The organism is Parapedobacter defluvii (assembly GCF_014642075.1).
In the GTDB taxonomy this organism is placed as follows: domain Bacteria; phylum Bacteroidota; class Bacteroidia; order Sphingobacteriales; family Sphingobacteriaceae; genus Parapedobacter; species Parapedobacter defluvii.
In genome coordinates, this window is the sequence record NZ_BMIK01000015.1 from 57,672 (window position 1) to 114,459 (window position 56,788).

A 56,788-nucleotide genomic window follows, 5' to 3' on the forward strand; every position below is an offset into this window, starting at 1 on the left:
CCGGAAGGTCATCAAATGCTGCATACCATGCTTCCACCCATACCTTTTCATCCGGCGAAGCCGTACCCCGTAGGTATCTCCTGAAAATTTCCCGTTGTTTCTTACTATCCACTTTCGATGCCTGTTTACTGGTATATCAGGCAAAGCGGGATTTTGTACGTATAATTTATGTTAAGCTTCGGTTAAAAAAAGCGTTCGAAACCAGCCAGACCGAGAAGAAGCAGGGGCACAGCAGCAGGATAGTCATGCAGGAACCGCCGGACGATCGCCTTTGCATCAGCGAGGTAGTTTTTGACCGTCTGCAGCGACAAGGACAGCCGCTGAGCGATTTCCTGAGGTGAGCATCCCTCGGCATAGCTGAGCCTGAAAACCTCCCGGATCCGCTGAGGCATGCGATCCATCGCCCGATCAATGAGGTGCTCAAGTTCACCGAGGGCAACGATGCTATCGGCTTGCGGATGCAGCGCATCGCTTTCGGCAAGTTTCGCATTCGCATACCGGATGCGCACTTCATCTGCCTGGATATAATTGATCACCTTATACCGGAGCGCCGCATACAGGTAATCTTCCCAATCGATGGCTTGGGGCAATTGATCTTTCCTTGTCCAGATCGTGACGAAAAGATCCTGGATCAGATCCTTGGCATCATCCGCATTGGCGATGCGTTTCAGCGAAGACCGATACAATGCTTCCCAATACCGGTTGTATAACTCGGTGAATGCTCCAATTTCTCCGGCCCGCAACCTATGCAATAACATACCGTCCATTGTTCATCCGTTTTCCTTTCAAAGGTAAAGCGGCTATTATTAATCCTGGATTAAATTTTAATACGTTCTGCTTTTCTTTTTCCCTAAGTACTCCTGCCTTATAAAAATACATTTCATATAAAATACTAAAAAAATTAGCCTATATTTGTTGTCCCAATTTGGAATAACATGGCGGTATTAACGGAAGATAAACGTAAGCTAATCGGCCAGCTGCAAAAACACTTATTGCGTTGGCAGGGATTCAAATCGCCGGAAAACTCCTCTGAAAGCATCGGCTTGGGATCCGTGGAGAGGGCTTTCCCCAACGCCGTTTTTCCGATAGGAAGCATTCATGAATTCATAGGGACTACCCCCGAACAGGCCGCTGCCACGAGCGGTTTCATTGGGGGAATATTGGCCGCGCTGATGCGAAAGGGCGGCGTATGTCTATGGATCAGTACCTCCAACCGGCTATTTCCCCCTGCGATTAAGCATTTCGGCGTGGAGCCCGACCGGATTATTTTTATTGAGGCTCGTCGGGAAAAAGACATCTTATGGGCGCTGGAAGAAGCCCTTAAATGCGACAGGCTCATCGCGGCCGTGGCGGAACTTCATGAAATAGATTTCAACCAATCGCTCCGGCTCCAACTCGCCGTGGAAAAAAGCAGGGTAACGGGGTTTGTGTTCCGCAGCAACCCGCTACGGGTGGGTAATACCGCCTGTGCTGCCCGGTGGCAGATCACCCCTTTGCCCAGCGAATCCGACGCAGGAATGCCGGGAGTGGGGCTGCCCAAGTGGGGGGTAGAACTGCTGAAAGTGCGCAACGGAAATCCGGGATATTGGGAACTGAAATGGTCGGCAGGGCAGTTTATCCCTGTCTCCAAACCTGCGAAACTTTTGGAACTACCCATGCGGAACCGGAAAATAGGATAATAAATGGAGAAACGGTTTGCTTCCATCTGGTTCAGGCACCTGACGGCAGATTGGCTGGCTCTTCGCCGACCCGCCTTACGGAATATGTCCTTTGTGCTGGCAGAACCGGTGCATGGCCGTATGGTTATCACTGCGGCTAATGCCTTAGCAGAAACCCAGGGAATCCATGCAGGTATGGTGGTAGCCGATGCCAAGGCCGCTGTACCCGACCTACAGGTAATTGATCATCCACCGGGCCTCACAGAAAAACTGCTGGAAGCACTGGGATTATGGTGCATCCGCTATACACCGGCCGTGGCCGTAGCTCCCGACGGACTGATTCTTGACACCACTGGGTGCACGCACCTATGGGGAGGTGAGCGGCCCTACCTGAAAGAAATCGTAACCCGGCTGCGCGACAAGGGTTACGACGTGCGGATGGCCATTGCCGGCACCATTGGAACTGCCCGGGCCGTAGCACATTATGGAAAGGCAGAGCTTATCATTGATAGCGGTGCGGAACGTAATGCCCTGTCTCCCCTGCCCCCTGCTGCACTCCGGCTGGAATCCGACGCGGTACAACGGTTACGCAAACTGGGGTTGCATACCATTGGCAGCTTTATGAGCATGCCACGTACGGCCCTGCGCAGGCGCTTCGGCCCTGAATTGGTAGAAAAGCTGGAACAGGCGCTTGGCCAGGCGGATGAATACATTCAGCCGCTGCGCCCTATCCCACCCTACACGGAAAGGCTGCCCTGCCTGGATCCCATCCGGACCGCTACGGGCATTGAAATCGCTATACAGCGCTTGCTGGAAGTGCTCTGCAAACGGTTAGCCGGCGAGGGAAAGGGATTGCGACAGGCTGTCCTCCGTTGCTATCGTGTGGACGGAAAAATGGTGCAGGTGGCCATCCGTACCAGCAGCCCCACGGCTCACGCCGCTCATATATTCAAGCTATTTGCACTGAAAATTCCCCAGATTGAACCGGCCCTGGGTATTGAACTCTTCCTTATGGAAGCTTCCAAGATTGAAGATGCCGACCCTGTGCAGCACGCCCTGTGGGGCGGTATGCCCGGACCGGAAGATGCAGCGTTGGCTGAATTACTCGACAAACTGGCCGGAAAAACCGGTATCCACAAGGTAAGCCGCTATCTGCCCGATGAACACCATTGGCCGGAACGTTCTTATAGGCTCGCTGTATCCATCGGTGAAAAGCCCGTTACTACCTGGCGTACGGACCAACCGCGACCTACACGACTGCTGGCCAAACCCGAGCCCATCGAGGTGTCGGCACCCGTGCCGGATTATCCGCCTATGTTATTCCGTTATAAAGGAGAGCTACATCCCATCCGGAAAGCAGACGGACCGGAACGCATCGAGCGTGAATGGTGGATGGATAAGGAAGAGCGCCGGGACTACTATCAGGTGGAAGACGAGGATGGACGCCGCTATTGGTTGTTCCGCTCGGGGCACTATGCGGATGGCCAGCCGCAACAATGGTTTTTGCATGGCTTTTTTGCGTAAGGAATCATGAATCCTGTAGAACTGCAAGCCACCTCCAATTTCAGCTTCCTCCGTGGGGCATCCCATCCGGGGGAACTGGTCGCTCAGGCGGCGGCATTGGGATATCAGGCCATTGCCATTACCGACCGTAACAGTTTCGCAGGGATCGTGCGCGGGCATACCGCTGCAAAGAAGTGCGGCATACGCCTCATCCCCGCATGCCGACTCGACCTGAGGGATGGCCCGAGTTTGCTGGCCTACCCGACAGACCGGGAGGCTTATGGACGCCTTTCCCGTTTACTGACCGTAGGCAACCGCCGTGCAGAGAAAGGCGAGTGCCATTTGGACAAAGCGGACGTATATACGTATGGCAAAGGCATGAAGTTTATCGTCGTACCACCCGATCGGCTTACAGCCACCTTTGAACTGGATGAGCGCTATAGCAAACACGTGGCCGAATACCGGGACGTTTTGGGTGAAAATGTGTGCCTGGGTGCAACCCGCACGTACCTGGGAAACGATGCCAAAATATTCTTCCGGCTGCACCAATTGTGCAAACAGTTGGACATGCCCATGGTAGCCCTCGGCGATGTGTATTACCACGAACCCCACCGCCGTGAACTGCAGGATGTGCTCACCTGTATCCGGGAAAAATGCACCATCCATACCGCCGGTTTCCGGCTCCATTCCAATGCCGAGCGGTACCTCAAACCGCTGGATGAGGTAAAACGCCTGTTCCGGCAGTATCCCGATGCACTCCGCAATGCAGAAGCCCTTGCCGATGCATGCCAGTTTTCACTGGATGAATTGAAATACGTCTATCCCGAAGAGCTGACTTCGGAAGGACGGACGCCGCAGGAAGAACTGGTTTACCTGACGTGGAAAGGTGCTCGGGAAAAATTCAAGGAAGGTATTCCCGACAATATCCAGCAAACCATCGAACAGGAACTGGCGTTCATTGAGAAGAAAAACTATGCCTCTTATTTCCTGACCGTATATGATTACGTGCGTTATGCACGTGAACAGGACATCCTCTGCCAGGGACGTGGTTCGGCCGCTAATTCGGTAGTATGCTACTGCCTCGGCATCACCTCTGTAGACCCCATAGAGGTCAAGCTGTTGTTTGCACGTTTCATGTCTGACGCCCGCGATGAACCGCCGGATATTGACGTGGACTTCGAGCACGAGCGGCGCGAAGAAGTGATCCAGTATATCTATAAAAAATATACCCGCGACCGAGCGGCCATTGTGGCTACTGTAACACAGGTACATGCCAAGGGAGCCATCCGGGATGTAGGTAAGGCCATGGGATTATCACTGGATGCGGTGGGACGGCTGTCCGGCGTGATCGGCAGCCATTGGGACGACCACATCGAGGAGGAACGATTGGCTGAACAGGGGTTCAATCTGAACGATCCGCACCTGAGGAAAGTATTGGAACTGATTGATCAGTACATCGGTTTTCCCCGCCAACTGGGGCAACATACGGGTGGTTTTGTCATTACGCAGGGCAGGCTGGATGAACTGTGTCCTATCCTTAATGCCCGCATGGAAGACCGTACCTGCCTCGAATGGAACAAAGACGACCTTGAAGCCCTGGGATTCCTCAAAGTGGATGTGCTGGGGCTGGGAATGCTGACCTGCATCCATAAAGCGTTCGACCTGATGAGGCAACATTATGGCCGCGAACTGACCCTGTCAAATGTACCGCAGGAAGACCGTGAGGTGTACGAAATGATCAGCCATGCCGACACGCTGGGGGTGTTCCAGATCGAGAGCCGCGCACAGATGTCTATGCTGCCCCGGTTGCGGCCTAAAAAGTTCTACGATCTGGTCATCGAGGTGGCGATTGTGCGGCCCGGGCCCATACAGGGCGACATGGTGCACCCTTACCTACGCCGCCGCAATAAAGAGGAGGTGATAGATTATCCCTCTGAGGAGATTAAAGGAATACTGGATCGGACGCTGGGCGTTCCTTTATTCCAGGAGCAGGCGATGGAAATCGCCATGGTGGCGGCCGATTTCACGGCTGCCGATGCCGACGAACTACGCCGTAGCATGGCTACCTTCAAGGCCAAAGGAGAAGTGGCCCGTTTCCAGCAGAAGATGGTGAATGGCATGGTCAAAAAGGGGTATACCGAGGAATTTGCTAACCGGGTATTCAACCAGCTCAAAGGATTCGGTAGTTACGGCTTCCCGGAAAGCCATGCGGCTTCTTTTGCCCTGCTGGTGTATATTTCTTCCTGGCTGAAATGCAAATACCCCGACGTCTTCGCTGCCGCATTGCTCAACAGCCAGCCCATGGGGTTTTACCAGCCTGCGCAGATCGTAATCGATGCCCGCCGGCATGGGATCACGGTGTTGCCGGTAGATGTGAACCATTCGTATTGGGACCATACATTGGAAGGTGAATTTGGCAAAGAGCATCACGCTCTGCGGCTTGGATTCCGACAGGTGAAAGGACTGACGGAAGAAGATATGCAACGATTGGCGGAGGCCCGCAAGGACGGATACCGATCCATAACGGCTTTGATGGATGCCGGTGTGCCACTCGCCGCCATGGAGCGGCTGGCGGATGCAGATGCGTTCCGGTCCATGGAATTTGACCGCAGGCATGCCCTGTGGAATGTTGCTGCACTGCAGGACCGGCCCGTGGCGCTGTTTGAAGGTCAACCGGCATGTATATCCGAAGGCCAGATTGAACTGCCTTTGATGACCCCGGGAGAACATGTGGTACAGGACTATGCCACGACCACTTTATCCTTAAAAGCCCATCCGGTTAGTTTCGTACGGGAGAAACTGAACATGCTGCATGTCACGCCCACGGGTACGCTATCCGAAATGAAGGATGGCATGTACGTGAAAGTATGCGGCATGATAACCGTAAGGCAACGGCCCGGCACCGCCAAAGGGGTATTGTTTGTAACCATCGAGGATGAAACCGGGTTTGCCAACGTAGTGTTATGGGGCAAGGTATTTACGCAATACCGGAGGGAAATTCTGCAGGCCAGACTGCTGATGGTGGAAGGTAAATTGCAGATCGAAGGTGAAGTCATCCACGTGATCGGAAGCCGCTGCTTTAACCTGAATGGGTGGTTGCATAAACTTTCAGCCGCCGGAGAGGACCGTACCCCCAAAGAGGTGTTCTATAAAGGGCGGAATTTCAAATAATTGAACGCAAGGCACAATTCCAGCCAGTAGCTGAAATCGTCCGGATCCGAGAATCCCTCCGGGCCGACATAACAGTAACCGGAAAGGTTTTTCCCTTTCATGATCATGGGCTGATATCCCCTTCGCTGGGAAACTGTTTTTGCCTGCTCCGGATCGAATCGGCACATGAGGCTATCGCCGCTTACGTTGATACACATTTTATCATTTACCAGGAACGCCAGTCCGCCAAACATTTTCTTTTCTTCTACAGCAATACCGGGAATGTTTCCAAGGTAAGCCCTTACCCATTGCGCCAATTCAATATTGTATGCCATATTTCATCAGTTAATCCATCGTCATACCTCAAATCTCCGGATCTATACAGTATTTTGGTGAGGTATGAAAGATGATGAACATCATATTTTGCGTTGTATTACATCAGCCAAAAATAACGTTATAACCGCTTTTTTTGTAAAATAAATCTAAGTTTCACCTCTGATGAAAAAAAAATTGGACCAAATATCGCTTTCTGAAAGAAAGCGGACTCCTATTGCTAAAATTATACTCGAAAACAAGGTAGTTGTACATGCCAAAGATCCTATTAGCTTAGCTTATGGCTTAATGATGTGGCATAACTTAAAATACATTTGCGTTACCGACCAAGAAAAAAGGGTCGTCGGCATCATCAGTAACAAGCAAATTAAGCGGTTAGGTTTCGGATATGAATACGACGGTCATGATGACGTAGAATTAGGCATGTTTGATATGTTACAAGTAGATCAGGTAATGGACAAAAATCCGCCTATCGTATCATCGCAAACTATTGTATTGGAGGTAGCGGAACTCATGATTGCCAAAGATCTGACAGCTTTGCCTGTAGTTCACGATGGGAAGGTAGATGGCAGTATCGACATCAATGATATCCTGCTATTTCTGCTTACCGGCCTCTAGACCGGTACAAAACAATAGACGACGATTGAAAATAATTCCTACTTTAGCATAAATTATGTCTAATCCATTGAGTTATCAGACATTACAACGTGCCGGGAATTAACAACTATTGAAAAGATTGATATATAGGGCATACAAATACATTGGACAAAATCCAATCCCTGGGAGAACCATCGTTGCCGAAAAAACTGAGGCAGGCATCTACAGATCGTGGTAACAGCCGCCATCGTATAGTGAAAGCGATAAAATTAAAAAAGGAACTTACAGCGAATGAGTAATCAGGAAATTGAGTTCAACAATTTTTTTGGGAACGAAGGGGGAATTTATAGGGGTAAACTTGTCGAAAAGCCTCAGCTCCATTCAATGTTAATTTTTGCAGACAAATTAATTGAGAAATTAAATAAATCTGATAATGAAGTAGGTCTTGATATTTATGTAGATGTCATTAATAACTTTTCAATTAATGCATGTGTTGGAAAGAAAGGCGAAAGATATTTTATAGGGATTAACATAGGTGTATTAGTCTTGTTATCCAACATGCTTTTTCGCATGTTCTCGAGCAACAATATTTTAACGGAAATCGGCGACATTTCCAAGGAAAGCACAGCACGAAAGATTCATGATGCACAAATTAAGAACATTCAAAAATTACTTGATGATTTTAATGAGGACCCTCACCAAAGGACGAAACCAGATTGGCTGCTGCTTCCTTTTTTTTTAAATCGATTGTAGAATTCATGGTATTCCATGAGTATGCACACATTATAGATGGGCACATTGACTACTACACGAATAAAGGAATCTGCAAGTTATTTGAGGTCCAACCCGAGTATCATGTTCCTTCTTATGACCCGATTTTTCGGCAGACAATAGAATTGCTGGCAGATGATTTTGCCATTTTCGGATGTATCCGTTTTTTACATCACATCCAACTTGGAACGTTTCCCGTAAACCCACTTTTAAAATCTTACTTCAACGATTGGAAATCTGCTTTGCAATTTTGGTATTTACCTATTTATACTTTTTTCAGACTTTTTGGACATTGCAATCAGCCCTATTTAGTAAAGACCGCATATCATCCTATTCCAGCAATGAGATCATACTTGGTTTTGGAGTCAATTGATTACTTTCTTGATAGTGATTTCAATATCCCAGAACACGAAGAGATAAGCATGTCTTGCATCGCGAGTATGTTTAAAATAGAAGATGCTTTTGATAAGGTATCAGAACAAGGCAGAGATTTAAAACCACTCAAGTATAGTCTGACAGATGAAGCGATTAGTTATGCAAAAACGCTCATAGATAAAAGGAATGATGTAGGCAGTCTGTTGAAAAAATACTCCCCAGTTAACTGAAAGATGGATATCTATGCGAAAGATGGCGGCAAATACGACAGATCGATAAGTAGGTATCAAGCAACAGCGTTGTTTAATTATCGCCTGTATCAGAATTTGAAGTTTAATATCTAATAAGTAGATTATCAGCAAACAACATTAAAATTCAGATTTGAAAAACAATACAACGAATGTATGAATGCAACGAAACGAGGAAACAATTTTGAGCGTATGGTATATGCTTATCTTCAAGAGGAGTTAGGCAAGGACAATCTGTTTGTACCACAAAAAACCAGTAAGATTTTTCAAAAGAAGGCATATTTTTCACGAGATAGACAAAAACAATATAGTAACGGATATTTCGATAGAAACTTTCATTCCCGGTGCAGATGATTACAGCCTGCTAACTATTATTGAATGCAAAGACTATAGCCATAAAGTTCCAGTAAATGATATCGAAGAATTTCACTCGAAGATTCAACAAATAGCTGGCGATAATGTCAAAGCCATTTTTGCAACTACCTCCGCTTTACAAAAAGGAACATTATCGTATGCCCAATCGAAGAAAATAGCAGTCATCAGGTTCTTACCAACACATCAAGTGGAATGGATCAGCTATCATATGACACCCGATATGATGGCAGCTTTAATTTCAGATGAATTTAGTTCTGCGTTTACAAATCAAGGGTATGTGGGTCGTAATAGAAACTTCTATGGTTGTGATGAATTATATATTTATGATAGCCTCTTTTCATTACTTAACGGATTTTTGAACAGAGAATAAGATTTAATTGTACTTACAGGGAACATCAAATTTACGTCGGGGTTTCTTCTAAAGAGCGTATCAAGGAGAAAGGAAGGGCATCAAACAAAAAGCTCACCGTCGCTAAAGCTAAGGTGAGCAATGTCGGGATGGCGGGATTCGAACCCACGACCTCCAGCACCCCATGCTGGCGCGATACCTGGCTACGCTACATCCCGATTGGGGGTGCAAACTTAGCTAAAATTGTGGTTATATGCAAATGACAAAACTGAATAAAAACGCATTTCTTTTCATCCGTTCGAATCACCCATTCTTATCACCTATATATTTATAGAATGCGTCGCGATATGTATCCCCTACAGGGATCACTTTGTCTTCTATGAAGATGCGACCCCGCTCGATACTGGCTATTTTATCAAGCGCCACAATGTACGAACGGTGGACGCGTACAAAACGGTTACCGGGTAGGATATCTTCCATCTTCTTCATGTTTTGAAGCGTAACGATCCGTTCAGTAGCTGTATAAATGGATATGTAATCTTTCAATCCTTCGATGTATAAAATATCATCAATATCTACGCGCTGGATTTTATGCTCGGTTTTGACAAAAATGAAATCGACCGCATCACTTTGCTGCGTAACAGTAAGTAACGGTGCCTTAGGCGCCTTATTGTTCAATACTTTTTGGACAGACCGGTAAAAACGGTCAAAAGCGATGGGTTTCAGCAGGTAGTCCACCACATTGAGTTCATACCCATCCAGCGCATACTGAGGGTAAGCTGTGGTGAGAATAACATCACATTTGCCATTGATGATTTTCAGAAATTGAATACCCGTTAATTCTGGCATCTGCACATCCAAAAACACCAAATCTGCTTCACCATTCTGAACCATGGTAAGGGCTTCGATGGCATTTGTGGTACTCGCTACAAGCGATAACTCGGGCACTTTGGCTACGTAATCTGCCAAAATATCCAGTGCCAACGGTTCGTCATCTACGGTTATACATCGTACCATGTGCATATTCTTTGGGGACTATAAATATAAAAAAAGTTCACTACTGTAATAATTTTCGGATTCCACGATATTGATGGTATGCCTACCCGGATATCCCAGTTGAAGCCTGCGCTTTAAGTTAGTAAGCCCTACGCCGCGTGTCTGATCTTTATTAAGCTGATTCTTGGCATTTTCAGCCCTGAAATGCAGCCGGCCGTTGTGCACTTTAATATCGATGCGGATGGGCTTGCTTGCATCGGTAGATACGCCGTGTTTAAATGCATTTTCGAGAAAGGAGATCAGCAACAACGGCATAATATGATGATCCGTTTCATTGATGTCTACATGAAAATCCACATACATTTTTTCCTTGAATCGCAATTTTTGCAGGTCAATATAATTGTGCAGATAATTGATTTCATCGGCTAGTAATACAGTATCTTCGTTGCTTTCGTAAAGCATGTATCGCATGATTTCTGACAGCTTGAGAATAGCTTCAGGGGTTTTTTCTGATTTTTGATAAGCCAGTGAATAAATATTATTCAATGAATTAAATAAAAAATGCGGATTGATCTGCGATTTGAGGAAAGCCAGTTCTGCATTGAGTTTTTCATTTTCCAGGCTTTTCCTATGCTCACGGCTTTTAAAATTAGAAGAAATGACATATACCGCGGTACTTAATAGCATGAAAAACAATCCGGTAATCAGCGCAGCGACGGTATATTGCAGAGGAGTAAGTATTTTTTCTCTATTCTCTGTATCCCGGTATTGCAAAATGACATCTTGATAATACAATGCAATAACGTACTTTACACAAATGGATACAGCCAAAACAACCACCATGTAAGTAACCGCCCGCCAATACCTGTTTTCGCCGATCAGTAGTGGATTAATAAAAAAATAATGTACGTAAAAAATGGCGATATTCAATGCACCGTATACCAAAATGAGAATGGATGCGTCCATCGGGCGTTCGCGCACATTAACGAGGTACAATACGGCGAGCAATACCACCCACACAAGGGCATGAACAAGAACAGCCTTATTTTTTAACATAGTTACAAATATAAGCGTAGCGAATGAATATAAGCGATGCAGATAGACGAACTCCTTGCTCCTATCGGCCAATGCCTTCGTATGGCAGATGAATCGGCAAATCCGGTTGGTCTACAAAATCTGCCGATTGGTCTAAAAGTTTTTCATCAAAAGTAGGGAATAAGTTTCTTTGTATTGTGCATTCGGAACCGGTGCGATCGGAGAACTACAAAAACAATAAGAAAATGAAAAAGTTTGTCGGTAATCTTTCACCCTTTTTGTTACTGGTTATCCCATTCTTCGTGATCTTGCTATGGGTGGCTGGCCAGGCGGGAAAAGAAGTTATTCAAGAACGCATACAGTTGAATGCTTCGTTTATCTCCCTGCCCGATACGGGTATTTTTAAGGTAATGTTGTGGAGATAGTGGGGTAACTTGATTACCTTTGCCTGCATGCAGCGCCCACTTCTATCTTTACACAGCATACTGGAAGCATTGAGCCTCGATGCAGCATGTTTATCGCTGCTCGAACAAACCCCCGAATATCAATATTTTATACATTCGGACACACCTGAAGCAATTTATGGGGCTATCCGCACCATCGGCGGCATCCTTAATGCACAACCGCAGGCCGATCAACTGGTAGAAGATCTTGAAGAACGTATCAATATCATTTCCCACAAGCTGAAGTTTATTGCGGAGGAAAACAAACCAAAAGTAGCATTTTTCCAAGATGTTTTTCCATTAACCGCTGCGGAAAATGGGTATCTCGCTAACCTGATCCGGATAGCGGGGGGGATCTATCAAACCAGGATGATACCTCATGAATCGAGTTCCGATGTCCTGATTATCTTTAACGAAAAACCGATATCCCAATTACTGACCGAGTTACCCCAAGTACTTTCTACGTGGTCACAAATTCCAGCGGTTGCCAACAACCAGATATACATCGTTCATCATCCTGGCTACCTACGCCAACCTAGCGCACTTATTGCCGATGAAGCCGAAATCCTCGCCGAAATTTTCTATCCGAAATATTTTGTTTTTGGCCGCGATGAGGATGTTTGGATGAAGTTTGAATGGCAGTAAATCATCTTGCCCCTAACAAGTAATTTTTGAACCTTTCATAGTCCATATCCAGTCCAATCGCTTCTTTAGCACGACGTTGCAGCACATTTACCTGCGCAGGAACAGTAATTTGTGCAGCAATTTCAGGAGGGAATACTTCCGGAAATTTACAGGGATGTGCCGTAGACAAGAATACCGTTGCGAAATTGCCTTTGTGCTGCCTACGATATGTTTCGGCAGCGAGCCAAGCAATTGCCGTATGTGGACATGCAATGTAGCTATACCGATCATACAACGTACGTATGGCTTCCCGGGTATCTGCATCCGTAAACGTAAAGGAAGAAACGGTTTGCTTCAATGCGGCTAAATCGTTTCCGAACAGGTCCATAATACGCACCCAGTTGCTCGGGTTGCCCACATCCATGGCATTGGCCAATGTCTGCACAGAAGGACGGGGTTCATACAGCCCACTTTCGAGGAACCGCGGAACGGTGTCATTGGCATTGGTAGCCGCCACAAAATGCTGTACCGGCAATCCCATTTTGAAAGCCAACAACCCGGCCCCGATATTACCGAAGTTACCACTCGGAACGGAAAACACGACGTCTTTAATGCCCTGCGCCAACAGTTGGGCATATGCATGAAAATAATAGAATGTTTGTGGAATAAGCCGGGCGATATTGATGGAATTGGCGGAGGTAAGACGAAACACTGATTGCAATTCGCGGTCATTAAATGCCTCTTTTACTAAAGCCTGGCAATCGTCAAATGTTCCGTCTATTTCAATGGCTCGGATGTTTTGTCCGTTGGTGGTCAGCTGTAATTCCTGTATCGGACTCACTTTGCCCTTTGGGTATAAAATGGTTACCCGAGTACCGGGTACCCCCAAAAATCCAAGTGCTACTGCTCCGCCCGTATCGCCTGAAGTGGCAACCAATACATCCAACACCTGACTGCCTTCGGCGGAAAAGTGAGCCATCACCCTGCTCATAAAACGGGCTCCAAAGTCCTTGAATGCCAGTGATGGTCCGTGAAATAATTCCAGTACGGCCAATCCACTATCCAATGGACGTACCGGCGCATCAAAGTCAATAGCTTCATACACGATACGGTGCAAATCAGCTTCGGGAATATCTTCGCCGATCAGTGCTTTTGCCACGGTATATGCGATTTCCTGCAAAGAATACCGATGAAGATTCTGAATAAAGTAGGCATCTAATACCGGAATGGTTTCAGGCATATATAAACCCCGATCGGCGGGCAAACTATTGAAAACAGCCTCCTGAAAAGGGACGCGTAAATCTTTGTTATTTGTACTGTAGAAAAGCATGTTACTTTTTAATTTCTTATTTCTTTGGGTCCTTCGGTGTTAATTCCAGAAACGTATCCGTTGCTTTCTATACCTCGTTCATCCAAATGCGCCTGGATCAAACGCGTAATTGCAGCAGCTTTATCCCGGCTTTGGGTAAAAGCAAATACCGAGGGGCCTGATCCTGAAATACCAAAACTCAGCGCTCCGGATTCCATCGCCAATCGTCGCATTTCGTAAAATTCGGGAATCAGAATAGCCCGGGTGGGCTCGATAAGCACATCGTGCATGCTGCGCCCTATCAGTTCGTAATCGGCAGTAAAAAGACCTGCTACCAATCCGGCAATATTACCCCATTGTGTGACGGCATCCTTAAGTGCTATTTTTGTACGGATCATCTGCCGCGCATCGCGTGTCGGTACATCTACATGCGGGAATACTACCGATGCATACAAAGCGGGTGGCGCGGGAAGTGCGACTACATCCAACGGATCATACCCGCGGATTAATGTAACTCCTCCCAATAATGCAGGAGCAACATTGTCCGCATGACCATGTCCACACGCCAGTGCTTCCCCCTGCACGGCAAAGGGCAATAACTCCCTCTTGGAAAGGGGACTGCCCAACAGTGTGTTAACCGCAAACAATCCTGCTACAGTGCTGGCCGCGCTTGACCCCAAGCCACTACCAATAGGCATATGCTTGTGTAATTCGATTTCCAGCCCAATGTCAGTTTTGCCGATATGCTGAAGAAAATTCAGCACACAGGCGCTAACCGTGTTTTTTTCCGCTTCCCGGGGTAATCTTCCCCCGTCACCCGTAATGTTCACCAACCGAACCCCCGGTTGATCAACCCGGCGCATGTATACTTCATCTCCGGGCTCATCTATGGCAAATCCCAATACATCAAATCCACAAACCATATTCGCTACCGTAGCCGGCGCAAATACATGGACGCTGTTCCTTTCTGCGGAACTCACTTCAGTCTTTTCTGTTGTTTTGTCTATTGTCGACATGACTATCTCCGTCTGTTATAACTTCACTAGGCTCCTACATTCACTAAATCAGCAAAAACACCGGCTGCTGTCACCTCTGCTCCTGCTCCCGGCCCTTTGACGACCAAGGGCCGTTCCTTGTAACGCTCGGTTGTAAAGGAAATGATATTGTCGCTGCCCGAAAGGGCAAAAAACGGATGAGCATGATCAACCATCTCCAACGCGATGGACACCTGACCATTTTCCAGTTTACCAATATAACGGAGTACTTTATTGCCTTGCGCCGCTTCCGATTTCAAATCATTGAAATAATCGTCCGCGGCCTTCAGTTCCCGGTAGAATTCATCCACGGAAGCCGCCTGGATACAAGCATCCGGCAATATACTACCTAGTTGGACATCCTCCGGCTCAAGTGAATAGCCAGCATCTCTTGCCAGGATGAGCATCTTTCGCATAAAATCTGTGCCTTTCAGGTCATCTCGGGGATCGGGTTCAGTATAGCCCAGTTCCTGGGCATTTTTAACGACATCGTGAAAGGACACATCCCCATTAAAATTATTGAAAATATAAGAAATTGTACCTGAAAGAATGGCCTCGATACGGATGATGCGGTCGCCACTCAACATCAAATCCCTGAGCACGCGCACAATGGGCAAACCTGCCCCTACATTCGTTTCGTAAAAGAAATCTACTCCATGCCGTCTGGCGGTATCTTTAAGTAATCTGTATTGGCTGTAACGCCCCGAATTGGCTATTTTATTACAGGTAACGATAGAAATATTGGACCGGAATATTTCTTCATAATGCATGATGGGATACTCACTGGCTGTGTTGTCGATAAACACACAGTTCGGAAGGTTCATCGCTCTCATCCGGTCCACAAATCCGTCTAAGTCAGCCTGCTCACCGTCTTGCTGTAAGTGTTCTTTCCAGCTTCCCAAGTCGATACCCTCGCTGTTAAACAACATCTTGCGTGAATTGCTGATGCCGACTACTTTTATCTCTATATCGTTATGGTCCAAAAGAAATCCATATTGGTCTTGTATCTGCCTGAACAAGGTCGAACCAATATTTCCAGTACCTACATTGAAAACATGCAGGGTCTTGTTCAGTTGGGCAAAAAACGCATCGTGCACAGCATTCAGCGCTTTGGATAAATCTGGCTTTGCAATGATGACGGAGATATTGTATTCCGACGAGCCCTGTGCAATTGCTCGTACGTTGATACCGTTTCTACCCAAGGCATGAAACAATCGGCCCGATATACCGGGGGTTTTCTTCATGTTTTCCCCTACGATGGCCATTACAGATAAATGATTCTCAATTTCGGGTTCCAATAATTTGTTGGCCTGTAACTCCAATTCGAATTCGTTTTCTATCAGTCTTTTTGCACGCACAGCATCTGCGGGATGCACAGCAAAGGTGATGCTGTGCTCTGAAGAGGATTGGGTGATTAAGACTACATTGATTTGTTCTCTCGCCAATAAGGTAAACAGCCGCCCGCTGAAACCTGCCTTACCGACCATACCGCTTCCACTCAGATTGATCACACTGATATCGGAAATAGAGGAAATTCCCTTGATAGGCAACGTTGTTTTGCCGCCATCGTGTTGGATAATCGTACCCGCAAAAGCGGGATTGAATGTATTGCGGATTACAATGGGAATTTTCTTAAGAAACGCGGGTATCATGGTGGGCGGATAAATGACCTTTGCACCGAAATAGGACAGTTCCATCGCTTCAGTGTACGAAAGTACCGGCAATGAAAATGCCTTTCTGACGATACGCGGATCGGCCGTAAGCATGCCATCCACATCGGTCCATATCTCGATGGCTTCCGCCCCCATGGCAGCTCCAATAATGGCAGCGGTATAATCACTCCCCCCTCTTCCCAAGGTGGTGATTCTACCTTGCTCGTTTGCAGCAATGAATCCGGTAACAAACAATAACTTACCTGGATTTGATGCCATAAATGCCTGTATCAATTGCTCTGACAGGGGTTGGTTGACATGTGCGCTTCCAAAATGGCTATCGGTCCGGATGAATTGAATTGCATCTACGAACAGCGCTTGGGGGAAATGTTGTTCGGCGATTTTGCTAACCAAAAATGCCGAACAGCGCTCGCCATAACTCAGTATTAAATCTTTACTCTGCAGGCTCAACTCGCGCAGGTTAAAAATACCCTGCAACAGGTCTTCCAATTCATTGAGATAGATTTTCAACCGGGTGAATACCGGATTTTGGTATTTCACCGCAAGCAACTGTTTCACCACAGAAAAGTGACGGGCTTCCATTTCCTGCAACCCCTCGGTGAAATTCTTGCCCTCGGCGGCATCCGATGCGAGTTGTGTAAGTAAATTAGTGACTCCTCCCATGGCGGAAAGGACAACCACCGGATTTTCCCCGTATTCATGGGACTTCTGAACGATTTCGAGTACCGACCGAATACTATCGACAGACCCTATGGATGTACCACCAAATTTTAGTATCCTCATTTTTTCGTGACTGGATTGAAACTAAAAGCGCCTTCCTGTTTTCGAGGAAGGCGCTTTATGATTTTTATCGTTTACGATTACAACATAAATTACTTCCTCCGTGTGTTAACCCCGGCGGTAATCGTTGTTGTAATTGTCGTGTATTTTTTCATCAATATAAAGTCCTTTTTCGCGGTGGCGAAACTTGCACTTGTTATTTCACCATCCCTTCATTGGAAGTCCATGCAGGTTTCACTCGTTTAAGATTTCCGCGACAAAGGAAAGTCTTTATTCTGAATTTAGCAAGAGAAAAGTCATTTTTATATGATTTCGATATTTTTTCTATATTTTAAAACAATTTGAATTTTCATATTTTTTTTCTTGCACCGATAAGTTTTTTAACATAGCTTTGCGAACCAACGGGTAATTATATTAAATACTGATAAAACAATCAACGTCTGCTTGTTGAACTAAACGGTAGCTTAATGAAAAAAAAGACATTCGTAGCTATGTTATTTGCTTGTGTATTTACCTTATCACAAGCACAAACACCAGCCAAAGAATCAGCCATTAGCCCTTCTGATCCGGATAACTTAGCCAGAGACTATTTCTCCCAAATAATGGGTGTAGCTGTTTCGGCCACTTCCAATACAAAATTATACCAATTTATCTACGAATGGATAGGAACCCCATACCGATTGGGTGGTAAGACTAAAAAGGGGGTTGATTGTTCAAGGTTTGCCTATGAACTTTATGAAAATGTCTTCAACACGACATTAGGGCAAAACAGTCGCAACATTTATACCCAAGTAGATCCCATAAAGAAAGATCAATTGAGACCGGGTGATTTAGTATTTTTCAAAATCAGAAGCCGTAATATAACGCACGTGGGTGTTTACATAGGTGACGATAAATTTGCACACGCATCTTCTAGTCGCGGCGTAATGATCAGTGACCTGAATGAGGCCTATTGGAAGCGTTATTATTACAATGGCGGACGAATGCTTACTGCAGCAGCGGAAACAGAAGGGGAAAGCAACAACCAACCGTCTGTAAACTGACCCAACGACATTTATTATTCCGTAACGAATCAATATCCGCACCAAATAACGTGCGGATTTTTTTATATTCACATCAGTCGTTACACTTGAATGTGCAGATAATTCCTATTTTTACCCGACCATTCATTGAAAGTCATATGTCTACAAAAAAAGTTTTAATTCTTAACCAGGAGCAGATACAAAAAAAGACAACTCGTATTGCATATCAATTACTTGAAGACAATTTCGAAGAAGAGTCTATCGTATTGGTAGGAATTGCAGATCGTGGTTACGTATTCGCGCAGCGATTGAAGACAGCGATTGAAAAGATCTCATCCCTTGAAGTTACGCTAATTAAAGTAATGTTAGACAAGACAAGCAGCACGTTGAATGCCCGGACAGATACCCCAATAGACCAAGCCAAAGATAAGGTTGTCATTTTGGTAGACGATGTGTTGAATAGCGGCCGGACGCTGGCGTATGGCATGGGAGCTTTCTTCAATGTACCCCTTAAAAAAATGCGTACGGCAGTACTGATAGACCGGAGTCACCACAAGTTTCCCATCTTCAGCGATTTCTCTGGCCTGAAACTTTCCACCATTCTTAAAGAACATGTAACGGTAAATCTTCACGAGTGTGACGGTGGAGAAGATGCAGCCTGGCTCTTATAGATAGGCGATCAATTGACATTGATCTTCAATGTCATTCCTGGCTTGATTTGATTGCCTTTCAATCCGTTCAGCGCTTTAATTTCCGACACACTCGCCGTACGATGCTGTTTGGCTATACCAGATAATGTATCTCCCTTTTTTACCCGATATGTGATGTACGAAGGTGAAGAAGCTTGCTTACTATATTTATCCGTGGAAGACTTCCCCTTTTCCGAATGAACACGTAGTCGCTGTCCGGGAACAATGACATTTCGCTTTATATCATTCCACGCACGCAGATCCTGTACGGTAACACGGTATCGCTGCGCTATGCCACCTAGCGTTTCGCCCTTACGAACACGATGAGTGATTACCTGATCTCCCGGAACATTCGCACCTTGCGATGCATTGAGTACTTTTGGACTTTCTACTGTACTATTCAGGGCCGCATATAAGGCTGAATAAGCTTCAGGAGGCACTTGGGGCAATATGAGTCTTTTCGGGGATTCAGGACTGCCATTTACTACCGCCCTTTTATAAGCAGGATTCAACGATTTGATGATACCTTCATCCACATTAAGGGCCTGAGCCACACCACTGAAAGGTACAAACTTCTGTACCCATACAGTTTCCGTAGTGCCTATTGCATTTTCAGACATCATAGGCACTATACCATGTTCTTCATGATATCCCAACATATACGTCATGGCGATAAATGCCGGAACATAATTACGCGTCTCTCCGGGTAAATAGGGACTGATAGCCCAATAATCAGGCTCACTAAGTCCAGATCGCTGAATGGCTCGCAAGACATTTCCCTTACCACAGTTGTAAGATGCGATGGCCAGCAACCAGTCTCCAAATTCATTATAAGCATCCAGTAAATAAGCAGCGGCAGCGTAGCTAGCCGCTATGGGGTCTTTCCGCTCATCAATATAGTTGTCCATTGTCAGATTATACATCCGGGCAGTGGTAAACATAAACTGCCATAAACCAGTGGCCCCTACCCGGGATATCGCATGGGGATTTAGCGCAGACTCCACAATTGACAAGTATTTAATTTCATCAGGCACTCCCATTTCTTCGAAAACACGTTCGTAGATGGGAAAATAATATTTCCCCAGCCCCATCATGTTCGAAAGGTATCTTTTATAGCGATCTGTGCTATATACGTCGATATACGATTGTACCTGAGCATTGTAAGTAAGCGGCACGATCTTTTGTAAATAGGCCAATCGCCCTTCCACGGTAGCCGGCACAAATTCAAAAATCTCCGACATATCACGCTGCTCATCGAGATCAACAAAATTTATATGATCTGCAATCAAATCAAGCTGCGTACTGATGTAATTGGCGGTACTGTTTTTAGCAGAGGTATCTGCAGACAGCGAATCGAGAGGGAAAGTAGTTTTCGAAAATGCCAGGTGTGCACAGAGCACACTACTTACGGCCACTGCCGAAATTCCTTTTAACTTCATATTTCGTTTAGTAGGTATTTTATGCCATAAAACCTTCTAAAGGCACAATATGACCTTTTAGTTAACAATTAAATTGCCATTGGTTAAGTATATCCTTCTGATGGAAAACGCGCACGTTGATTTTTTATTGTGCAGCAAACGGATAAAAGTGCTTCGAATAAATAAGAAACTTTACACCGAATCGGTCATCCGGTATAAAGCTTTTCATAATTTGGGTACAAGCTTTTTATTTATTCTCTTCCAACTCTTCTTTGGGAGTTTCTTTTTGCCCTTCTTTAAATTCGCGGATACCACGTCCCATTCCACGCATCAATTCGGGAATTTTCCGCCCCCCAAATAATAAAAGAAGCGCCAAAACAATCAGAATAATTTCTTGTGCACCGAGAAATAACAACACTGAATCTAACATAATCGTTGCTTTAAATTACTAACTTCACCCGTTTACTGAGGAGTGATTTCGCAAATGTACGGATAATATTTTTCAATAGAATAATTATTGACTCATTATTTGCTTTTCTCCGGTATCATTAAACGGCCTTGCGAAGTATGTTTTCTATTGCAATGAAGTTTGCATAAATTACTCATGCTTTTTTGGGGCGAAGAGTCATGCAGATTTTATTTGCCCGATTATTTGGCCAACCACGGTTCTGGATTAATGGGAGCGGACCCCTCCCATATTTCTAAATGTACTTCAGAGGTCCCATCATTGGGGTCCACCAAGGCAGACCCTAAGGTTTGCCCCCGCTGTATCGTCTGTCCACGCTTTACGACCGGATTACTGAGGTTAGTGTAAACCGAAAAATACTTACCATGCTGAACAATGATGGAGATATTCCCCTGCATGTTTAAGACGGTATGAACGGTTCCGTCAAAGATAGCAAGTACCGGAGCATTATTATTCGTTCTGATATTAATTCCGTCATTTTGCACGGTAACATTCCTTCCAATGGTATGTCGCCCAAATCCTTGTGTAATAAATCCTTGCTGTACAGGCCACGGTAATCGCCCCCGATTACCCGCAAAATCAGCAGAAAGTTTAGCCGCCGCCGGCGTATTGGCCAGGACTTCAGAATCACTTTTACGGACCACCGGTTTTTCTGCTTCAATTTCTTTTACGGTTTTTCCGGTACGCTGTGCCTCTAGTGCCAAAGCCGCTTGCCGGGCTTCCTCTTCCAACCTTCGCTGTTCTTCAATTTCACGCTGAATAGCTGTCCGAATGGCGCGAGCCAAACGCTCATCTTCCTGTTGTTTTTTCTGCAGTTCCTGCTTAAATTGTTTTTCCTGTTGGGTAAGTGCCTGAAGCACTTTTGATTCAGCACCTTGTTCTTTGGCAATAGCGTTCCGTTCTTCTTGTTGATCGGCTAGCAACACTGCCTGTTCTTTTTTGCTCGCTTCCAATTGTGCCACTTTCAATGCAATGGCCTTCTGCGTTTCTTCTATCTCCTGCGCTCGATGTTTTCGTGATTCGTTAAACTGCTGCAGATATTTAACACGCTTGAAGGCCTGATTAAAATCCTTCGAAGCGAAAATAAACATCATTTTGTTATACGCATTCCGGTTACGGAAAGCAAACATGATCATGCTTTCATAATCCTTACGCAATTTTGCCAGTTGATCACGCAGGTTTTGAATGGTTTTATTGTGAGAGGCTATCTGATTATTAATCAGCCTGATTTCTTTATTGATTGTACTGATTTTCTGCTCCCGTAAACGCAACTGTGTATTTAAAGCGTTAACTTGTTTAAGGGAAAGATTACGGTCACTGGAGGTAGTTTTGAGACTTTGGTTGAGCTGTTCAATTTCCCTGTTCAGACGTTCGCGCTGTTTCTTCAGTTCTGCGCTGCTTTGGGCATGGCATATCGTTAGTGCCAGACAGCATGTAAGTGTGCTTAAAATTACCTTTATAAAATTCATCGACATGCGCGTTATCTATCTCTCCCCATTAGCCATTTATTGTCTGCGAAAGTAATAAAACTACCTTGATAATCATAACCTCGCTATATTATTGGATTGCTTTGTACCTTGTAGGTATGGTAAAAGGCATATCCAGCGCTTCATTATAAACCAATCGGCTATAGTGCATTTCGGATTGTAACTTGAATGCTTCGGCAGCGATGGAAATTTTCACGTGGCTTGGAAATACTTGCGCTTCAGAAAATTGATAATCTGCATAATACGCTTCCATGCGCTGGTTACGGATTACATCGTTCAATAGTGTATAAGTAGGTCGATAATTTGTATCCAATTTCACGGAGCATTGTAAATCATTGTGCTGACTTCGCAATAAATATCCACTTTCATTCGTCCAAACTTCTGTATCCCTTGAAACCGTTTGATGAACTACATTCCCGACCAATAGCTCCTGTAAGCTAAAAAAATCAAGTTCATCATTTGTAAAATTATAAAGATATTCAAAAGGCTTGCTTATATATTCCGCTTGCAAACGATTGATGACTTTCACACTATCGGGCGTAATCAACACCCTAGCTGCTTCAATACCCATCAATGCTGTCACCGAAATCCAAATTGCTTTGTCCCGTTCGATACGTACATTGGCAGTCACGTCATAGCTGTCCCGATTGATTGCGATCTTGCTTTTTGCCCGCCCGCTGAAAGTGTTGAAATAAAGCCGGTTAGCATCCATTTGCCGCAGTACACGTAGCCGTTCAGCGCGCGACACCTCTTTTCCCAAGGCAGCGGTTGACATGGCCGCCTTTTTGGAAGAACAGGAAAGTACTGCGACCGATACTATTCCTAAAAAGACGATCCTAATCAATAAACTGCCTTGCATTGATCTTTTTGGATAACTTATCAATATCCTTGCCAACAGCTCCCGAAATGGCCCTTGCCTTTTTCCATTGCACAATGGCACCATTTATATCACCCAACTTAGCGAGGATATCACCATAATGTTCAAGCAATGTATCCGACGCGCTCTTGGAATTTTTAATGGCTTTCTGAATCCATTCCAGGGCATCACTATATTTCCCTTGTTGAAAGAATACCCAGGCATATGTATCCTGATAAGAGGGATAATTTGGCATGAGTTCATTTGATTTTTGGGACATTTCTGCGGCAAGAGTCAATTTTTCTTTCCGCAGCGCCAGGTAATAAGCGTAATTATTCAGTGCGTATGCATTGGTACTATCCAAGGCGATAGCCTCTTCATAAGCCACATCTGATTCTGCGTGCATGTTCAACGCATTGTAAATGTCTCCAAGATTGCTGTACAATTGCGTAAGTAAAGGCGTATGTTCTTCATTTGCGGCGTTTAACGCCCCTTCCAAATAAGTTCGGGCTTCTTGATATTTTCCGTTGCCCAAAAAACCATGCCCCGTAAAGAAGAGAAGTAACGGATGGTTTGGAAATAATTTCAGGGCTTCTTTCCCATGTAACTCAACATCATCGTACTTTGCCATTTGAAGTTCCACCTGTATAAGTTGCTGCCAGATGCCTTCAATATATTGATTGATATCCAATGCTTTTAAATACGCTTGTCTTGCCGGCTCCAACTGTTGCAATTGCATATATATATCTCCCTTTACCGCATATGCTTTAGCCTCTTGTGGGTAGGTTTCTGCAAGGAGATCCGCCAATTTAGCTAACGATTCAGGAGCCATGGTTCGATTGCGATTTGCAATAGCCGTATATAATATGCCCGCTTTGGCATCAATATCCAGGCCGGTATTGATAAACGCTTGCTGAAGAAAATCATAGGCTGGCTTCTGTTTATTCATTGACAGATACGCATCTGACTTACCCAACAGGATAAGGGGGTCATTCGGGAACAAAACCGAAGCATCCTCAAGCAACGCAACTGCTTTTCGGGGTTCTTTCGTTTTCGTATAGAGCTCTGCCAATAAAATATACCCTTTGACATCTTTCGGTTTTTTGGATATAAGTGTTTCCAATTCACCGATCGCTGACTCCGTATCGTTCTGTGCCAAGTAAATCTGAGATTTAGTAAGGTATTGTTCATCCGTTTCTCCGAATCGCTGCGCAACGGTATCATAGGCGGCTAACGAAGCGTCGTACTGCTTATCTAAAAACAACACATATGCTTTCTCCTGATAGTTTGAAATCCGGTCCGGATGGAGCCGTATCAGCTCATCAAAAACGGCCGGCATTGCTTTAATATTGCCCGTCTTTTTATATATATCCAACAACGTAGACCAATACCATTCATTATCCGGATTGATGACTGCCGCATGTTTTGCGGAACGTTCTGCCTGAGTATAGTCTTCCTTTTCAATATAAATCCGAGCCAACTCAAAATGTGCAGCATCGTTATCAGGCTGCAAAAGCACCAATCTGTCAAATGTTTTTTCGGCGGCAGCGAATTGTCCGGCTGACTTTTGCTGTATTCCCTTAAAATACAACTCCTTAATCAGCAAACTATCTCCAGATGTCAAGATCTTTGGTGCGGGTACAACTGGCTGGGCAACAGCAGCACCTCCCACAGTTAATCCCCATATCATCCCGATAAGCCACTGAAAAAAACACACATTTTTTATTACTTGCCCCATAGCTTTGAAAAATCAATTTTATTATTGTACCTTTGCAGTCCCTTAAAACAAGGGGCTAAATATATTTATTAATTATTTCAAAACAAAGCAAGTGAATACGTTAAGTTACAAAACTGTCTCTGCCAATAAAAGCACCGTCAACAAGGAGTGGATTGTTGTTGACGCTGAGGGCGAGATCTTGGGGCGCTTGTCATCTCAGATTGCGAAGGTAATCCGGGGGAAACACAAGCCTTCGTACACCCCACACGTAGACTGCGGCGATAACGTGATCGTGATCAATGCAGACAAAGTTAAGTTGACTGGCAACAAACTGGAAGAAAAGGTGTACCAACGGTATACCGGTTATCCCGGTGGCCAGCGTTTCGAGTCTCCAAAACAGTTGTTGGCCAAACATCCAACACGCATCGTGGAAAAAGCGGTACGCGGCATGCTGCCCAAAAACCGCTTGGGACGTGCATTATTCAAGAACCTGTATGTTTATGCGGGCAACGAACATCCGCATACAGCACAGAATCCAAAAACTGTTAAATTCTAAGGAGCAAAGAAATGTCAACAACTAACACTTCAGGAAGAAGGAAAACCGCAGTTGCCCGCATCTATTTATCTGCTGGCAGCGGCAACATTACCGTAAACGGTAAGGATTATAAAGAGTATTTCCCTACATTGCCATTGCAATACATCGTAACCCAAAGTACAGAAGTAGCCGGTGCTACCGGAAACTACGATGTGAAAGTTAACGTAGCTGGAGGAGGTATCAAAGGACAAGCAGAAGCGGTTCGCCTGGCGATAGCTAAAGCACTGATTGAGCTTGATCCAGCGGTTAAACCTGCCCTCAGGTCCAAAGGACTGGTAACACGCGACGACCGTATGGTAGAACGCAAGAAACCCGGACGCCGCAAAGCGCGCAGGAGATTCCAATTCAGTAAACGTTAATTTTTTAAGGAGAACAGAAAAATGGCAAGAACAACATATCAAGAATTGCTGGATGCAGGTGTACACTTCGGCCACCTTACCCGTAAATGGGATCCGAAAATGGCCAAGTACATTTTCATGGAACGCAATGGCATCCACATCATCGATTTAAATAAGACACTCACTAAACTTGAAGAAGCAGCATCTGCGATCAAGCAAGTGGTTAAATCGGGAAGAAAAGTATTGTTTGTAGCAACTAAGAAACAGGCGAAGGATATTGTTGCGGCCCAAGCTAAAGCCGTAAACATGCCTTATGTAACTGAACGTTGGTTGGGCGGCATGCTCACCAATTTTGCTACGGTGCGTAAGTCCATCAAAAAGATGGCTAACATCGACAAGATGACTAAAGATGGCACTTATTCAGTTTTGTCGAAAAAGGAGAAATTGATGATACAGCGCGAACGGGTTAAGTTGGAAAATCTGCTGGGCGGTATTGCCGACCTAAACCGGTTACCGGCGGCGTTGTTTATCATTGACGTTAAAAAGGAGCACATAGCGGTAAGCGAGGCGCTGAAATTGAATATTCCAACTTTTGCAATGGTGGATACCAACTCAGATCCCACTAATATCGATTTTCCGATTCCGTCCAACGACGATGCAACTAAATCCATCAGTCTCATCACGGAAATTATCGGGAAAGCGATCCAAGAGGGACTTGAAGAGCGCAAGCGCGATAAAGAAGAAGAAGCTGAACGGGAGGCTGCTGCTGCCAAAGCAAAAATAGACAGTGGTGAAGAGCCGGAGGCTGTAGCAGAAGAAAGCAAGGCCGATGCAGATACCTCAGGAAAACGCCCGCGTAAAGCTAAAACAGAGGCTGAGGTAACGGCCGAAGCAGACGACACGCAAGACGGAGAGTAATTACGTTACAGAAACCGGATGCGTCTCCCGATACCATCCGGTTTTTTATTACCAAATCGCGTGTTTTCATAGTAGACATATTCGTAAAAAATACAAAACAGGAAATAAAATGTCCACAGTACAAATTTCAGCATCAGATGTGAACAAATTGCGCCAGCAAACAGGTGCAGGCATGATGGATTGTAAAAAAGCACTAATTGAAGCTAACGGTAATTTCGAAGCTGCCATTGATTATTTGCGTAAAAAAGGTGCAAAAGTGGCTGCAAGCCGTCAAGATAGGGATTCAAACGAAGGTGTTGTAATCGCGAAGACGACTCCTGATGGCAAAAAGGGTGTGATTATTGAACTGAATTGCGAGACCGATTTCGTAGCTAAGAATGCTGATTTTATTGCTTTTGGTGAAAGCATAGCAGATGTAGCAGTTTCCCAAGCCCCGACTTCACTTGATGCGCTAAAACAATTGGAAATAAATGGAGTAAAAATTGCTGATCTACTCCTCGATCAAACCGGAAAAATTGGAGAAAAAATAGACGTCTCCAAATATGAAACCATCGAAGCAGAAAAGGTAGTAGCATACATCCATGGCAATTACCGACTTGGCGTATTAGTAGGGCTCAACCAAGCAGTAGACGGTGTTGATGAAGCAGGTAAAGATGTAGCGATGCAAATTGCTGCGATGAATCCTGTGGCTATAGATAAGGCGGATGTAGATGTGCGTACGATTGAGCGCGAACTGGAAATTGCGAAAGAACAAATCCGTGCAGAAGGTAAGCCGGAAGAAATGGTTGAGAAAATTGCTCAGGGCAAACTCAACAAATTTTATAAAGAATCTACATTGTTAAACCAAGAGTTTGTAAAAGATTCGTCCAAAAACATCACACAATTTTTAGACGGAGTTTCTAAAGGACTGACTGTCAAGGTATTCAAAAGAGTACAATTGGGCGCTTAATAAACAACTGATTCATTACCTCTTCTACCGCACAGTATTTGAAGTAATCCCAAACCTCCTTAAACCCCATCGCAAGGAGGTTTGGTTTTTATCCTTCCGGCAAAGTTCTACCCATAAAATAGCCAGATTGTTTTAAAACGATTTTATCGTAGAATATAAATATAATTGGAACCATTAATCTATTAGATTAAATAGTTGAATTATTGTTGCTTTTTTAACGATAAAGTTTAGTAACTTGGAGTTCTTGGAAATGCGGCATCCAACATTTATATCAAATGGTGAGACTAACTACACTGGTGCTTTTAATTCCGCTTACTAAAATGATGTATTTCCCAAGATTAAATTAGCTTGGATATGGAAAAGAAAATCTCGGTTTTATACGTGGATGATGAAGAAAATAATCTAATTTCTTTCAAAGCCACATTTCGTTTGAAATACACGGTTTACACCGCATTAAATGGTGCCCAAGCCCTTCAACTGATAAAAGAAAAGCCAATAGATATCGTCATTACCGACCAGCGGATGCCACAGATGACCGGAGTAGAGTTGCTGGAAGAAATCATTAAAATCAATCCAGATCCGATGCGGATTTTACTTACCGGCTATGCCGATATGAGTGCGGTTATAGACGCAGTGAATAAAGGGAAAATATTTCACTATTTAAGTAAACCTTGGAGCGAAGAAGAACTTAGCAACACGATTCAAAGAGCCTATGAAATTTATGCGGAGCAAAAAAAAATAAAAGAATCGTTTTCCCAACTTGAAATCACCAATGAACAATTGGAATTTCTACTTCGGCAAAAATTACTTTCCTGAGCACGTTACACTTTACTTGTTTGGGATCGTTACCGTGAACACCGTCCCCTCTCCCTCAACAGAATTAACCGCTATTTCACCTCCCAATTTAACCAATGCATTTTTGACGTTGTAGAGGCCGAAACCGGTTCCCTCTGCCTGGTCACTTCCCCGGAAAAATAGCTTAAAAATATCATCAATATCCTCCGCTGCGATTCCGATTCCCGTATCACTGACCTTTATCAGTGCCTTACCGTTTTCCACGACTACAGATAGTTCTACCAATTTACTGGTATTATCCATCTTTTGATATTTAAAAGCATTGGATAATAAATTATGCAATATGAGTTTCAACGCCGTTTCATCGCTCTTAAATTCCTCCTTTTGATTGCTGTTGATTCTAAATTCTACGCTGTTGCTTTGCGTATAGATGCTATAAAAATCCTTAAAATACTTAAATAACCCTTCGAAATCAATTTCAGAGAAAGTGAGCTCACCTCGTTTTAACAGATAATAATCATGAAGACTATTGATATAGGAATTAAGTTTCAACACCGAGCTTTCCATAAGTGCCAAAATTTCATGGATACGCTCAGCCGAGTCGTATTCCAATGCCAATTTAATGGCAGACAATACACCGGTCAATGGATCACGGAGATCATGACTTACACTATAGGCAAATTTATCAAGTTCGTCATAAGCTCTTTGAAGCTCTTCATTGCGGATATCCAACATGGAATTTGCAATGTAAAACTTATTAGCCTCTTCAATGGATGAAATGATTTCCTCCTCTACCCAAGGTTTTCGAACAAATCGGAATATATGGCCTTTGTTGACCGCATCTACAATCGTCTCCATGTCAGCATATGCAGTCAACAGAATACGTACTGGTCGCGGAAAATGACGCTTTATATCATTCAAAAAATCAATACCTGTCTCTCCCGGCATTCGCTGGTCACAAAAGATGACTTGGATATTGGGATTTGATTGCAATATCTGCCGCGCCTCATCTGTGTTGATTGCGGTGTATATTGGATAACGATACCTAAACGTAGCTTTAAAGCTAATCAGGTTGTTGGCCTCATCATCAATGTAAAGTATCTCCGGAGACTTGTGCATAAAAATAAAGCGTGTTTATACGGCCAATGTAACTCCAAAACAAAATTAAACATAAAATAATTCCCATGAACGGTGTTTACACAATTTGTTGCGTAATGGGTAAAACCAAGGTGAATCTCGTCCCTTCGTTCACCCGTGATTCCACTTTAATCTCACCCCTATGTTTTTTTATTGTGTTATATACAATAGACATGCCTAATCCGGTTCCCTCCCCGACTTCTTTGGTCGTAAAAAAGGGCTCAAAAATCTTTTCTTTTATATCCTCGGACATTCCTGTACCATTATCTTGGATGGATATCAAAACATTATCCCCGTCAACAGTTGTACGGAGCTCCAAAATCCCTCCTATATCTCCATTAAATTTCTTGTTAATCGCATGAATCGCATTTGTAATGATATTAAGGAATACTTGGTTCAGTTTACCGGGATAACATTCCACCAACGGTAATTCACCAAATTGTTTGTTCACTTGTATTCCCTCTCTTATCACACTGTTAAGGATTACCAAGGTCGATTCCAGTCCTTCGTTGATGTCTGCAAATTTCAGTGAATCTTCGTCAACCCGCGAGAAGATACGTAAACTTTTCACAATTTCCGCCGTTCTTGTAGCACCCTCGTGCATTCCTTTCAACAGAAAATCAATTTCTGTTTTAAGATATTCGATGTCTTCTTCCTCTTTAAAAGTATTTATCCGTTGTATCTTTTCAGCAATGGGCAGTTCGGAGAGGGCTACCTGTTGAATAACATCCATGGCATTCCAGACTATCTGGATATCCCGCTTCAACGGAGCTACATTGGAAGTGACAAAATTAATCGGATTATTGATTTCATGGGCAACACCCGCCGTAAGCTGCCCCAATGACGCCATTTTTTCCGCCTCCACGAGTTGTGCCTGAGTTTCTTTCAAATGATCCAATGTCATCTGCAGTGATTCGTTCGTCTCTTTCAATGCATGTGTCCGCTCTTCTACCCGCTGCTCAAGCACAATATTTTGTTCCCGAATTAGTTTCTCATTTTCTTTGGAAATCAAGAGCGCCTGTGTCTGGGATTCTTCCTTTTCCTTCTTATATGTATTTATTTTATCTGCAAGTGCAAAAGACAATAATGCGGCTTCCAAACCAGAACCGATTAAGATGGAATTATTCGTAAATATATTGAAAGATAAGATTCCTACATCTTTTAATATATAAATCATGACACCGCTTAAAAAAAAGAACCAAGAAACAATTAAAAATACCGCGGGCCTGTATCCCTGGCTAAAAACATAGCCCCCGCATACCAAAATCGTAACAGATACCAAAGAAGCGTTAATTTGCAACACCTGCTGCGCAACGATATAATTTCCACTGATACTAATGAAAATACCGACTACATAGACGATAACCAGCGAAAATAACACGTATAAAAACTTAGGTGCATTCCGTCGTATATTCAGGAAGTTTACAACAAAAGGTATCGCAAATATACCCGACATTGCAATCGATAAATTTACCGACTGTCGAATCAACCACTCATTATTAGGCCACAGAAAAAGGGTAGAATACCCTTTTAAACAGGCTTGGGCAAGCCCAACCATCAAGATATAGATTACATAGTACAGGTAATTCTTATCTTTAACAGAAAAATAAAGAAAAGAATTATATAGGAACATTACTAAGATTATACCCGCATATATGCCGAAATACAAAAAATCAAAACCGATTGATTTCATGATGCGATTTTTGTCATTTAAGTAAAATGGCAAATCAAGTACATTGTGACTCCGCACCTGTAGATATACTACGCTATCTTTAGCTGAAACCGGCAAGTCAAATATTGGGAATTGTGTTGTATAAGACGAAGTTGCATCGATTTCCTCATTATTGAACCGCTGCAACTCATATTCACTGCCCCTTTTTATGTATAAATTTGCTTCCGAAAGTGTTCCGTTAAATATCTTCAACGCTTCGGAAGGCGAAGCTGATTCATATAGCTCCATTTTAATCCAATACACTGCGCTGCTTAAGCCAAAATTTAATCTCGCACCTGAAACAGGCTCAAATTCACGACCAGCAACTTGATCTATGGTAAATTGACCATCTGGATCAACCAAGTAAGATAACTTAAACGTAGGTTCGTTAGACAAACTTTGGCCGACGGTTTGCAGTGAAGAAAGAATGATAGCCAGTAGTAGAGAAGCCTTCATTTCAGGATATATTTAACCGACAGCCTGCCTTTGGGACCCATAATCTCTGTGGTCTGTTGGGGCACTTCACGAACATCAAAAATATGATCCCTATCTACTTCTGTGGCATTGGGCAGATTTTCCAAATCATCTATCTTCATAGCCGTTGCCACAAGCCCCAATTTCGGATAGTTGAAAAAACCGTCCTTACCTAAGTTCCGTTCAATCTCAAATCCAGCATTCTCACACATCTCTACGGTTACCGGTGCAGCTAATGCATATAACACATCAACCTGTAATCGATAGGCTAACGCTATTGCAGCTCTTAACAAAAAAAAACTAACGCCCATTCCCGCTATTTCGCGAGAATTCCATAAGCCGCAGGCTTCAGCTATCCGGCCATGTTGATTATTTACAATATCTACAATGCGGGCATCTACCTTTCCCACCGCATCTACAATCGGTAAATTAAAGTCAGCATCCGCTATTTGTAACCGAACACCTCCTAAAACGGCTCCATCATCTGGAGATTCCGCAACTATCACATAGGTGTTTGGATGTTCACTCCATTTTGCATTGTTGGATGTGATCATGGTTATACCATACACCTCCAACACTTTGCGGTGCCCCTCGATGAACTTCTTGCATGTTTCCGGCTCTTCAATAGCTTGTAGCGACCTAAAAGACAAAGAATTCATCAACTAGTTGTTATTTTGATGAATAAAGAATTGATCCGCATCCAGTCTAAGTGACTTGACCTGTGGATCATTTCCGTAAAATAACCGAAAGAGAAAAACCGACTCTTCTGTGCTTCCGTTATCAAAAATACTATCAAATTCGCCTTTCAGTTCTCCAAATCGATTTTGAATCCAACCCGGCATACCGGTCCCGTCTTTTCCGTGCATTAATCTTGCAAAATGTAAAACAGACGCCAAAACCGGTTGCATCGAAACTTTATTTCTTGTTGCACTTAACCAAATTCGTTCAACAGCCTTCCCCGCCTCAATAAGCGCGGTCCTGTCAAATGTTGGGATAACAACAAGTCCAATTGCCGATGCTGTTTTCATTAAATCAGCCGTCATGTTTTCCAAAGCACGGCCCAACCCCCATTCTGCAACTAATTTCACAGCCATCGGATCTCTGGCTACCCGAAAACCAATTGCATCTTTAGGACTTAATTCCAAGGTTTGGATATCCAGTCCGTCTTTGGTTTCTAGCGCCTCACGCTCCGTCCATCTAAGCTCTTTTTCAAACAATTCATAATGCCCTTGCGGAATAAAAAGCCGTAACTTTTCGGCCTCACCCGCAATAGAAGCAAGTCTTTGTACCTGCTTATCCTCCACCACGATTTTTAATTTTAAACGATCAAAGTCACGTACAGCATCCCGGAAGTCATCCAGGATGTTACCGGTTAGTCTGTTACCATTCCCTTTTCTTCTATTGGTACATCTAATGGTAAGAAAATGAGAAAGCTCGTCTTTTTCGATATCTGCGTATACAAACGAAAATGCACCGATTAGCATCGGCTCATCTTCCAGCGGAAACAAATTCTCGATAACTTTGATCCCCAAATCTTTGGCCTTCAAATTCAAATTCTCAATTGCTGTTCCGAATGTCATGTAAGATGCCATATTTTGGAAATCACCAAATGACTCTGAACGCTGGATATCATGAAAAAGATAGAACCTCGTTCCGTCATAATACCATTTCCAAGGCTGATTATTTCCGGGAGAAGGAGCCGCTGCCACTGCCGATATCAGTTCCCTTACTTCACTTTCAGTGATGGTATCAACATGCTCAGCTACCGGAGGCACACGCGACGCTGCCGCTGCCATTTCATCCGGAGAAAGTGATCTCTTGGTGTATTCAAAAGTCACATCTGTTCTTACCTGATCTCCGATTAACTCCTCCAAATCAATAAAATACCTTCCTGATTGGTTGAATTGCCCCAATAGCACACGACGGCTTACATCTGCCGCCATTCCGCCACCAAACGCGACCGCACTGGCGAGCTGTGGCCAAGTAGAAATTGTTTGGCCGATTTCAATAGCAGAAGCTTTTAACCTGGTAGACATGGTTTCAATTCCCACAATAGGTAATATATAAGGAAGCTTTTCTTCCATCGTCTTTGCAAGACGCACATTCGACAAATCCAGATGTTCTACAAACCCATGCAATATAGGGCGATCTGGTTCCAAATCAAAACGCTCAATGTCGACAGTCCCCCGGTCACTCGCCTCCATCAACACAGGGATTCCATGCTTCTTAGCAGCTAATCTACAGTTAATTTTAACGTCAACCCCATCGCACTCGTCTATTAGCAAATCCAACTTTCCGTCATGTAATAAGAAATCTTCCAGATTCGCGTCCGTTACGCCTTCGTGATAACAGGTAACTTTTAGGAAGGGGTCGATTTCGGCAATCTCTCTCGCCACTATCACTGTCTTTTTCAACCCCATGTTATGTAATCCGCTCCTTAACCTGTTTAAGTTCGTTATTTCCAATTCATCAAAATCTGCAATCCGGAGCTCCCCTACCCCCCTTTCCATACAGAGCGTTAGCGAAACCGATTGTCCCACAGACAATCCGATAACTCCAATCCGCTTTGTCATTAACCGCATCTGTTCGTCTTGCGTAATCTTATATCGATTACGGCTTGTCCTCATCGTTATAAATTCGTCTTCATCTAAAATATGAACCAATGTTTCGTTCCATGGGTAGTAGACCCAAACACCATAGTCAATTTTAGATATTCCGGCAAGATGTTCGGCCACTAACGAACGGATTTCATCACCACTTAATGTAAGTTTAGGATGGAAAGACTTTATCAGTTCCGTCAATTGTTGATCGATGGAATCGAAAATCCGGATGTAAGGCTTTTTCTCCAACAGATTGCTGAGGCCTTGACGATCACTGATATTTCCCAGTCTGAAGAATAAAGGTTTCACAACATCGCCACCAGATGGCCGCTCAGCCAATAGTTGAGCCAAAACATCAGGCTCTGAATAATTTTTTGTCATACTCGATCTTAAATTACGAAACGGCAATTGAATTGTAAAAACTCACTTTCTATTTTCTTCAATAGCAAGTGATTCTAATTTATTTAGTGCATAAAGTTAAAGAAATAACCTTTTAGTTCAAATCTTTCACAACAAATTTAGATAGACTTTGGATTGATGACTCACACACCACAATTATCGCTCATAATGAACCATTTACAGTTAACACAGTGTCCATACAAATTGCGCATCTTCCTAAAAAAAAACCTGCCCAACTTACTGGACAGGTCCTTTTCGGTAGAGGGAAGTTGCGTAAAGTCTAACCTCATTGAAGATTGTGAAGCTATTTTAAATACCAAAATTTTGTTTTAGCAATCAGGAAAATAACTATACGTAGGTTACAGGTATCCCTGTAATCTTATCGATCCTCTGAAACAGCTCAACAAAATTTTCAAATATTGCCGGGTCATGAATTTTTATTACCTCGTTTGCAAAAGCATTTTTGTTACCGGTAATTTCGTAAACGTCCTTGATTGCGGTCTCTTTCAACTTATTGTGTTGCTTAAGCAAATCATCTGTAAAATAGTGCTCAATCTCTAAAAAGTTAAACACCTGCTTCTCTTGAATATAATGCTCTCTGGAAGCGATTGCGGGCAAACATAATGCATAGACATTATAGCCCTTATATTTTCTTAACGTGTGGTTTTCAGTTTCTTCAAAATTTCTTAAGCGCTTAAACTCTTCAATTCCTCCACTATCTCTATCAAATATTCCAATTAGGATTTGATCCTGAGACAGGAGCGTATGTCCATTTTGTAGAGTTTTTCCCAACTCCTTTGCACCTCCAGATTCATCCCCGGCAGCCTTTATTTCCCAATAAGGCAAATTACCCTCTGTTAGCACCATAAACGCATGCTCAAGAATCCTCGCATCGGTTTTCCCCTCCGTAATGAGTATCACCTTACGTTCTGATCGGATCGTGTCATAATTACTAAACCTTAACTTTCCTGCCGGAATATCAGTCAATTTCTTCAATGGCGCACTTAACTTATTATAGTCTTTTTTTACTGCCTTTTTTAGTTCTTTGTAATTCTCTGATTTATTCATATCAAGGGCTAAAGTAGCCAACATCGCCAAACTTGCATCGTTTGTCAGGTTACTGTTGAATATGAGTTCTTCCAAGTAAGAACTTTCATTGATTCGTTTAGAATTTAGGGTAAGAGCCAATTTTAGAGATCGGTAACCATAGTTGGTTTGATTTAATCTCTTATACTCTTCGTAGAAATCCTTAAAAGACAGCGTTAAGGGATCCTTAAGAGTAATGGAATTAAAATTCTCATAAAAGTAGAAAACATTCATCAGTAACAATATTGGTAGCTTGTAATTTTTAAACATTGCATCTTCATCAGATGAAATTTTCATTAAGGCCTCGTGTGCCTGTATATTAATATTAACCGCTACATCGACTCCTTCTTTTCTCAGTTTGTTATCAGTCTGATATAAAGACTGCATCAAATAACCTAAACCAATTACTCCCATAAAAAAATCATTAAGCTTTGAAGCACCTTTAACTTTTTCAATGACATCCGTAAGGAATTTTGCCATATCTCTCGATTTTCCTCCATAAAAAAAAGATGCATTCTGCCAATTTATGTCGAAGAAGTTCTCTGTCATTAAGTATTCTTGATCACGTTGGTGTTTAAAAATTTCAATCGCGCCATAGTATTCCATGAATGAGTCATGACTAAACTGTATGAATTTACCATCTTTTACGACCAAAATACCTGTATTTCTAATTAGATACTCTAAAACATCCTCTATCGTACCCTTTCTAATAGGTAATGTTTTGTTATCAAAATATTTAGTGAAGTATGTGAAAAATTCTTCCCTGCTCATAGGCGCATGTTCTTTCCGCCGAAGCAAAGCGAACCCATAAAGAGAGAGTATCCGCTCTCTAAATGAACTATCTATAAATTCAAGCCTTGTCGACACTATAGCTTTTCCTAAAAGAACAGCATTAAAATTATCATAGATGTCAGTGATGGTTGCTGGTATTTCGAGATTGTTTTCTTCGTATAAAATTGAAATTAATGATAGAGTCAAAGGTGTGATAGGCATTTTTTCCAAAATACGGTTATCACGAAGAGCGTCCAATAAGGCATCTGCACGTGATTGCTCATTAAGGAAAAAATTAGATATAAATCTTTTTATCTGGTCGTTGTTAAATTTTTCAATCGAAAAATTATCAACTTCCTTCAGGATCGGATTAGAATACAATTTTTCTTGATTTCTCGAAGCGATCACGAAGTTTATAGACTTATTTTTATAAAGCTGTTCCAGCTGAGAAAGAATTTTATTTTGGTTTGTATCTTCCAGTTCATCAATTGTATCAACTAAAACAGTCAAATTATAGTCTGCATAATAGTCGATGTTTGAATCGAAAAAAGGGCGTAATTTATTTTCTATCAGTTGCTGAACATCATAATTAGTTTCAAATAGCTCTGTCAGTGATAGAAAAATTGGCAGATTCCGTTTACCTGTATTGCTTTTATTTTTTGAAATCAGCTGCTCGCCTATTTTTTTTAAAGATGTTGTTTTTCCTGTTCCTGCAGAACCAGACAAGATAAGAGGTCGCTTATTACCGCATAATTGATCCATCCCAACTTTCTTCCTTATAGGTGTATTAGTATTTTTATCCTCATAAAAATGATAATAATTCGGTTCAATAAATATTTTTAGTAGACGGTCATATTTTTCATTAAAAATCTGGAGTTTCTTTAAATCATTATCACCATATATGGACTCACAATAAGCATTTTCATATTTGAGCAATTGAACGTCATCATGCTTCCAAAAATCAGGTAAATTTTTATCAATCAAAGGAATCAAATCGTCCCGACCTAAGAAATCAATTGTAAAATTTGTTAAAAGAGATTTTAAACCTACTTGAAATCCTTTTGAAATGGTATTATTGCTAAAAACAAAAAAAGTTACAATCTTATTTGAATCAGAAAAATCAGTAATCTTATTCTTATATCCTTCGATCTCTTCCGAAGAGATTAGTTTCTCATCTAAATAGATAAAAGCATGTTTATGTTTAGATAGCGGCCCCGAATAGATGCCAGTTATGACATTATCGTCGTGGCTGATATCAATGTACCCCAATTTTTCTACGAGTCCCATTACTAAATTAAATAGCTTATCCTTTGTTAAACCTTTAACGGTGTCTATCTTTTGTTTTTGTATCGATCCTGTTGCTTCCATGTATTTCATAACTATTAAGTGTATACGTGCTTTTTCATCACCCATCGCAACTTGGAAAGATAAAAAAGAATTTAAGACCTCATGCTCCCCTTTTCTTTATAACGGATTGGTTTTCAGTTAAGCTCAGGACAAAAATCAGCATCGTATTATTTTTCTACTATAAATCTCGTAAATATAAATAAGTTGTATGAACCGAACAATTATTAGCCTTCTATGAATTTCATTATGTCTTTCATTTTTTAAGGATATTCGTTTTATATTAGTAAGATGTTTGCTGAATCAGCAACCCCTAAAATTAATACGAGCATTAAAAAGTGGTAATATATTATGAACGAAGCTATTAATACAACCAAGTTGGATTTACATCCCAAAAGCAATATTGCTAACAAAGTTCGTAATACGTCCTTGCCAAGAACCAAACCTTTATTGCCACTTTATGAAGCCATTAGCAATTCTATTCATTCGATAAATGAATTGTCAAAAACTCAAAATTTAAAAGGTCGGATAATTATCAATTTACTTAGAAACGGAAGTCCTGATATTTTGAAAGATTTGCCTGAAGTCGATGAATACCCTATCCACTCAATTGAAATAATAGATAATGGAGTTGGTTTTAATGATGCCAACATGACCTATTTTATTGAAGCAGATACAGACCATAAAATTGAAATTGGAGGAAAGGGAGTCGGACGGTTTGTATGCTTAAAGGCTTTTAAAAAAATAATTGTATCAAGCAATTTCATTGTAGACGGTAGTCTAACACAAAGGTGTTTCGAATACAAAAACACAAAAGAGGGCATACATAATTTTGAAGAAAACATTATCTCCAATAATCAGGAGCGAATGACGAGATTAGTCTTAAGTGAGTACCGTGACGAATATCAAAAATCTGTACCAAATAATTTGGTACAGATCGCCAGGGAATTAGTCAATCATTTTTTGCTATATTTCATAGAAGACAGTGCACCAGAGATAATTGTTAGAAATCAGAATAATCATGAAGTAAATTGCAAAAACTTATTCAATACGGAATTCCAGAAGGAAATTCGATCAGAGCCATTTGAAATCTCCGATCAGGAATTCACATTATATCTAACAAAGAGTTACAAATCACTAAGTCACAAAATACACTATTGTGCACACCACAGAAGTGTTAAAGAAGAAGGGCTTATTAGCAAAATACCAGACTTGGGTAAATATTCTATTAAGGAGGATGAAAATAACCAGTTTTATTACCAAGCCTATGTGGTTAGCAACTTTTTAGACGAACATGTTGATACAGAAAGAGTAGGGTTCAATTTTCCTATTGAAGAAGATGAAGAGGATATGACACTCATTCAGGAAATAAGCCTTGCCAAAATAAGGAATAGCGCCGTTGAAAAAATAGAAGAATTACTTGCTGATTACCTTTCTGCCGTACGGGAGGCCAAAATAAACAATTATCGACCGACAATTAACGATGAATTACCTCAATATCGCGCTGTGTTTAGCCATAGACTGGAAGAAGTGAAAAAGCTACCGCCAAGTCTGAGCAAACAAAAGCTGGATATTGAGTTGTATAAAATTGAGGCGAACTGGAAAGTTGAAGTAAAGGAAGAAGCCCAAAAACTCCTTGAGGAAACAAAGGATATCCAGAACCTTGACGAATATAAAATACGATATGAAAAGTTTCTAACCCAATTTAATGAAGTTGGGCAAATAGACTTAGCCCGTTATATAGTTCACAGAAAAACCGTAATCGACCTTTTGGACGAGTTTATAAATATTACATCCGAATCAAGATTTCAAGACGAGGATATTATTCACAATATTTTCTTTCCCATACGTAGTTCCTCTGATGAGGTTTTGTCGGAAAATCAAAATCTGTGGTTAATTGATGAGCGACTAACCTATCATTCGTTTTTAGCTTCAGACAAGCGATTTGAGAAGATAGGCAATCTTGATGTGGATAGTAAGGACAGGACTGATCTTTTGATTTATAATGATGCTCTCGCTTTTTCAGAGGACAAAAGAGCCCCTCATAATTCATTTACAATAGTTGAGTTTAAAAAGCCTCAGAGGAATAATTTTCAAGATTTTGATGCCGAGAGGAATCCAATGGAGCAGTGTGAGCGGTACATTGAAACATTATTGGAGGGTAAGGTCAAAGATCGAAATGGAAGATTTATTAGTGTCGATCCTAATACTCCATTCTATGTATACATTGTTTGTGATATTACCCCGTCGTTAGAGCGTATTTTAAGAAGTAGAGAATATATACAAACTCCAGATAAATTAGGATACTTTACTGTTAAAAGTCAATATTACAAGGCTTATATAGAAGTTCTTCCGTTTGAAAAAGTGCTTAAAGATGCTCAAAAAAGGAATAGAATCCTATTTGATAAATTAGGAATTAGCTAACACATGAAATACAAAGCTGTTTACGATTCTCCAACAGTGGAGAGTTACCGATTTTTAAGAGAGATTTGCGGGCTTTTCCCAAAGTCGGAGAAAGCTGCAACGATAGCGCTAAAAAACTCACTTTGCAGTGTCGTTATATTAAATACAGACAACGAAAACGAAGTGATAGGTATGGGAAGGTTGGTTGGCGATGGTGGCTGCCATTGCCAAGTAGTAGACATATGCGTTGTACCAGCCCATCAGAAAAAAGGATTAGGAAAGCGTATCATGCAGATTTTAAATGATTTCATCGAACGTGAACTGCCATCGTCTTGCTACGTAAATCTTATTGCGGACGGAAATGCTATGATCTTTATGCCCAATATGGTTTTCAGCCCGTGTGGCCAAAATCAAGAGGTATGGGAAAAGTGATCACGGGTAATAACCCTTAACTTTACCGATTAATTTTAGTAAAGCCCACGAATAAACTCGTACGTTTTGTTTCTTTCGTTTTCCTTATAACCAACTTCGGGAGTTTTAGCAGCAAAAATCGTTATAAAAATTAGGTTGAGACACTGTGCCATGATTGCAACTGCACCAGATAAAAGCCCGATAAAAAGAATCCAAATCGTTGGTTCTTTCTTAACATACCAAAGAACAGCAAATATCAGTGCTGTAAGTATTGTAAATATAAGTAAAATTGTCGTTTTAATTTTGGGAATGTTACGTATCATAATGCTTTAAAAAATAAGTACAATAAATATATAAGCGATTTTTAATACTATACAGCTAATCAAGATACCATCTACAATCTTCGTCTGCATATTTCTATCATAATCGTCCATGTTGCTACATCTTGATCGTTATCATTCAACAGAGAGAATATACTTCGCAATTTCTTTTAAATCCTCATCTGGTATTTGAGGAAAGCCTGGCATCTGCATAAGTTCTTGACGTTTTTTTCCCGGTGCTTTTATCCATGCGATCAGCTTCTCCTCATCACCCTCATAGATCTGTTTCATCTCTTTAATTGGTGGCCCGACTAATTGCTGATCCAACTGGTGGCAACCTGCACAACTTGCTTGGAAAAGAGCTGTCCCCTTTGCCAAGTCACCTAAGGACTCATCAATCACCAGATCCATTTCTTCCTCGACAGGACTCTCCCGAGCCTCTTTACTCATCGCCTGAAAAGACGCTGTATGTGATGCCATCATCCTTTGGTGTTTGTCCAATGCATTATGACGATACATCTGTCGGCTACCACCATAACACACCATAAAAGCCAATATAGCGATCGCTATTTTCCAAAAATGCTTATCGAGACGTTCGTCCGTATCCTTTATAGTTTTCCATATCCACCAAAGTGCCAGCACAAGCAACCCACCGGCTACCCCCATAATTTCAATGACTTCAAAGCTAACGCCCTTTGCAGGTAAGGTCATTAGAACAATGCTGCCAAAAACGATCTGTGCAGCCAGACCGATTAAGGCGATATGATAACCGATTCGCTTGATCTGCGCTCGGGTAAAAGTATAGTATATATCCTCAAACGGATAGTTCTTACGGCCATTGTACCATACAATGAATATTCCGGTTACCGCAATACAGGCGCCTAAAAATTCAAAATACCTTGGAAATACGTTAGGTAATACCAATGCACTGAGAAAGCCTTTGACCGTTCCCCACTTTTCGGGAAACATCATCAAATTGACATTGGTAAGGAATATTAAGGGGATAAACAGGAATATCAAAACGGATAGTGCAATGATGCCGATATGTATTCCCCGGTGCTTGCTCATTACCGTCCAACTATACTTATGCAAATAGGTCAACAGAAAAGCAATAGTGACCAACGGGATAATCATGATCCAGGCAAAGCCTGTAAGGGCATTGGCCGAGTAGAAATAAACTGTATATAGTGTATTAATACTTAGTAACGGTGCTACGCCCAGCACTACCGCAATGCTCTTGTTCACGGTAATCGTTTTGGCAATTTCATAGGCAAATAGATCATATTGTTTATTCTTCAATCCCTTTATCTGAGCCCAGAGTGTAATGATACTCCCGCCGACCATCAGGTTGATAAAGATAATATGGAACAGGAAAGAAACGATCAATAGTGTTACCAACAACCATTCCGGTAGTGGTAAATCCAATGGAATATCTTTAGGAACAGGGGTATTTATCTGTAATAGCATCTGAGTAAAATCTTGTTTATTTAGTTGTTTCGTTGTCTTTATTCTGCGCTGCTTCTGCTTCCAAACCCTTGGCCACCTCATCTACAGCATTTAAAGGGTTGATAGCAACACCAGCTGACTGCGCTCCTTGCAGAGACTCTCCCGATTCCTGCAATTGCTTGATGTAAGCTACGAGCGCTTCCAGTTCCTTTTTATTTCCCGGAAATGGGGGCATAAACGCCCGTCCCTGATGCATAGCAGGTATGTAAGTGGCCATCGCTTGTTCGTTAAGCGGCTTGCCCTTTCCGTACATGTTCTCGAAGACATCGATAATCGAATTGATCCCATTGGTCGTATGGCAACGGCTACAAGTGAGAATAAAAACATCCCTTCCCGCCATGACCTTATTTTCCGGGGTGATCTCGTGTACGGAAGCGTACGTCGCATGCTTTAGTATTCCATCTTTTTTATACAACGGGTAATCCTCTTCGCGGAGCAGGTTGGAATACATATAGTTTCCGATTACATAGGGCTTCCTCACAAACTCTCTGACACGCTCAAAGATTCCCAAAAAGCCAAAGACGAATAAACAAGGTAAGACCACTACGGCAAAATTGACTTTTTTTGGTTTAGCCAACGCCCATATGGCCAATATGATAGAAAGTGATGCTGCACCAACAATAAAGTACTTTAGAAGATCATAATACTGCTCAAAATCCATAGATCCAACTGCGGTACTCATATTTGCCTTCATGGCTTCAGGCATCACGTTCCAATAGAAAATTGCTCCGGCGATAGCAAACGGCGTCCATAGAAGAACCCATCGTCCGGCATATTTTATCGCTTTAGTCCGTATCTCCGAATCTTTTCGGGAAAATATCGTGGTGAGCAACATGCCGAAGACACCGCCGACCAACATCGCCACAGGTGTACGGAACGCCAGTTGGGGAAGATATATAGGGTTGGTAAATCCGTTCAATAAACTTTTATCGGTATTCCAGTTACCCGGATCCATCATAAATCCCAAAATAGATACAATAATAACCATCGTAATCCAAGATGCAATACTCAGGAATGCACCGAATCGAATGTGTTTTAGCTTTGCATTCAAAGATTTATTGGAGTTCTTCCATGTCAGGTAATAAATCATGATAAGCACCACTTCCGTTACAAAAACTACCCACTCGGTAAACCAGGCCCAATAGAACACCCGGATCAAGCTACCTATCGAACTTGGACTGACCAGTGCAACAGAAAACCAGATTCCAACACCGGTCATTGCGCCAATTGTCGTAGTGATGATGAAAGCTACCTTCATTTTATTATAAATGAGGTTATCCCACTTGTTATCAGTAATCTGATCGGGGGGTGCATTTTTAACGCCTTTGTATTCCAACCATGTAATATACGGTATGAAACCAACGGCCAGTCCGTGATTAATCATAACGTGAATGATGGCAATGACGGCTATCAAAAAGCGGTCATTCAACCAGTCCAAATGAAACATTGGAAAATCCATAAATCTCTATCTCTTTTGTTTTTTGACAAAATTCCCACTTTGGAAGGAAGTATCGTCGAAATAGAGGTGCAGAAGGTTTTTGTTTTTGGAACAGACTATTGTTGTTTCTGTTACAATTGTTTAGTTATTCGTAACCGACTAACAATAGACGTAAAATTGGTCTTGTGCAATATATTTAAAAAACAGAAAGGCAGTCCTAATTCAATAGAACTGCCTATGCTATATCGACTAAAAGTTTGAGTTTATCTTTGCATTTTACGAAATTCCTCAGGGCTGATTCCATGTTTCTTTTTAAAAAAGGTGATGAAGTATGAACAACTTTCAAATCCCAGCTCAAACGATATTTCGGATACGGTCTTAAACGTATGATACAACAATCGCTCTGCTTCCATAAGAATCCTGTCCCTTATCAATTCACCGACACTTCTATTTCGTCTTTCTTTACAGATACGGTTTAGGTAATTTGTTGAAATGTTGAGCTTCTCTGCGTAGAATGACGGGAAGCGCTCACTCCTGTAAAATTGTTCGAGCAATTGTTCGAATTCCCGAACCCTATTCTCTCTTTCTTTATTATAGGGCATAGCCCATCGTATACCATTACAACGTTCCAGCATACCCAATACAATATTCAAGTAAGAGCGCAGGATCGTTTTAGAATCTTTATCCGATAGTTTGACCTCATCAAACATTGAATCCATCATCATGCGCCACTTAGAAATGTCTATATGTTCTTCCAAGTGCTTATATACGACATTATCCTTTAAAAAGGAGAAATCATGCAGCACGTTATCGTTATAACGCTTTGTAAAAAAAGAATCCGTAAAATATAAAACCCACCCCTTAGCTTCTCTATGTATTTCAAATGTGCAGACACTGGACGGGGCAATGCTCATCGCTTCTCCTTTTTGAACCTGTACGATCGACTGATCGATAGCAAATCTCCCTCCCTCTTCCTCAAAGTAGATGATCGTATAGAACTTTCTTTGATTGGGTAAGGATAGGATACTATACTGCCGGTTAAAGGCATGAAGCGGTGTAACGATAAAACCTATATTTGGGTTTTCTAAATCTTCCAGTGTCAAAACGTTAATTTCTTCTGTTTTGACAACCATAATAATATTACCTTAACTTAATAATAATCGATAGATTAATTAGCTAAGGAATACCGGCGGTTTGAAGATACCAATGCAGAACCCGTCAGACAATGGTTCGGAAGATATAGGTGCAAAAACTATATCGGCAACGGGTTGATAATTAATTTTTTTGTATTTATGCCCGAAGACAGGTAAGACCATGGCAATCTCAAGCAATTTGATTTTTATCTGTGCATCGGTATTACTGTTTTCCTCTTTGAGCTTTTCTTCCAGATAACAAGATCCTTTACATACAGGGATGGCATCAAACCGATTGATACATAATTGCCTTTCAATGTAATCCCTATTGAGCTGAAAGCCCAGATAAATCCATATACTTCCCATCGACTGCATAATAACAGCCAAAAGCAAAGATATGTACATGAATTTTCTCAAAACTGTGCGAATCTAATAAAATTTAATTTTCCTTTCTTAGGATATCGATGTCTTTCAAAAGCCTTTTTGTCTCTACGTCTGATGTACCATCGTACACGCCCCTGATATGAAGATCTTTGTCCACTAAGAGAAGACCTCCGCTGTGCGTAAAACCACCGGGAGCCAAACTATCAGGATGTGCAATAGCATAATAGGATTTTTCCGCTAACCGCATGACTTCCTCCTGATTCCCATACACGAAGTACCATTTATTGCCCTTAGCGCCTATTTTATCAGCATATGCCTTTAGGGCAGGTATGGTATCCCTTTTGGGGTCAATAGTATATGAAAGCAGAATTACATCCTCCATATCCTGTGTTTTCTCCTGCACATGTTTCATTTGAGCATTCATCTGGGGACAAATGGTCGGGCAAGACAGGAAGATAAATGATGCAACGTGAATCTTGTTCTTTAAACCGTTTGAGGATATCACCGTACTATCCTGATCGCGCATGACAAACGAATCAATTGTCGGATAAACGGTCTTACCTCCCTGTTTTGTAGGGTTGCCAAGATAGGGCAATCTGCTCTCCTGACAAGAGGTGAAATTAAATACAATGACTAAAAACAGAATGACCCTACCCATAAAACGCAACAGAATAATATTAAACATCCAAATATACATTTTATCGACAAAACTTTATCGGAGCTTGCCTATTGTACTTTAACCAAACCCTGTTATGCACGAAAACCTACATCAATAGCACGCTTATGTAAATAGTTGAAAATATATAGAGTGGTAACTTTGTATGCAATTTTAATGCGTTCGAATATACGATAGAAAACATATGCAGTCATTTAAAATTCTTAAAGTATGGTATTTGCTTTTTAGCATTGCTATCCTTCATGCCTGTGGTGGACAAGGTGCTGACGGGAATCTCCCTATTGTGGGTGAGAAAGAAATTGTTTCGATCGAAAAAGATGGGAAGACCGTTACCGATACCATTTACCATAAAATCCCTGCATTCCGGTTTGTGGATCAGGACAGTGTCTGGATATCCAATGATGATGTAGCGGACAAGATATATCTGGCAGACTTCTTTTTTACACGTTGTCCGACGATATGCCCGCTACTTGCTAAAAATATGTTGACCATCGCAAAAGAGTTTGAAAACGAGGAGCGTTTAATGATATTATCGCACACGATTGATGCGAAACACGATACGCCGGCTGTGCTAAAAGATTACGCCGTTAAACTTGGCGCACCGTCAAACTGGCACTTCTTAAATGGCCCTCAGGACGCTGTCTACCATATTGCAGGAAAAGAGGGTTACTTTTCATATGCTGAGGAAAACCCCGACATTCCCGGAGGCTTTGACCATAGTGGTGCATTTACATTAGTGGATACCAAGGGACACGTAAGGGGTGTTTACGATGGCACCCGTGAAGATGAAGCGAAAAAGGCCATAGAAGACATCCGTAAATTATTGGCACAATTTTAAAATATAAACTGAATTGAAAAGGGTCATTTCATTCCTATTACTTGTATCCCTTGCTTACCAATGTCTGGGGAGCATGGGGGTATTTGTGTGGTTTGAAAGCAACCGATCCTATATTACAAAAGAACTTTGCGAAAATAGAGCAAGACCTCAAATGCATTGCAATGGTCAGTGCGTACTGATGAAAAAGCTCAAAGCATTGGAGGAGAAATCTTCCGATAAAAGTCTTCCGCAGAACGTAAAATACGAAACTTTTCTCTGCGTGATGCAAGCTTGGCTTGTAATGCCCGAAAGCCTATCCATCCGATTGGAGAACAAATATATTGCCTATTATAACGCTTACTATAGTTTTATACATTTCAAGAATAACTTCCGCCCTCCTCGATTCAACGCCTAATCAATTTCTATAAAATTAATAGGGCTGTATTTAACCGAAGATGCTTTTAACTTTTAGGTGGCCAATACAGCGATTTTGGCATTGAATAAAATCGAAAATGAAATCAATATACTTAGGAAAGACGTCTATGCTCTTTAGCATGGCAGCTATAGCATTGGTGTACAGCTTGTCGGGGTGCGGAAACAATGCTCAGAACCAACAACAGGAAGAAGCTGTTGACACAACAAATACGTTGGTTGATATAACAGCTTTAACCAAAATAGCAGATACTACATTAACGGACAAAAAGATCAACGTACTGGTAAAGGATAGTCTGACCAGCAAAAACGAAACCATCTACATTCAGGTCACGGATCAGGATGGGAGTCCAGCTACGGACGTGCAGCTTGACTATGACGTTGTCATGGACATGGGTATGATGTCGCACGGAGGACCGTATTATCCAGTAATGGATATGGGCAATGGACTTTTCAAGGCCGAAGTGGTTTTTATCATGGCCAATATGAAGGATATGGGCAAGGGCTGGATATTGAATGCTGTCCTCAATAAAACAGATAGTTTATCCTTTTTGCTGCCCGTTTCAGAAGCAAAGTATGCAAGGACTATCCCTGTTGGCACCAAAGATGACGGCCGTGTGTTCGTTAGTCTATTGCTGCCCAATGAGGTAAAAACTGGAAGTCAGCCTATTGACTTTACACTGCACAAGATGGAGCATGAGGCTTTTCCACCGCTGGACAACTATACGGTAGAAATAGAGCCTTTTATGCCGGATATGGGACATGGCTCTCCCGATAATAAGGCTGCCGTTGGCAAAGGCAGTGGAAGGTATAGTGGGATAGTCAATTTTACCATGAAAGGCCCTTGGACAATCAAAGTGAATCTGTTCAAAAAAGGAGAAAAAGTATCACAGGAGGAACTGGTATTTCCTGTAGAAGTTAAATAGCAAATCAATATATAATAACAAGAAAAATGAAAAAGCAGAATTTATTTTTTGCAGCCATTGCTGCGTTGGTATTCACATCCTGTGAAAAAACCGAAATTAAAGAAGTTGAAAAGATTGTTTATGCCGATCAGGCAGGAGCTTTGTCGCTGACGTTTGATGCCCGGTATGGCGAGTCTGACTTCGAACTAAACAAGAAATATCCCTACCAACTGGTCAATTCCGGTGGAACTTATGATATGGAATTTGAATTCAGCCGTCTCCGCTATTGGGTGAGCAATGTCAAATTGATCGATAATGACAATAAAGAACATGCCATAGCGGATTCCTATTATCTGGTGGAGGAAACAAATGAAATAGCTGTACAGCATTTGGTCAACGGAGAAAAATATCCGGCAACCAAGCGAGAGGAAGTAATTATTAAAGATATTCCTTCCGGTGAATACAAAGCTATAAAATTCTCTATCGGTGTAGATCAAAAATACAATGACAATATTGCTTTGACCGCAGGCGAACTGGGTTCGCTGAACGGCATGGGGGTTAGCGATGGATGGATGTGGTTCACCAGTTACAAATTCCTGACCTTAGCCGGTACTATCCATTGGGCAGAGGGAACCCCAACTTCTAAAGCGCTGTCATGGGAAACGGGTTCAAATGAACTGTTTGACGGTGCCGGAAAAACTGTCGAATTGACAACACCATTAAAAATTGATGCCCAAAACTCAGGGAAAGTCACTTTTAACGTGGATGTAAAAGAGCTGCTATCGGCGACCGATCTACCGTGGGTCAATAACAGCATCAGTCAAAACAAAAAAGACCTGATGATAGCTCTTCGCGATACGTTTCTAAGTAAGTCGTTGACATTTAAAGAAGCAAGTTCTGTTTCCGTGGAAGCAAATTAATGCATATCGCAGTAAGAAATAGATATATCATTGGAGTCTTCGCCTTTTTGGTGGGGTTGTTTGTCCTATTATCCTGCTCAAAGGATGATGAACTACCCATTGCCGATGAGGAGGAGACTCCTTTTGCGTTTCGTCAACCTGCCTTTTTTCCCCAAGCGGTCGAATCTGCTATTGACCCAAAGACCGGTCTTCCATCCAATCCACTGACCAAAGCGGGTGTTGAATTGGGCCGACGGCTTTTTTATGATCCTCTTTTGTCCGCTAATAAGCAGGTTTCCTGTGCAAGCTGCCACCACCAGGGAAAAGGTTTTTCTGATGGCGTGGCACTCACCACAGCGGGTGTATCGGGCAAGCCTTTGGAGCGACACTCGCCCACACTGATCAATCTCGCATGGACAGACAGGGGGTTCTTTTGGGACGGCGGGTCGACCAACCTGGAATCGCAGGCATTTGGCCCGCTAACGCATGCCGACGAGATGGGAATGTATCTACCTGTGCTTGTGGAACGTTTGCGTGCAGATGCTACTTATGTGGGGTTATTTCAGAAAGCCTTTGGCGAACTACCAAGTGAACATCGCACGGCGATGGCCCTATCGCAATTTCAGCGCATACTGATCTCGGCTGATGCTCCGTACGATCTATATCGTCGGGGAGAACAGCCGGATGCGTTATCTGCCGATCAGCTTCGTGGACTAAATCTGGTCAGACAAAAGTGTAGCAGTTGCCATGCGGGAGAACTTTTTACAGATAATGGTTTTCACAATAACGGTATAGACGATGATTTTGGTGATGGATCGCATGAGGGCATTTATTGGGGCAGATACCGTATTACCTACAATCCATTGGATCTGGGAACTTTCAAGACACCGACGCTGCGCAACGTGATGGTCAGTGCCCCCTATATGCATGACGGGCGCTTCAAGACAATAGATGAAGTACTCCATCATTATCGATTCGGTATCAAAGACACGCCTGTTACCGATGCTGCATTATACCAGAACAATGACAAGGTAGGGATACCTATGACGGACCAAGAGGTCGAAGAAATCAAGTCATTTTTACATGCACTGACCGACGAGAAATTTTTAAACAACAGGGAGTTTTCAAATCCCTATAATAAATGATATGAGAGAGAAAATGATAAAACGAGACTGGAAGAGCATGGTGATCGCATGTATAACGTGCTGCCTGCTGCTATCGGCCTGTAAAAAGGACGACGATATTATCGATGAGAATAAGATGGGTGATTTTTCCATTGAATTTGACCACATCGTCGGAGAAGACCGGTTCTATATCGATCCCAGCTATCTGTACCGAAACGAAAAGGGCGAACAGTTCAGCATACGTATCCTAATGTACTATATCAGCAACATCAAGCTATACAAAGCTGATGGAAGTAGTTACACCGTTCCGCAGGACGATAGCTATTTTCTGGTGGATGGATCCGATAGATCGACACGATTTACGAAGGTCAAGGTTCCCGAAGGAGACTATACTAAAGTTGAATTCATGATCGGGGTCGATCAGGAAAGAAACATGATGCCGATGGAACGCAGAACGGGTGTGCTGTCCTTTAATCCCGGAGAAGGACATGCAGGCATGTTCTGGACATGGAGCCAGGGATATATATTCTTCAAGCTGGAAGGGAACAGTGATGTGGTGTCGGACGATCAGCAGGGCGATCCGACGGGGAACAAACAGTTCAAATATCATATCGGAGGTTTTGGGTATCCATTTGATGATCCCGAAGCCATGAACAACATTAAGGTGATCACCGTAGATCTTACCCAGACAAGCGGTGACCATCTGGCGCATGTAAGGGAAGGTCTAAGGAGCAATGTGCATCTGATGGTCGATGTGATGCAGATCTTTAACGGGCCCTATAAGTTGAGCATTGCAGATAAGCCAAACGTGATGTTCAATAAAGAAGACAGCGGAAATATTGCCGGAAATTTTTCGTCCCTGTTTACACACGACCACAGTGAAAACTATGTGAGAAGTGAGGCGGAGCTATCCTCTAATTAACAATGCCAAGAAGAGATGAAAAAGATATGGGTGCTTACTTTAATTCTTGGCCTGATATGGGCCTGTAAAAAAGGAAATGACATTATAGAGGAGGAGGAAATATTTCTGGGCTTTGTGCAGCCTTCAAATTTTCCGAAACCGGCCTATGACCTTTCCAGAAATCCGGTGACCAAAGACGGCTTCGAATTAGGAAAAAAACTTTTCTATGAACCACGGCTTTCCCGAAACAATACGATTGCCTGCGGGAGCTGTCATATACAAGGCGCAGGATTTACACACCATGGACACGACGTAAGCCATGGGATCGACGACCGTCTGGGAACGCGCAACCCGATGCCGATCATGAACCTTGCCTGGCACAGTGAATTCTTTTGGGATGGAGGTGTATTTGATCTTGACTTTTCTCCAGCAAATGCGATACACAGCGAAGTGGAGATGGACGAGACCGTGACCAACGTCCTGCTTAAATTAAGGGCACGTCCAGAGTATCCCGCTCTCTTCAAGAAAGCCTTCGGAACAGAGGAGATTACCGATGTACTGTTTTTCAGGGCCTTATCACAATTTATGCTCATGGCGACCAGTAGTGATTCCAAGTACGATAAGGTTATGCGCAAGGAAGATGGGGCTTCGTTTTCGGATTCAGAAAAACGGGGTTATCTTTTTTTTCAGAATAACTGTGCAAACTGTCACAAAGAACCTCTTTTTACGGATCTAAGCTACCGCAACAACGGAATACGTCCCAACCGTAGTGATGATAAAGGGCGTGCCATAGTGAGCGGAAATGAGAACGATGAATACAGATTCAAGGTGCCATCACTGCGCAACCTCTCCTTCACAGCACCTTACACACACGACGGACGTTATCTGACCGTGAGCAGGATGCTTGACCACTACCGTCATGACATGGTAGATTCACCGACATTGGATCCCTTGTTCCGACAAGCTGACGGCACGTTGGGCATTACCATGACTGAACAAGAAAAAACAGATCTGATGGCCTTCCTAAAAACATTGGAAGACCCCACGTTTCTGTCAAACAAATTACTTTCAGAACCATTTGGCTCTGATTTTATCGTCAATTAATGATTAGGATATGAGAAAGAAAATTATACTATCGATTTTATCCGCTGTCGCACTTTTTGCAAATATACCGCAGTCAGCAGCCTGTGATGTCTGCGGATGCGGTGTAGGAAGCTACTATATGGGTATCTTACCGGACTTTACCAAACGTTTTATAGGATTACGTTATCAGCAGAATAGATTACAGACCCACTTGGGTTCTAACGGTATCCGTACGCCGAACTCAACGCATGAGACCTACCGTACGATGGAACTTTGGGGGGCTTGGAATTTTGGAGAGCGCTGGCGGGTGATGGCGATCGTTCCGTACAGTTTTAATGAGCGTACTATCGGAAACAACAATATGGAAACAGGCAAGAAAAACGGTCTCGGCGACGTTGTTGTGATGGGGCATTACAAGCTTCTGGATGATGTCCGAACGACTGGATCCAACAAATTGCTGATGCAATCTCTTTGGATCGGTGCCGGGATAAAAACACCTACAGGTCAGTACGATACCAGCGAGCAATCCAGTGCAGAAATGGGCGCACCGAACAATTTTCAGTTAGGGACAGCGAGTGCCGACTTTATGATCAACGCCGCTTACGACATCCGCTTGATGGACGCCGGTATCAATGTGAATGCGACCTACAAGATCAATACCGAAAACAAGCATGAATACCGTTATGCCAATAAGTTTACAATGAATGCTTTGGCATATTACAAATTTAATATTCAGAACAAAGTCCGGATTTCTCCCAACGCAGGTGTGCTCTATGAAACGCAACCCAAAGATGTGCTTTACAACCGTTTTGACGTAGCCCAGTCCGGTGGCCACTCTACCATGGGTATTGCAGGTATTGAGGTCAATGCCGGCAGATTTTCTATCGGTGGAAACTTCCAGACTCCGATCAGCCAAAATCTTGCAGATGGACGGATAAAGGCAGAAAATCGTTTTATGACCCATGTATCATTCTCCTTTTGATTTTACTACAAAAAATAAACAGATATGAAGAATTTTAATGTTTTATTAGCCATTGGTCTTATAGCTACGGTTATTGCCTGTAACAACAATCCAAAGACAAAAACTTCGGAAGCATCAACAGATCCAACAGCTGAAGAACCGAAAGAATTGGTGATACACGATTACCTTAAGGAGGGAAACAAAGGGATCGGGCCTATCACATCCTTTACACAGCCCGCATTTGACCAAGCTGTGGCAGATGAGGGCAACAAGCTGTTTATCGTGCGGTGCACCATGTGCCACGAATACGGCGAAGATAAACTCGGCCCTGCGTTAAAAGGCATAACGAAGAAAAGAACGCCGGAATGGATTTTAAACCTGATGCTGAATACCGAAGAAATGTTCGAAAAAGATCCAGATGCATTGGCCCTAAAAGACAAATATGAAAGCATGATGATCAGTGTAGGTCTGAACGAACAGGAAGCAAAATCTATATTGGAATACTTAAGACAGGAAGACGCAAAATCGAATTGATAACGAAAATCTATTTATCATGAAAACCACAAATAGAAGAAACTTTGTAAAAGGAAGTTTAACACTCGCTACGGGTCTATTGCTGGCCAATAAATCATTTGCAGATAATATCGTAGGGGCAACGGTAAACAGCAATTTTAAGTTCGAGCTTGCAAAGCTTACCTATTCATTTAATGATTTTGAGCCTGTGATTGATGCATTAACTATGCAGATCCACTATGAGCGTCACTATGGTGCCTATGTGAAGAATGCCAATGAAGCGATCTCGGACGAAAATATGTTGGCGACTGGTGCAAAGGATTTGTTTTCCCGCATATCCAAATATTCTACAAAGCTCCGCAACAACGCCGGAGGCGCATTCAACCATGAACTATTTTGGTCTATCCTCCGTAAACCGTCGCAGAACAATGTACCGATTGGACAACTTGCCCAATCCATCGACAATAGCTTTGGATCTTTCGAAGCGTTTAAAGAACAATTTGGTAAAATAGCATTGGGGCAGTTTGGATCGGGTTGGGCATGGCTGGTCAAAGATGGCAATCAGTTAAAAATCGGATCAACACCCAATCAGGACAACCCGTTGATGGATGTGTCACCATTTAGAGGAACTCCTATTTTGGGACTCGATGTTTGGGAGCATGCCTACTACCTGAACTATCAGAATAAGCGGGCCGACTATATCAATAAATGGTGGGATATTGTAAATTGGGAGCAAGTTTTGTTTTATTTTACAGAGAATACCGTAGAGACAAGATAATTTCAGGTATTGTTAAGAGAATACATATGATAATCAATTACGCTAATCGCTAACAAGGTTACACGGTCTGCGTTAAAAAGTATTAATAAAATTAGCGTGCACACGCTTCCGCTTAAAGAAAACTGGTAATTTTTAAAAATACACGGGAACAAGTGCAGGCCTGCCTAAGTGCGGGCTTGTCTGTTTTGTGTATTAGGTATACCAGTACCTCTTTAAGCAATATGACAGCCCCACTTAGATAGGTCATTATTTAAATAGAGAATGACAAAAATGAAACCTATGAATATCGGCTGTACACAAATGCATACTGTCACATTAGTGGCTATCGTTATAGAACTTATTCTTCTTGGAGCACAAGGGGCATATTATTTAGCACGTCCATACGACAGGACACGGTTGTGGTACATCGGGCTATTGCTTCTCATGATCATGCTTAATACGATCAATGGATTATTGCCCGATCCCAGATATGCTATTCCAATATATATTCAGAACATTATCGTTACAGGAATAGGCTTTACTGTCGCCTCTTATTACCCGTTGTATTTCTATAAAGCATTTGAACTGAAAAAGCTACGCTTTCATGCTATCTATGGAATACCTATGTTTATGCTGTTGCCTTATTTCCTGTTTTTCGTTGTAGGCTACTCCATACATGAAGACATTGACTTCGCCCGTCGATATGGATTTTTGATTCCCGGAATATACTCTGCCATATTACTGATAACTATAGGTAGATCAATTCATTTTTCTTATCGAAAAAACGATTACAGCTTAAGTCTATTTGCAGAAAGGTTGGCTGCTTACATAGCTATGTTGCCGTGGTCGCTGATGCCAATGGTAGTCTACTATCAATTTGGTCAACTATCGGAAACGTTATTTGCCAACTTCGGGTTTATGGCAGTAAGCACCCTATTGCTATACCGAGACATCAGATTGGACAGGGCGGAGCAGAAACAATTGGAAAATCTTCGTCAGCTGGTAATGGATACCGATACGATTAAACTCAATTGTCAAAAAAACTTGTTATCTCCCCGTGAGATTGAAATCGCCATTTTGCTGTGCCACCGCTTGCGACGGAGAGACATCGCAGACAAACTATTTATTTCAGACCGAACGGTAGACAAGCATACCGAACGAATTTTCCTAAAGATGGGCGTTACCTCCCGTGAGGAACTTCTTGAAAAACTCAACACTCCATCTTAATATCCTCCTAATGTCATCGAAAACGGATACTGTTTGGCAACCAAAAAGTGAGAAATAATACGCATAATGTACATATATCAATAGGTATAATATGCGGTAGCTACCCTTCATTATTCGCCTAATTTTGTTTTATACGACCGAGTGGTCGTATCGAGAGGGAACAAAAGCGCATTAAACTATGTCAGCAATGGAAACCGAAAATCTATATTCCGGTATGCTGGAGCAATTGGGAGCTATCAATGGGCCGATCAGGGAATCGGTGGAGAACCTTAATGAATCGCTCTCCTGTATCACGACCACCATTAATGATTTAAAAGAACGTATAAGGCGTCATCCGTTTGAGGATGATCATGATGAAATAGTATTCTTTAAATATACCAAACCTCGCTTTTGTTCATGGAACATCTATGTCGTAGAACTACACCATATACTTTTAGCGACCCCAATCGGTACCGACCAAATGAGACGAGATTACTATATGAACGAAATGGAGGTGTTCGACCGTTTTTTCAAACAGCACGCCTTCCACTATCAATATTACTTAAAGGATGAAAAATCCAAGGATAGGGATTTTTTTCTTCGCCGGAACAGGTCGCTCTTTCCTCCCGGCAGGGAGCTGATACCTGATGACCCCGAATTTTCCACCGATCTCGACCACCTGTTTGCAGCATTCCGAGCTTACGAAATGCTCCGTGATTTTATAGTCAAGCGTATCAGATTGTTGTATCAAGAACCAAATAATACCCTCTTACAGGAAATAATGGAAAGCCGGAAACGGTGGTGGTCGGGCTGTAATCTTCCCCGAAAACAGCTACGCATATTAATGTAGTTTTATAATTTAGGGACAATGAAAAAAAGTAAGTTTAGTGAATC

At 42.5% G+C, this 56,788-nt stretch carries 54 protein-coding genes and 1 tRNA gene (1 of these 55 running past the window's edge); 30 read left to right on the forward strand and 25 right to left on the reverse strand.

What is annotated here, in order from left to right; genetic code table 11:
- A protein-coding gene (locus IEX60_RS18035; protein WP_188752807.1) for a FecR family protein crosses the window boundary here: on the reverse strand, positions 1-112 show its 5' portion. 830 nt of this gene lie to the left of the window's left edge; only the first 112 of its 942 coding nucleotides appear in the window; the start codon lies at positions 110-112; the stop codon falls past the left edge of the window.
- Between the two features lie 70 nt (positions 113-182).
- Complete coding sequence (locus IEX60_RS18040) at positions 183-767, reverse strand: RNA polymerase sigma factor (RefSeq protein ID WP_188752808.1); 585 nt, start codon at positions 765-767, stop codon at positions 183-185.
- A 168-nt stretch (positions 768-935) separates the two neighbouring features.
- Between IEX60_RS18040 and IEX60_RS18045 the strand changes: the two genes are divergently transcribed.
- Genes IEX60_RS18045 through IEX60_RS18055 form a run of 3 tightly spaced genes read left to right on the forward strand, consistent with a single transcriptional unit; the run spans position 936 to position 6,332 of the window.
- Positions 936-1,679: an ImuA family protein gene (locus IEX60_RS18045; protein WP_188752809.1), complete on the forward strand. Its 744-nt coding sequence runs from the start codon at positions 936-938 to the stop codon at positions 1,677-1,679.
- A 3-nt stretch (positions 1,680-1,682) separates the two neighbouring features.
- Positions 1,683-3,182 (forward strand): Y-family DNA polymerase, encoded by a 1,500-nt coding sequence (locus IEX60_RS18050; protein WP_188752810.1) that lies wholly within the window; start codon positions 1,683-1,685, stop codon positions 3,180-3,182.
- 6 nt (positions 3,183-3,188) lie between these two features.
- Entirely contained in the window at positions 3,189-6,332 is a 3,144-nt protein-coding gene (locus IEX60_RS18055) for an error-prone DNA polymerase (RefSeq protein ID WP_188752811.1), read from the forward strand.
- Here the strand turns inward: IEX60_RS18055 and IEX60_RS18060 are convergent.
- A complete protein-coding gene (locus tag IEX60_RS18060) occupies positions 6,308-6,646 on the reverse strand; it encodes a TfoX/Sxy family protein (RefSeq protein WP_188752812.1) in 339 nt (112 codons plus the stop codon). The genes IEX60_RS18055 and IEX60_RS18060 overlap by 25 nt on opposite strands.
- Before the next feature lie 163 nt (positions 6,647-6,809).
- On the opposite strand from IEX60_RS18060, the gene IEX60_RS18065 reads away from it, so the two are divergent.
- The 4 genes from IEX60_RS18065 (at position 6,810) to IEX60_RS18080 (ending at position 9,380) form a co-directional block, all read left to right on the forward strand.
- Positions 6,810-7,262, forward strand: coding sequence for a CBS domain-containing protein (locus IEX60_RS18065; protein WP_188752813.1), 453 nt, complete (start codon positions 6,810-6,812; stop codon positions 7,260-7,262).
- A gap of 270 nt (positions 7,263-7,532) precedes the next feature.
- Entirely contained in the window at positions 7,533-7,994 is a 462-nt protein-coding gene (locus IEX60_RS18070; protein WP_188752814.1) for a hypothetical protein, read from the forward strand.
- Positions 7,995-7,999: 5 nt separating this feature from the next.
- On the forward strand, positions 8,000-8,617 hold the full coding sequence (locus IEX60_RS18075) for a hypothetical protein (RefSeq protein ID WP_188752815.1): 618 nt from the start codon (positions 8,000-8,002) through the stop codon (positions 8,615-8,617).
- 256 nt (positions 8,618-8,873) lie between these two features.
- Entirely contained in the window at positions 8,874-9,380 is a 507-nt protein-coding gene (locus IEX60_RS18080; protein ID WP_188752816.1) for a restriction endonuclease, read from the forward strand.
- 123 nt (positions 9,381-9,503) lie between these two features.
- Here IEX60_RS18080 and IEX60_RS18085 read toward each other — a convergent pair.
- The 3 genes from IEX60_RS18085 to IEX60_RS18095 all read right to left on the reverse strand — a co-directional run bounded on the left by IEX60_RS18085 (position 9,504) and on the right by IEX60_RS18095 (position 11,411).
- Positions 9,504-9,577 (reverse strand) — tRNA-Pro (locus tag IEX60_RS18085).
- A gap of 85 nt (positions 9,578-9,662) precedes the next feature.
- Positions 9,663-10,376, reverse strand: a complete 714-nt coding sequence (locus tag IEX60_RS18090; protein ID WP_188752817.1) for a LytR/AlgR family response regulator transcription factor — start codon at positions 10,374-10,376, stop codon at positions 9,663-9,665.
- Between the two features lie 18 nt (positions 10,377-10,394).
- A complete protein-coding gene (locus IEX60_RS18095) occupies positions 10,395-11,411 on the reverse strand; it encodes a sensor histidine kinase (protein ID WP_188752818.1) in 1,017 nt (338 codons plus the stop codon).
- A 224-nt stretch (positions 11,412-11,635) separates the two neighbouring features.
- Between IEX60_RS18095 and IEX60_RS18100 the strand changes: the two genes are divergently transcribed.
- Complete coding sequence (locus tag IEX60_RS18100) at positions 11,636-11,815, forward strand: hypothetical protein (protein ID WP_188752819.1); 180 nt, start codon at positions 11,636-11,638, stop codon at positions 11,813-11,815.
- Positions 11,816-11,842: 27 nt separating this feature from the next.
- Positions 11,843-12,478 (forward strand): ABC transporter substrate-binding protein, encoded by a 636-nt coding sequence (locus IEX60_RS18105; RefSeq protein WP_188752820.1) that lies wholly within the window; start codon positions 11,843-11,845, stop codon positions 12,476-12,478.
- Position 12,479: 1 nt separating this feature from the next.
- Here the strand turns inward: IEX60_RS18105 and thrC are convergent, their stop codons facing one another.
- The 3 genes from thrC to thrA are packed head-to-tail and all read right to left on the reverse strand — an operon-like array spanning position 12,480 to position 17,256.
- Positions 12,480-13,787, reverse strand: a complete 1,308-nt coding sequence (gene thrC / locus IEX60_RS18110) for a threonine synthase (RefSeq protein ID WP_188752821.1) — start codon at positions 13,785-13,787, stop codon at positions 12,480-12,482.
- Positions 13,788-13,795: 8 nt separating this feature from the next.
- Positions 13,796-14,782 carry a homoserine kinase gene (locus IEX60_RS18115; RefSeq protein ID WP_188752822.1) on the reverse strand — a complete coding sequence of 329 codons (987 nt, stop codon included), beginning with the start codon at positions 14,780-14,782 and terminating at the stop codon, positions 13,796-13,798.
- Between the two features lie 26 nt (positions 14,783-14,808).
- A complete protein-coding gene (gene thrA, locus IEX60_RS18120) occupies positions 14,809-17,256 on the reverse strand; it encodes a bifunctional aspartate kinase/homoserine dehydrogenase I (protein ID WP_188752823.1) in 2,448 nt (815 codons plus the stop codon).
- 464 nt (positions 17,257-17,720) lie between these two features.
- Here thrA and IEX60_RS18125 point away from each other — a divergent pair, with 464 nt between their 5' ends.
- Together IEX60_RS18125 and IEX60_RS18130 are read left to right on the forward strand one after the other, a co-directional pair.
- Complete coding sequence (locus IEX60_RS18125) at positions 17,721-18,296, forward strand: C40 family peptidase (RefSeq protein ID WP_188752824.1); 576 nt, start codon at positions 17,721-17,723, stop codon at positions 18,294-18,296.
- Between the two features lie 137 nt (positions 18,297-18,433).
- Positions 18,434-18,946 carry a phosphoribosyltransferase family protein gene (locus tag IEX60_RS18130; protein WP_188752825.1) on the forward strand — a complete coding sequence of 171 codons (513 nt, stop codon included), beginning with the start codon at positions 18,434-18,436 and terminating at the stop codon, positions 18,944-18,946.
- A gap of 8 nt (positions 18,947-18,954) precedes the next feature.
- Here IEX60_RS18130 and IEX60_RS18135 read toward each other — a convergent pair whose 3' ends face one another.
- The 5 genes from IEX60_RS18135 to IEX60_RS18155 all read right to left on the reverse strand — a co-directional run bounded on the left by IEX60_RS18135 (position 18,955) and on the right by IEX60_RS18155 (position 24,929).
- Entirely contained in the window at positions 18,955-20,403 is a 1,449-nt protein-coding gene (locus IEX60_RS18135; protein ID WP_188752826.1) for a LysM peptidoglycan-binding domain-containing protein, read from the reverse strand.
- Between the two features lie 226 nt (positions 20,404-20,629).
- Positions 20,630-20,812, reverse strand: a complete 183-nt coding sequence (tatA, locus tag IEX60_RS18140; RefSeq protein WP_188752827.1) for a twin-arginine translocase TatA/TatE family subunit — start codon at positions 20,810-20,812, stop codon at positions 20,630-20,632.
- A 218-nt stretch (positions 20,813-21,030) separates the two neighbouring features.
- Positions 21,031-22,317, reverse strand: coding sequence for a murein hydrolase activator EnvC family protein (locus IEX60_RS18145; protein WP_188752828.1), 1,287 nt, complete (start codon positions 22,315-22,317; stop codon positions 21,031-21,033).
- An 88-nt stretch (positions 22,318-22,405) separates the two neighbouring features.
- Complete coding sequence (gene lolB1, locus IEX60_RS18150) at positions 22,406-23,278, reverse strand: lipoprotein insertase outer membrane protein LolB1 (protein WP_505808976.1); 873 nt, start codon at positions 23,276-23,278, stop codon at positions 22,406-22,408.
- Positions 23,172-24,929, reverse strand: a complete 1,758-nt coding sequence (locus tag IEX60_RS18155; protein WP_188752830.1) for a tetratricopeptide repeat protein — start codon at positions 24,927-24,929, stop codon at positions 23,172-23,174. Before IEX60_RS18155 ends, lolB1 begins: the two co-directional genes overlap by 107 nt.
- Before the next feature lie 91 nt (positions 24,930-25,020).
- On the opposite strand from IEX60_RS18155, the gene rplM reads away from it, so the two are divergent.
- The 5 genes from rplM to IEX60_RS18180 all read left to right on the forward strand — a co-directional run bounded on the left by rplM (position 25,021) and on the right by IEX60_RS18180 (position 28,524).
- Complete coding sequence (gene rplM / locus IEX60_RS18160) at positions 25,021-25,464, forward strand: 50S ribosomal protein L13 (protein WP_188752831.1); 444 nt, start codon at positions 25,021-25,023, stop codon at positions 25,462-25,464.
- Between the two features lie 11 nt (positions 25,465-25,475).
- The gene (gene rpsI, locus IEX60_RS18165) at positions 25,476-25,862 is read left to right on the forward strand and encodes a 30S ribosomal protein S9 (RefSeq protein WP_188752832.1); all 387 of its coding nucleotides are present in this window, start codon (positions 25,476-25,478) and stop codon (positions 25,860-25,862) included.
- Positions 25,863-25,883: 21 nt separating this feature from the next.
- Entirely contained in the window at positions 25,884-26,759 is an 876-nt protein-coding gene (gene rpsB, locus IEX60_RS18170) for a 30S ribosomal protein S2 (protein ID WP_188752833.1), read from the forward strand.
- Between the two features lie 109 nt (positions 26,760-26,868).
- On the forward strand, positions 26,869-27,708 hold the full coding sequence (gene tsf, locus IEX60_RS18175) for a translation elongation factor Ts (protein WP_188752834.1): 840 nt from the start codon (positions 26,869-26,871) through the stop codon (positions 27,706-27,708).
- 354 nt (positions 27,709-28,062) lie between these two features.
- Positions 28,063-28,524 carry a response regulator gene (locus IEX60_RS18180; RefSeq protein ID WP_188752835.1) on the forward strand — a complete coding sequence of 154 codons (462 nt, stop codon included), beginning with the start codon at positions 28,063-28,065 and terminating at the stop codon, positions 28,522-28,524.
- Between the two features lie 12 nt (positions 28,525-28,536).
- Here IEX60_RS18180 and IEX60_RS18185 read toward each other — a convergent pair whose 3' ends face one another.
- From IEX60_RS18185 to IEX60_RS18205, 5 genes are all read right to left on the reverse strand, one after another.
- Positions 28,537-29,622, reverse strand: a complete 1,086-nt coding sequence (locus IEX60_RS18185) for a hybrid sensor histidine kinase/response regulator (RefSeq protein WP_188752836.1) — start codon at positions 29,620-29,622, stop codon at positions 28,537-28,539.
- 76 nt (positions 29,623-29,698) lie between these two features.
- Positions 29,699-31,807, reverse strand: a complete 2,109-nt coding sequence (locus IEX60_RS18190; RefSeq protein ID WP_188752837.1) for a sensor histidine kinase — start codon at positions 31,805-31,807, stop codon at positions 29,699-29,701.
- Positions 31,804-32,484: a hypothetical protein gene (locus tag IEX60_RS18195; protein ID WP_188752838.1), complete on the reverse strand. Its 681-nt coding sequence runs from the start codon at positions 32,482-32,484 to the stop codon at positions 31,804-31,806. The genes IEX60_RS18190 and IEX60_RS18195 overlap by 4 nt, the downstream gene beginning before the upstream one ends.
- A gap of 3 nt (positions 32,485-32,487) precedes the next feature.
- Positions 32,488-34,806: an Rv1355c family protein gene (locus IEX60_RS18200; RefSeq protein WP_188752839.1), complete on the reverse strand. Its 2,319-nt coding sequence runs from the start codon at positions 34,804-34,806 to the stop codon at positions 32,488-32,490.
- A 366-nt stretch (positions 34,807-35,172) separates the two neighbouring features.
- Positions 35,173-38,049, reverse strand: a complete 2,877-nt coding sequence (locus IEX60_RS18205) for an NACHT domain-containing protein (RefSeq protein WP_188752840.1) — start codon at positions 38,047-38,049, stop codon at positions 35,173-35,175.
- 327 nt (positions 38,050-38,376) lie between these two features.
- Here IEX60_RS18205 and IEX60_RS18210 point away from each other — a divergent pair, with 327 nt between their 5' ends.
- Positions 38,377-40,449, forward strand: a complete 2,073-nt coding sequence (locus tag IEX60_RS18210) for an ATP-binding protein (protein ID WP_188752841.1) — start codon at positions 38,377-38,379, stop codon at positions 40,447-40,449.
- Positions 40,450-40,452: 3 nt separating this feature from the next.
- The gene (locus tag IEX60_RS18215; protein WP_229717632.1) at positions 40,453-40,860 is read left to right on the forward strand and encodes a GNAT family N-acetyltransferase; all 408 of its coding nucleotides are present in this window, start codon (positions 40,453-40,455) and stop codon (positions 40,858-40,860) included.
- Positions 40,861-40,895: 35 nt separating this feature from the next.
- Here IEX60_RS18215 and IEX60_RS18220 read toward each other — a convergent pair whose 3' ends face one another.
- The 6 genes from IEX60_RS18220 to IEX60_RS18245 all read right to left on the reverse strand — a co-directional run bounded on the left by IEX60_RS18220 (position 40,896) and on the right by IEX60_RS18245 (position 46,305).
- The gene (locus IEX60_RS18220; protein WP_188752842.1) at positions 40,896-41,162 is read right to left on the reverse strand and encodes a hypothetical protein; all 267 of its coding nucleotides are present in this window, start codon (positions 41,160-41,162) and stop codon (positions 40,896-40,898) included.
- 132 nt (positions 41,163-41,294) lie between these two features.
- Positions 41,295-42,626 carry a c-type cytochrome gene (locus IEX60_RS18225; RefSeq protein ID WP_188752843.1) on the reverse strand — a complete coding sequence of 444 codons (1,332 nt, stop codon included), beginning with the start codon at positions 42,624-42,626 and terminating at the stop codon, positions 41,295-41,297.
- A 16-nt stretch (positions 42,627-42,642) separates the two neighbouring features.
- Entirely contained in the window at positions 42,643-44,124 is a 1,482-nt protein-coding gene (locus IEX60_RS18230; protein WP_188752844.1) for a cytochrome c, read from the reverse strand.
- Positions 44,125-44,366: 242 nt separating this feature from the next.
- Positions 44,367-45,236, reverse strand: coding sequence for a helix-turn-helix domain-containing protein (locus IEX60_RS18235; RefSeq protein WP_188752845.1), 870 nt, complete (start codon positions 45,234-45,236; stop codon positions 44,367-44,369).
- 39 nt (positions 45,237-45,275) lie between these two features.
- Complete coding sequence (locus IEX60_RS18240) at positions 45,276-45,641, reverse strand: hypothetical protein (protein ID WP_188752846.1); 366 nt, start codon at positions 45,639-45,641, stop codon at positions 45,276-45,278.
- Positions 45,642-45,675: 34 nt separating this feature from the next.
- Positions 45,676-46,305, reverse strand: a complete 630-nt coding sequence (locus tag IEX60_RS18245; RefSeq protein WP_188752847.1) for an SCO family protein — start codon at positions 46,303-46,305, stop codon at positions 45,676-45,678.
- 175 nt (positions 46,306-46,480) lie between these two features.
- On the opposite strand from IEX60_RS18245, the gene IEX60_RS18250 reads away from it, so the two are divergent.
- The 12 genes from IEX60_RS18250 (at position 46,481) to IEX60_RS18305 (ending at position 56,744) form a co-directional block, all read left to right on the forward strand.
- A complete protein-coding gene (locus IEX60_RS18250) occupies positions 46,481-47,134 on the forward strand; it encodes an SCO family protein (protein WP_188752848.1) in 654 nt (217 codons plus the stop codon).
- Positions 47,135-47,312: 178 nt separating this feature from the next.
- Positions 47,313-47,528: a hypothetical protein gene (locus tag IEX60_RS18255; protein ID WP_188752849.1), complete on the forward strand. Its 216-nt coding sequence runs from the start codon at positions 47,313-47,315 to the stop codon at positions 47,526-47,528.
- A gap of 97 nt (positions 47,529-47,625) precedes the next feature.
- Positions 47,626-48,471, forward strand: a complete 846-nt coding sequence (locus tag IEX60_RS18260) for a FixH family protein (protein WP_188752850.1) — start codon at positions 47,626-47,628, stop codon at positions 48,469-48,471.
- A gap of 26 nt (positions 48,472-48,497) precedes the next feature.
- Positions 48,498-49,370: an MbnP family protein gene (locus IEX60_RS18265; protein WP_188752851.1), complete on the forward strand. Its 873-nt coding sequence runs from the start codon at positions 48,498-48,500 to the stop codon at positions 49,368-49,370.
- Entirely contained in the window at positions 49,370-50,494 is a 1,125-nt protein-coding gene (locus IEX60_RS18270) for a cytochrome-c peroxidase (protein WP_188752852.1), read from the forward strand. The genes IEX60_RS18265 and IEX60_RS18270 overlap by 1 nt, the downstream gene beginning before the upstream one ends.
- Before the next feature lies 1 nt (position 50,495).
- On the forward strand, positions 50,496-51,395 hold the full coding sequence (locus IEX60_RS18275) for an MbnP family protein (protein ID WP_229717633.1): 900 nt from the start codon (positions 50,496-50,498) through the stop codon (positions 51,393-51,395).
- Between the two features lie 15 nt (positions 51,396-51,410).
- A complete protein-coding gene (locus tag IEX60_RS18280; protein WP_188752853.1) occupies positions 51,411-52,478 on the forward strand; it encodes a cytochrome-c peroxidase in 1,068 nt (355 codons plus the stop codon).
- Between the two features lie 10 nt (positions 52,479-52,488).
- The gene (locus IEX60_RS18285; protein ID WP_188752854.1) at positions 52,489-53,439 is read left to right on the forward strand and encodes a transporter family protein; all 951 of its coding nucleotides are present in this window, start codon (positions 52,489-52,491) and stop codon (positions 53,437-53,439) included.
- A 24-nt stretch (positions 53,440-53,463) separates the two neighbouring features.
- Positions 53,464-53,952 (forward strand): c-type cytochrome, encoded by a 489-nt coding sequence (locus tag IEX60_RS18290; protein WP_188752855.1) that lies wholly within the window; start codon positions 53,464-53,466, stop codon positions 53,950-53,952.
- A 19-nt stretch (positions 53,953-53,971) separates the two neighbouring features.
- Positions 53,972-54,709 (forward strand): superoxide dismutase, encoded by a 738-nt coding sequence (locus IEX60_RS18295; RefSeq protein ID WP_188752856.1) that lies wholly within the window; start codon positions 53,972-53,974, stop codon positions 54,707-54,709.
- 261 nt (positions 54,710-54,970) lie between these two features.
- Entirely contained in the window at positions 54,971-55,915 is a 945-nt protein-coding gene (locus tag IEX60_RS18300) for a helix-turn-helix transcriptional regulator (RefSeq protein ID WP_188752857.1), read from the forward strand.
- 178 nt (positions 55,916-56,093) lie between these two features.
- Positions 56,094-56,744: an RteC domain-containing protein gene (locus IEX60_RS18305; RefSeq protein ID WP_188752858.1), complete on the forward strand. Its 651-nt coding sequence runs from the start codon at positions 56,094-56,096 to the stop codon at positions 56,742-56,744.
- Positions 56,745-56,788: the final 44 nt, after the last annotated feature.

What these genes read in the sequence shown, in the direction of transcription:
- IEX60_RS18300 (WP_188752857.1), top strand. Translation starts at nt 54,971, where the DNA reads ATGACAAAAATGAAACCTATGAATATCGGCTGTACACAAATGCATACT.
- IEX60_RS18070 (WP_188752814.1), top strand. Translation starts at nt 7,533, where the DNA reads ATGAGTAATCAGGAAATTGAGTTCAACAATTTTTTTGGGAACGAAGGG.
- IEX60_RS18040 (WP_188752808.1), bottom strand. Translation starts at nt 767, where the DNA reads ATGGACGGTATGTTATTGCATAGGTTGCGGGCCGGAGAAATTGGAGCA.
- IEX60_RS18295 (WP_188752856.1), top strand. Translation starts at nt 53,972, where the DNA reads ATGAAAACCACAAATAGAAGAAACTTTGTAAAAGGAAGTTTAACACTC.
- IEX60_RS18270 (WP_188752852.1), top strand. Translation starts at nt 49,370, where the DNA reads ATGCATATCGCAGTAAGAAATAGATATATCATTGGAGTCTTCGCCTTT.
- thrA (WP_188752823.1), bottom strand. Translation starts at nt 17,256, where the DNA reads ATGAGGATACTAAAATTTGGTGGTACATCCATAGGGTCTGTCGATAGT.
- rpsI (WP_188752832.1), top strand. Translation starts at nt 25,476, where the DNA reads ATGTCAACAACTAACACTTCAGGAAGAAGGAAAACCGCAGTTGCCCGC.
- IEX60_RS18275 (WP_229717633.1), top strand. Translation starts at nt 50,496, where the DNA reads ATGAGAGAGAAAATGATAAAACGAGACTGGAAGAGCATGGTGATCGCA.
- IEX60_RS18155 (WP_188752830.1), bottom strand. Translation starts at nt 24,929, where the DNA reads ATGGGGCAAGTAATAAAAAATGTGTGTTTTTTTCAGTGGCTTATCGGG.
- IEX60_RS18045 (WP_188752809.1), top strand. Translation starts at nt 936, where the DNA reads ATGGCGGTATTAACGGAAGATAAACGTAAGCTAATCGGCCAGCTGCAA.
- IEX60_RS18220 (WP_188752842.1), bottom strand. Translation starts at nt 41,162, where the DNA reads ATGATACGTAACATTCCCAAAATTAAAACGACAATTTTACTTATATTT.
- IEX60_RS18145 (WP_188752828.1), bottom strand. Translation starts at nt 22,317, where the DNA reads ATGAATTTTATAAAGGTAATTTTAAGCACACTTACATGCTGTCTGGCA.
- IEX60_RS18265 (WP_188752851.1), top strand. Translation starts at nt 48,498, where the DNA reads ATGAAAAAGCAGAATTTATTTTTTGCAGCCATTGCTGCGTTGGTATTC.
- tatA (WP_188752827.1), bottom strand. Translation starts at nt 20,812, where the DNA reads ATGTTAGATTCAGTGTTGTTATTTCTCGGTGCACAAGAAATTATTCTG.
- thrC (WP_188752821.1), bottom strand. Translation starts at nt 13,787, where the DNA reads ATGCTTTTCTACAGTACAAATAACAAAGATTTACGCGTCCCTTTTCAG.
- lolB1 (WP_505808976.1), bottom strand. Translation starts at nt 23,278, where the DNA reads ATGGTGCCATTGTGCAATGGAAAAAGGCAAGGGCCATTTCGGGAGCTG.
- IEX60_RS18290 (WP_188752855.1), top strand. Translation starts at nt 53,464, where the DNA reads ATGAAGAATTTTAATGTTTTATTAGCCATTGGTCTTATAGCTACGGTT.
- IEX60_RS18125 (WP_188752824.1), top strand. Translation starts at nt 17,721, where the DNA reads ATGAAAAAAAAGACATTCGTAGCTATGTTATTTGCTTGTGTATTTACC.
- IEX60_RS18240 (WP_188752846.1), bottom strand. Translation starts at nt 45,641, where the DNA reads ATGTACATATCTTTGCTTTTGGCTGTTATTATGCAGTCGATGGGAAGT.
- IEX60_RS18225 (WP_188752843.1), bottom strand. Translation starts at nt 42,626, where the DNA reads ATGCTATTACAGATAAATACCCCTGTTCCTAAAGATATTCCATTGGAT.
- IEX60_RS18075 (WP_188752815.1), top strand. Translation starts at nt 8,000, where the DNA reads ATGGTATTCCATGAGTATGCACACATTATAGATGGGCACATTGACTAC.
- tsf (WP_188752834.1), top strand. Translation starts at nt 26,869, where the DNA reads ATGTCCACAGTACAAATTTCAGCATCAGATGTGAACAAATTGCGCCAG.
- IEX60_RS18095 (WP_188752818.1), bottom strand. Translation starts at nt 11,411, where the DNA reads ATGTTAAAAAATAAGGCTGTTCTTGTTCATGCCCTTGTGTGGGTGGTA.
- IEX60_RS18205 (WP_188752840.1), bottom strand. Translation starts at nt 38,049, where the DNA reads ATGGAAGCAACAGGATCGATACAAAAACAAAAGATAGACACCGTTAAA.
- IEX60_RS18065 (WP_188752813.1), top strand. Translation starts at nt 6,810, where the DNA reads ATGAAAAAAAAATTGGACCAAATATCGCTTTCTGAAAGAAAGCGGACT.
- IEX60_RS18245 (WP_188752847.1), bottom strand. Translation starts at nt 46,305, where the DNA reads ATGTTTAATATTATTCTGTTGCGTTTTATGGGTAGGGTCATTCTGTTT.
- IEX60_RS18185 (WP_188752836.1), bottom strand. Translation starts at nt 29,622, where the DNA reads ATGCACAAGTCTCCGGAGATACTTTACATTGATGATGAGGCCAACAAC.
- IEX60_RS18235 (WP_188752845.1), bottom strand. Translation starts at nt 45,236, where the DNA reads ATGGTTGTCAAAACAGAAGAAATTAACGTTTTGACACTGGAAGATTTA.
- IEX60_RS18100 (WP_188752819.1), top strand. Translation starts at nt 11,636, where the DNA reads ATGAAAAAGTTTGTCGGTAATCTTTCACCCTTTTTGTTACTGGTTATC.
- IEX60_RS18055 (WP_188752811.1), top strand. Translation starts at nt 3,189, where the DNA reads ATGAATCCTGTAGAACTGCAAGCCACCTCCAATTTCAGCTTCCTCCGT.
- IEX60_RS18130 (WP_188752825.1), top strand. Translation starts at nt 18,434, where the DNA reads ATGTCTACAAAAAAAGTTTTAATTCTTAACCAGGAGCAGATACAAAAA.
- IEX60_RS18215 (WP_229717632.1), top strand. Translation starts at nt 40,453, where the DNA reads ATGAAATACAAAGCTGTTTACGATTCTCCAACAGTGGAGAGTTACCGA.
- IEX60_RS18060 (WP_188752812.1), bottom strand. Translation starts at nt 6,646, where the DNA reads ATGGCATACAATATTGAATTGGCGCAATGGGTAAGGGCTTACCTTGGA.
- IEX60_RS18200 (WP_188752839.1), bottom strand. Translation starts at nt 34,806, where the DNA reads ATGACAAAAAATTATTCAGAGCCTGATGTTTTGGCTCAACTATTGGCT.
- IEX60_RS18115 (WP_188752822.1), bottom strand. Translation starts at nt 14,782, where the DNA reads ATGTCGACAATAGACAAAACAACAGAAAAGACTGAAGTGAGTTCCGCA.
- rpsB (WP_188752833.1), top strand. Translation starts at nt 25,884, where the DNA reads ATGGCAAGAACAACATATCAAGAATTGCTGGATGCAGGTGTACACTTC.
- IEX60_RS18250 (WP_188752848.1), top strand. Translation starts at nt 46,481, where the DNA reads ATGCAGTCATTTAAAATTCTTAAAGTATGGTATTTGCTTTTTAGCATT.
- IEX60_RS18135 (WP_188752826.1), bottom strand. Translation starts at nt 20,403, where the DNA reads ATGAAGTTAAAAGGAATTTCGGCAGTGGCCGTAAGTAGTGTGCTCTGT.
- IEX60_RS18180 (WP_188752835.1), top strand. Translation starts at nt 28,063, where the DNA reads ATGGAAAAGAAAATCTCGGTTTTATACGTGGATGATGAAGAAAATAAT.
- IEX60_RS18255 (WP_188752849.1), top strand. Translation starts at nt 47,313, where the DNA reads ATGAAAAAGCTCAAAGCATTGGAGGAGAAATCTTCCGATAAAAGTCTT.
- IEX60_RS18285 (WP_188752854.1), top strand. Translation starts at nt 52,489, where the DNA reads ATGAGAAAGAAAATTATACTATCGATTTTATCCGCTGTCGCACTTTTT.
- IEX60_RS18195 (WP_188752838.1), bottom strand. Translation starts at nt 32,484, where the DNA reads ATGAATTCTTTGTCTTTTAGGTCGCTACAAGCTATTGAAGAGCCGGAA.
- IEX60_RS18280 (WP_188752853.1), top strand. Translation starts at nt 51,411, where the DNA reads ATGAAAAAGATATGGGTGCTTACTTTAATTCTTGGCCTGATATGGGCC.
- IEX60_RS18210 (WP_188752841.1), top strand. Translation starts at nt 38,377, where the DNA reads ATGAACGAAGCTATTAATACAACCAAGTTGGATTTACATCCCAAAAGC.
- IEX60_RS18190 (WP_188752837.1), bottom strand. Translation starts at nt 31,807, where the DNA reads ATGAAGGCTTCTCTACTACTGGCTATCATTCTTTCTTCACTGCAAACC.
- IEX60_RS18230 (WP_188752844.1), bottom strand. Translation starts at nt 44,124, where the DNA reads ATGGATTTTCCAATGTTTCATTTGGACTGGTTGAATGACCGCTTTTTG.
- IEX60_RS18090 (WP_188752817.1), bottom strand. Translation starts at nt 10,376, where the DNA reads ATGGTACGATGTATAACCGTAGATGACGAACCGTTGGCACTGGATATT.
- IEX60_RS18260 (WP_188752850.1), top strand. Translation starts at nt 47,626, where the DNA reads ATGAAATCAATATACTTAGGAAAGACGTCTATGCTCTTTAGCATGGCA.
- IEX60_RS18305 (WP_188752858.1), top strand. Translation starts at nt 56,094, where the DNA reads ATGTCAGCAATGGAAACCGAAAATCTATATTCCGGTATGCTGGAGCAA.
- IEX60_RS18050 (WP_188752810.1), top strand. Translation starts at nt 1,683, where the DNA reads ATGGAGAAACGGTTTGCTTCCATCTGGTTCAGGCACCTGACGGCAGAT.
- IEX60_RS18105 (WP_188752820.1), top strand. Translation starts at nt 11,843, where the DNA reads ATGCAGCGCCCACTTCTATCTTTACACAGCATACTGGAAGCATTGAGC.